Source organism: Pseudoalteromonas luteoviolacea H33-S (assembly GCF_001625695.1).
Classification (GTDB): Bacteria; Pseudomonadota; Gammaproteobacteria; order Enterobacterales; family Alteromonadaceae; genus Pseudoalteromonas; species Pseudoalteromonas luteoviolacea_B.
On the sequence record NZ_AUXY01000059.1, the window covers coordinates 1 to 41115 of the forward strand.

Genomic DNA, 41115 nt, shown 5'->3' on the forward strand with positions numbered 1-41115 from the left:
TATTTGATCAACAAGGCCCATCCCCCCTTGGCCCATAGCTACATTACTTATAACAAAGTCAGTAATGTCAATGATGGGCATACGCAAGGTTTAAGTGCACTTTAATCAGCTTGGTAGGTTTGAATCAGCGAGCTTTTCTGCTTTATGTTCTTCTTCTGTGCAATCTAATTTCCAGTAACTACTGACATACATCTGCTCCTTTTCGAGCCCTTTTTCCTTTTTAAACCAACGGCGAAGCGCCTTCATGGTGTCAAATTCACATGCACACCATACAAATACACCACCTTGCTGCCAGTCAATGTCTTTAACAGTGTCGAGCAAAGGGCTATTTTTACCCGGTGTGGTATTCACTCGCCAGATAACCTCAATACCACTGGGCTTATTTAAATCTTGAATATCTTCGGGGCTGGTCACTTCAATTACTGCACGCCCATGAGCACACGCAGGCAAGCTTTCTAAATAGCAGCTGATGGCTGGTAGTGCAGTCATATCTCCTACTAATAAAAACCAATCAGCACTGTGATCAACCCCGATTGTTTTACCCGGCCCACCAACAATGATTTCATCACCAAGCTGAGCTGCCTTAGCCCAGTCAGAAGCGGGGGCTATTGCGCCTTCTTTTTCATGCAGTGCAAAGTCAATCGTCAATTGCTGAGCCTGCTTATCAAATGCGCGCACTGTATAGGTCCGCATCATAATATTATTGTTTGCCAACTGCGCGAAAGCTTCATCTTCGCGTAATACTCTGCCTTGTTTAGTAAAAAGTAATTTTACATATCCAGCTTCAAACCCTTCTGGAAAACTGGCTAAATCCTTACCAGTTAAAACAATACGTTTCATATTCGGTGTTAAAAACTCGCTTTTTAATACCTGTGCTTTTCGATAATTACCTACAGCCATCGCTAAACTCTTTTATTCTTTGTTATTAATACGATTGGCAGTTTGAAATATTTAATCAAAGTACGCATAAAGTCACTCAAAGCACCAGACATCACCGGAAATAACCTATGGATTATATGATAGGGAAAAGAGGAGGATAAAAATCCGTTGGGCCTAAAAAGCATACTTAGCCGAGCTGCTGATTTAAAAGTATGCTTTGGAAAAGCCCTATCTGACTAAGCTATTTAATACCCGTCTGAAAAAGGCGATTTTATACAGCGCTTAAAGCATTAATTAACGCTTCATTTCTGTATCTATTGTCGTAGTACACATCAGTCGCATTGGCGGCATAGCACCACCAGCAACCATATCGGCTTGCTTAGGGTTTAAGTGAAGATCTTCACTTAGCTGTTTAAGGTTTTTTTTCTTCAAGTTCATTTTGCATATCTCCTTTATTTCATAAAAACCATCTTCAAGCTAAACGTTCTCGAAAAGATCATCAAGTGCGCAGCTTAAAATTATGATTTTTTATTCTCAGAAAAACAGTTAGATAAAAATCTTTATAAAAACCTAGATTGACAAAGAAGATTATAAGCATAGAATAACCACATTCGAACATCATTCGAATAAAAATCAAAACTGCTAATTTAGAGGTGTTTATATGGCTCCTGCGCCAAAATATGACCAACAAACTCAGCAAAAGATGATCTTGTCCGCCGCCGAGCAATGTATCAATGAATCATCAATTACTGACTTCACCATGGCAAAAATTGCGCGTATTGCCGGACTTTCTATGGGATCTGTCTATAAATTCGTACAAAGTAAAGAAGACATCGTATTGGCCCTTGCCAATGAGTCTTTCATTCACCTCTCAAATATATTTAACCAAGTACTGGCCCTTGAACTCACTGCCCCTGAAAAAATCATCGCCATTAGCTTAATATCACCTCAAAAGCTTCAGTTATTCGAATTTGATTACGCACTTCAAACGTACGCCACCAATGAAGCTGTCATCAAAAAAGGGTCTAATTACTGGACCGGTAAAATTATTGAAGCCCAGTCTCGCTGTGAATCTTCTTTTAAAGTGGCACTCGCCGAAGGTATTAATGCAGGAGAGCTTGAAGCTGTGCCAAACTTGTCTGAAGTCATAGAAGAGATCATCATCAGTGGCTGGGCGCTGACCGTCGGCTACGAGCAAGTACAGCGTGTACAACAAACAAAACAAATTATAGAAGGAACTGATTCTTTGCTTGCCTCATTACCACTTAATCACCCAATCATCAGAAGCTCTGTGCGTCTACTTAATAGCTACCCGTGGAAGCAGCCACTTACTGACGCTTCGCTTAATCACATTGAACAACAGTTGATAACGCTTAATCTGCGTTGATCACAAATAGGAGTAATTATGAACATTAAACGTTGGCTCACCGCTATTTTTATTGTCCTTGTTGTGATTGCCAGTCTTGGCTTCATTAAATTTAGCCAAATACAAGCGATGATTGCGTTCGGTGAATCCTTTCCTGAACCATCAGCCTCTGTAAAAAGCACCTATGCGCAAGCGGTTGAACATACCACTCATATTAAAGTCGTTGGTCAACTACAAGCGCGTCAAAACATGACCATCAGTAATGAGTACCCAGGACAGATCACCTTTGTTGGATTTAACCCTGGTGACACTGTTAATGCAGAAGATGTATTAATTAAGCTCGATACCAGTATCGATGAAGCCAATCTAAAAGCGGCAAAAGCACGCGTTAAGCTGGCTAAATCGACCTATGCTCGTGTGGTCAAATTGCTTGAACAAAAACGAATTAGCCCTGATGAGGTTGATCAAGCAGAAGCGAATGTCAGCATTGGCGAAGCCGAAGTACAAAACCTAAAAGCTTTAATCGCTAAAAAAACCATCACTGCACCTTTTGCAGGTCACACTGGGTTTGATCAATACCAAGTAGGCCAGTTTCTCGACGTAAATAGTCAAATTACCACTATGGTAGGCAAAGATGACGCTATCTGGGTCGATTTCCATGTACCACAAACCTTGTCTCAGCCAAGCATTGGCAGTGAAGTCAGCATCTCATTTTCAAATAACAACCAAAATGCTCAAAGCGACTATAAAGCACAGATCATCGCAAAGAAGCCGAGCATTGATTTAAACTCACGCCAGCAAAGCTATCGTGCTTTGTTATCTAATACAGACCAACAATTTAATCACAACCAAATGGCCATGGTGACAATCCCCTCAACAACCGTGAACGCGGTCATGGTCCCCACCAATGCCATTACACGTAGCCACTTCGGAGAGTTTGTATACAAGTTAGAAAAAGACGATGAGCAAAACTGGCGTGCAACCCCCATTAAAGTGACGTTAGGTGACAAAGTTCAAGACAATCAAATTGTATTGTCAGGACTCACAGGCGGTGAATTTATTGCCAGCGAAGGCGCATTTAAACTCAGAGAAAACTTATTGGTTTTTACTGAGCAAACAGCGTCAACGCAAAGTGAAAACGGAGTGCAGTAATGAGCTCATTACACGAAAACAAACCGTCAATAATGGATATTTTTGTCAACCGTCCGGTGTTGGCAATTGTATTGTCCTTATTGATTATTTTAGCGGGTGTGAATGCCGCTCGGCAGATCTCCGTTCAGCAGTATCCAAAAATTGAAAGTGCCTCGCTCGTCATCAATACCGTTTACACAGGTGCAGCAGCCGATGTTGTCAAAGGCTATGTTACCGAGCCCATAGAACGTGTGGCTTCGACTGTGCCCGGCGTAGACTACGTTGACTCTGTCACCACATCAGGGCTCAGCAAAGTAACCGCTTGGCTTGATTTGAATCACAGCACAACCGATGCCCTTGCAGAGCTAACAACACGCCTTAACCAAATTAAATTTGAACTACCAACTGGTGCTGAAGACCCAGCCATTCAAATTGTGCGAGCTGATAGTCCCTACGCAGTATTTTATCTTGACGTTGAATCGCAAGGCTTACCAAGAAACGAGGTCAGTGATTACCTAGTTAGAAATGTCGTGCCGTCTATGTCTGATATTCCAGGGGTGCAAAAAGTTACCTTAGAGGGCGGTAGAAACCCAGCAATGCGGGTTTGGTTAGACACAGATAAACTGGCCATTTATAACCTCAGCGCCAGCGATGTGTTTGCTGCACTGCAAGCCAACAATACCATTGCAACTATTGGTTACACCGAAAATAATCGTCAACGCATCGATTTAATGGCCAACACCAGTCTAAAAAACGTTACTGACTTTGAGCAGCTGGTTGTAAAAGAGACAGACACTGCACAGTTGAAACTGGGCGACATTGCCGATATTGAAATTGGCGAAGCCCCTGGTATGGTGACCGCTCGTTTAGACTATCACGATACGGTATTCTTAGCCGTTTGGGCGCTACCTGGCGCCAATGAGATAAATATCGGTGATGCGCTCTATGCAAAGCTAGCCGAAATCAACCAGATTTTACCTGATGGGATGAAAATCTCAATTGGCTATGACGGTACACTCTATATGCGTGATTCAATCAAGGAGATCTTTACCACCCTTGCTGAGACTGTACTACTGGTCGGTATCGTTGTCGTTGCCATGATGGGCTCATTCAGAACCGCCATGGTGCCGCTTATCACCATTCCAATCTCTATTTTAGGTGCCATTGCGGTGATCTCGGTCATGGGATTCTCGTTAAATCTACTCACCATTTTGGCCATCGTGCTCTCGGTTGGTTTGGTCGTCGATGATGCCATCGTGGTCGTTGAAAATGTTGCTCGACACATGCGAGAAGGCAAGCCCAGATTGCAAGCGGCACTGATCAGCTCAAGACAACTACTTGTGCCCGTCATTGCGATGACCTTAACCCTTGCCGCCGTTTATGCACCGATTGGCTTTTTAACGGGCTTAACCGGCTTCTTGTTCCGTGAATTTGCCTTTACTTTGGCCATTGCAGTCTTAATTTCAGGGCTAGTCGCTGTGACGCTTTCGCCCATCATGAGTGCCTATGTTAGCCCAGAAGGCGGTAAAGAAGGCAAGTTGACTCTAGCAGTGAATGGCTACTTTGATAGACTGCAAGCATTCTATTTCAAGAGCTTGGACACCTTGTTCCAGTGGCGTACACAGATATTTTTTGTCGCTATCGTGTTCTCACTTCTGTCAGTACCGTTTTACTTGTTATCGCAAAAAGAACTGGCGCCAATTGAAGATCAGAGCAGTGTGCAAGTAGTGATAGAAGCGCCGCCGGAGTCTTCACAGGTCTACACCGCTGAAAAAATGAATGAGACAGCACGCGTGATGAACGCAACTGAAGGCGGTCAATTTACTTGGCAAATTGTCACAGCAGCTGCGGGTTTTGGTGGCGTAGAACTTGCTCCATATGAAGAACGCGAAAACTCAGTACATGACTTATTGTTTGATTTATACGGTCGTCTTGGAAGCGTCACAGGTTTAAGCTTATTCCCTATCCTACCGGCATCTTTACCAACCGCAGGCCAGTTTGATGTCGAAGTGGTACTGAGATCCAGTGATGATGCGCAGACGATGAAGCAATACGCAGACCAAATCATTGCCAAGGCCAACGCCAGCGGCCAATTTATGTTTGTGAATACCGACCTTAAAATTGACTTACCACAGGCAGAGCTAGAAATAGACCGCTTACTGGTCGCTGATCTGGGTCTGGATCTCGCGGATGTAAATAACCAGCTGAGTGTGTTGATGTCCAACAACTTTGTGAACTACTTCAACAAAGATGGGAAAGCTTATCGCGTGATCCCAATTGTGGGTGATGATGAGCGTTACAATCCTGAAAATATTCTGGATATGCAAGTTAGAAATGACCAAGGCACGCTCATTCCAGTCTCTGCGTTTGCCACTTTGCGCACCTTCACCAGCCCTCGTGTTTTGGGCTCATTTAACCAACAAGACTCGTTCAGGATCTTAGCGGGCGTGCTGCCACACATCACCAAGGAGCAGGGCCTAAGCAGTATTGAAGACATTGCCAAAGAAATCTTGCCTGCACATTACTCAATTGATTATGCGGGCGAATCAAGGCAGCTTCGTAAAGAGGGTAATACCATGGTTGGGGTACTCTTGGTCGCTATGATTGTGGTGTATTTCTTATTAGCGATTCAATTTAATAGCTTTAGAGATCCCCTTGTTGTACTACTTGGGTGCGCGCCTTTGGCATTATCTGGCGCACTGATGTTGCCGTTTTTATCCCTTACCACGGTGAATATTTACAGCCAAATCGGCCTGATTACCCTAATTGGCCTTATCGCTAAAAATGGGATTTTAATTGTGGAATTTGCCAACCATTTACAGCTTGAAGGTAAAAACAAATTTGAGGCTGTCAAAGGCGCTGCGGCAACCCGCCTTCGTCCTATCTTGATGACAACGGGCGCAACCGTGCTGGGTCACTTCCCGCTAGTCCTTGTTACAGGTGCTGGTGCAGAAGCAAGAAACAGCATTGGTATTATTCTGGTTGCAGGTATGCTGATCGGGACGTTCTTCACGCTGATTGTATTACCGCTGCTTTATGAAAAGCTGGCTACCGACCATCGAGGAGAAGTTGAGTCTGAAAAAGCGCTAAACGAAACACAGTTTGCCACTGAAATTTAAAGCAAATAGGTGCTTAGCTCATCGCTGAGCACCCAAACCTATCCATTCAGCCTAACTGCTCTCCCAGACTTCCTCGGTAACAATAAATAACAAATAGCGTTCCTGTTTTAGTCCATACTTTATAGCGTAAAATTGATATTAAAGGATTTACTATGCGCTATTTACGCTCAGCCGGATTATTTGTTTTGCTGACAACCTTATTTGGCTGCGGCTCAGACTCAAGTGGGCCGACAACTACTCAACCACCAAGCGAGTCCCAAACCGAAAAAATCGTTACAGGTGTAGAACTGCATTTATTTAATCGCGAACTAAACTCCACACTTGCAAAAGAAGACGTTAAACGCGACGAGTCTTATGAAGAAAATACACCGATTAAATACAATCATTTAATTTTTGGATTAGACACAGTCACAGAAATAGTGACTCTCAAGGCATCTTTATTTAATTTAATGCCGCCCTCACTGATCAGTAAGGCCTATGCGCTGTCACCAGTACCTGAGACAACCAAAGAAAACATCCAGTCCATCGTGATCACTTCTCCTTATGATTTTAATAAATCGGCCCCTGCTGGCAGCAACTTAAACCAATTCTTTTCCGTGTCTTTTGCCAGCTTCCCAAATCAATACTATGTCTATAAAGACGATAAACGCATGTATACAGCATTAAATGAGTACATTGAAACAGCCGATGGCGAGCCTTTAAAATCACTTGGCTTTAGTACAGATTTAATTTTAAACACAGCACCAGATGCAGACTATCCGATGAGCTTTTACATTGAAATGGCTCTCGACGATGGCCGAGTATTTTCGCTTGAAAGCCCTGAGATTCAGTTTTTAAAAAGCGGTGAAGAATAAGCTTTGGGCGCAATCGTAAGGTGCTTTAGGTTAATGTCCTCAGTCAGACACACTCATTAAGACGTACTCATCATTCAGGCATGAAAAAAGGGGCCTAAGCCCCTTTGACTACAGTGACAAAAAAATTAGAAATAGCCTCTAAAACCAAAGGCAAAACTTCTGCCTGGCATAGGTGCTTTATCCTTTAAAAAAGAGGTGTGCACGCGTGCCTCTGTATCCGTTAGGTTGTGTCCTTTTAGATACATGACCCAGTCTTGGCCTAGTGCAGCAAAATCATAATTAATGCTGGCATCAACTAGGGTATAACCCGGTGTTACCGTTTCATGGGCAGCGATGTGAGACTGCTTCTGATAGCGCACAACATCAAGGTTTACGGTGAATTCATCGAGGTTATAGGTCAGTTTAGTACCAAAGCGCACCGGTGACACCATTGGCAAATTACCGCCTTGATCTAAGCGTGCACGGACTAAATCTGCAAATAAAGTTGCGTGCAATGCATCTGTTGCTTGCCATGCAAACTCAGCCTCAAAACCGTGTGTGATCACATCATCTGTTTTAAAGACATAGACAGGTAAGCCATGATCTTCATGTTCGCCATGCTCCTCATGTTCACCATGGTCGTGCTCATCATCATGCTCTCCATGATCATGGTGGTGATCATGACCATCATCGGCCATCAAACCCGTGTTAACTTGATAATAGTAATTATCGATTTGGTTGTAGAACGCGTTCAGTACAAAACCGAAATCCCCTTCCAGCTTTCGCCAAGTTAAGTCGATATTATGCGCGCGCTCTAAATCAATATCCTCTGGGTTTAATTCAAATGACAAGCTATCTGCTTTTTGTCTAAACAAAGCTCCCACTTCATAAGTACCAGTGCCTATATGTGGACCAAATGAGAACAACTCTGATGCAGCAGGTGCACGTTCAGATCGTGATACTGAAATACCGACGTTATAGCCCGGTTGGTAATCCCACACCGCACCTGCTGATAAGCTCACAGGGGTAAATTCATGATCGACCGCAAAGACACGATCGGCGACTAAATTACCGTGGTCATGGTCGTGGTCGTGGTCGTGGTCGTGGTCGTGGTCGTGGTCGTGGTCGTCATCACCTTGCAAGTCACCGCTTGATAAAACAACATTTGGCGCATCAATAGTGACGCGCTCAACACGTGCGCCCAACTGTACTAATACATCAGAAAAATGACGCTCTTCCATTAAGGCAATGGCAAAGGTTTCGCTTACCGATGGCGGTGTGAATGCCTCGGCACCTTGCGCTGAAAAGTCACTGCGCTTGTAGTGCACACTGACGCCACCGCGCCAGCCAGAGATGGGTTGATGCATCACATCTAATCGCGCTTCATGGCTTTCGTTGGCAAAAATAGTCCCCACTTCTCCATGCTCTATTTCTGCGTGCTCATAATCTGTGTAAGCCGCTCTAAAGTTTGCTTCATTTAACCACGCATGATCAAAACTATATTTACCGATAAGCTGCCATCTGTCTTGATCTAAATCTGCATAAACCGTTGGTGCTTCATCGCCATGACTGTGCCCCGGTATGCCATATTCACGGGTCATTTTACCGTAAGAAACACCCACATAACCTTGATCAAATAAATAGGATGTACCTACCGTGCCGCCTGATGACTCCTCAGCACTGTTCTCAACGATATAATCACCAGATTGATTTTTCTCTGAGCCGACTTCAGCAGGCACTGGGATCTCATAGTCCTCTGAGTCTCTGACATAACCATCCACATGAAACGCAAACTGCTCAACACCCGTGTTTAAGTTAAAACTGGCTAACTTTTGCTCATCGCCCGTGGCATGCTCTACTAATACTTCACCAAATGTGTCACTGCGCGTGGGCACGCGTTCATCTACCACATTGACCACACCACCAATTGCACCACTGCCATAAAATAGCGTTGCTGGTCCGCGAAGAACTTCGACTTGCTGGGCTGTTGAGGTTTCTGATGCAACAGAATGATCAGGGCCAACACGAGAGGCATCGCTCACATCGAGACTGTTTTGCGTGATTAATACACGTGGGCCACTTAAGCCTCGAATAACCGGAGTACTGGCCACCTTGGCATGAAAGCTGGTGTGCACGCCTACTTGCTTTGAAAGCGTGTCACCAAGTGTTGCAGCTTGTTGCTCACGAAGCTTGTCGCCAGACAACACACTCACTGGCATAGAAGACTCCATCATCGACGCATGAAATGGAGACGCTTTAACATCGAGTACTTCAATCGCTGACGCATTTAAAGTCACTAAGACATTACTTGTGCCTGTGCTTGATGCCACGACTACTTTATTTTGATGAGCAAAACCAGATGCCGTGATATGTAGTTCAACATCACCACTTGAGTTTGTCTGCAAAACAAACTTACCGTTACTGTCTGACTGGGCTGTTCGCTGTGAACCCATGACCGATACGGTCGCATTGGCAACTGCATTACCATCTTGATCTTGAACCTGACCTTGGATGTTTTGCGCATAAGCGTGGACTGATAACGGCGCGATTAAGCCTAGCATCAGTGGTGAAAGTTTAAACATAATCATCTCATCTTAATAATTGTTATAATATAACATCGCACAACTTGGTGATTTGCAAGTTTTTTTATCCTGTTTTTTGTAGCCCTCATCGAAGAACCCTATTCATTTTACCCACATTAATAACACGTACTTGCGCAGCCTGAGTCGATATAAACTAGTAAAATCAGAATCTTAATAATTTGTTGCAATAATTGAGAGAAATATAATTGCATTTATTTTGTTACAATATAACATATCATGCAATTCAACAGTTCAGGTACATTGCGCAAAGAACGCACAGAACATCATGCTTAAAGCGACTCCCAACCAACTTTTTGCATGAATGTTTTTTTAAAAAAAGCCTCAACCATTGCATTAAATATTCAGTACACACTTATCTCGGAAGTACACTATGATAAAGAAAACAATCGCATTGGCCATCAGCTCAGTAATATTACTCGGCGCATGCAATAGCCAAAACGCAACTCAGCCAATGACAAACACACACGCAACTACGCAAAAGGCAGCACAAAACCCGCTGATGAGCCCAAGCACATTGCAGTATCAAGCACCGGATTTTACGGTGATTAAAGATGAGCATATCGCCCCTGCATTTGAGCTTGGCTTTGAACAGCAGCTTCAAGAAGTTGATGACATCATTGCGCAAAATACAGTGACATTTGAAAATACCATTGTTGCCCTTGAAAAAAGCGGTGCACAGCTAAGCCGTGCAAGTGCGTACTTTTCAAACGTCAGTGGCACTGACTCAAACCCAACCCGTCGTGCATTGGCGCAGAAATTTTCGCCACTCATGGCCCAGCATTTCGATAATATTTACCTAAACGATAAGCTATTTGCGCGTGTGCAAAAGATCCATGATAAACGCACCACTTTAAACCTTGACGCCGAGTCAGTAAGACTGATTGAGGTTTACTACAAGCGCTTTGTAAGAGCGGGCGCTAAGCTAAACGAGTCACAAAAAACGCAGATCAGAGCACTGAACAAAGAGCACTCACAACTGACGACGCAATTTAGCCAAAATCTACTGCAAGAAACACAAAATATTGCTGTTGTTATAGAAGACAAAGCGCAGCTTAAAGGCTTAACAGATGCGCAAATTGACGTCATGGCAAGCGCTGCTGAAAAAGCGGGCCACAAGGGTAAATACCTTATTAGCATTACCAATACCACGCGCCAGCCAATCCTTGCACAGCTAGAAAACCGCGATTTAAGAGAGCGCGTATGGCTTGCTTCTGCCAACCGTGCACAAACGGGCAAAACCAATAACACTGAGATAGTCAGTCGCCTTGCGCAAATTCGTGCAACACGGGCTCAAATCCTCGGCTTTGATAGCTGGGCCGATTATGGTTTGTCTGATCAAATGGCGCAGAATCCACAAGCTGTATTTGACATGTTCTCTGGCATGACTGAGCAGTTAATGAAAAACGCGGCGCAAGAGACTCAGGCGATTCAAGACAAAATAGCGCAAAACGGTGAAAGCTTTAAAGTGCAACCTTGGGATTGGGCATTTTATGCTGAGCAAGTACGCCAAGATAAGTTTGCGTTAAATGAAAGCAGTGTTAGACCTTATTTTGAGCTTAACCGTGTGTTGGAAGACGGCGTGTTCTTCACCATGAAAGAGCTATACGGTATCGAGTTTAAATTGCGCCCAGATTTACCTGTCTATCACCCAGAGGTTAAAGCGTATGAAGTCTTTGACCATGATGGCAAGAGCCTAGCAATTTTCTATGCAGACTACTTCGCACGTCAGGGTAAAAGTGGCGGAGCATGGATGAATTCATTTGTTGATCAGTCGCATTTACTTGAGCAAAAACCTGTGGTCGTGAATGTGATGAATATTGCCAAAGCGCCTGAAGGACAGCCTACCTTGCTAAGCTATGGCGAAGTCACGACCATCTTCCATGAGCTTGGGCATGGCATTCACGGCATGCTGTCGGATGTGAACTACCCTTCTTTGTCAGGCACGTCGGTTTCAAGAGACTTTGTTGAGTTTCCATCTACCTTTGAAGAAGACTGGGCCATTCACCCAAAAGTTATTGCTAATTACGCCAAGCACTACAAAACTAACGAGCCAATCCCACCAGCCTTACTTGATAAGTTAGTGCGCTCACGTAGCTTTAACCAAGGCTTTGATACGCTAGAGTATGTTGCTGCTGCACTGGTAGACATGGAATGGCACTCACTCAAACCAGAGGAAAAAGTAACCGACTTAGAAGCGTTTGAGCAAAAGGTATTGAAAAAGCACGGCTTGTACGTTCCACATATTCAACCACGCTATAAGTCAGCCTATTTCTCACACTCAATGGGCGGCGGTTACTCGGCAGGTTACTACGCCTACATGTGGAGTGAAATCCTAGCGGCAGATGCTTTCGCTTATGTGCAATCACAAGGTGGTTTAAACAGAAAAATTGGCGACCACTACCGCAAAAATATTCTAGAAGTGGGTAACTCACGCCCATTAATGGAGTCTTACAAAGCATTTAGAGGTCAAGCACCGACGACCGATGCACTGTTAAGAACCAAATGGGACAGGCACAAATTTATTGCTTAAATCGAGTTATTTAACTACTGTTTAAATATCCAGTTTGAAATTGAGTTAAATAGGAATGACAAGAGCACGGAAAGCACTGATAGATTTGTCGTCGACGTCTTATTACCACTTGATAGCACGGTGTGTACGCCGTGCTTTTTTGTGCGGAGACGATAAGTACACTGGCAAAAACTTTGACCATAGACGAACTTGGTTAGTCGAAAGAGTAAAGCTGCTAAGTCGTGTATTTGCGATTGAGATAGCAGCATATGCCATCATGAGTAATCACTATCATTTGGTGGTTAAAGTGAATAGGCAGCAAGCACTTAGTTGGTCAGATAACGAGGTAATATCTAGATGGTATAAGTTGTACAAGGGGAGTCCTATCATAGATAAGCAGCGAAACGGTAACACTCTGAGTGAGGCAGAGCAACTGCTTGTATCTGAGTTAGTTGAAAAGTGGCGAGCTAGGCTGTTTGACATTAGTTGGTTCATGAAAAATCTTAATGAATACATCGCAAAAGAAGCAAACAAGGAAGATAACTGCACGGGTAAATACTGGGAAGGGCGGTACAAGTCTCAAGCCTTACTTGACGAAACAGCGCTGCTCAGCTGTATGGCTTATGTAGATTTAAACCCAATTCGAGCCAACATGGCAAATAATCTGGAGGATAGTGATTTCACATCGATTCAAGAGCGCATAAGGCACTTTAAAAACTCCAAAGAAAATGCAAAGAAATCAAATTTAAATGAAGCAAAGAGCCAAGCCAAACAACCTAAATCACTAAAACCATTTGGTGAGAGGGAGCATGCAAACACAATACCTTTCTCATTAACTGACTACCTTGAGCTAGTTGACTGGACGGGCCGGCATATTCATCCCAAAAAAAGGGGTTACATACCAACAAGTATGCCCAATATTCTAGTTTCACTGAAAGTTGAAGAAGTGACATGGCTGGATAGGATACAAAGTTTTGGAAGTCACTACGGTAACTTTGCTGGTTCGCAAACTGTGTTAAGAGCGCATGCCGCTAAAAATGATGTGAATTGGTATAAAGGAGTTGGTTAGTAAGAAGTAGATTTAGCCTTGCTTATAAATCTAGGCTCTTCTTGCTTAAGAAAATGAATATATTCCTAAGTTATATTTATTTCTATCATAAAGCGGATTTTAACCACGCTGCTCAGAAAAACTTTAGGCTTGGAATACATTTCTGCAATTCGATTCTAACTTTAAAAAAGAAAAGAAAGAAAAATGCCTGTCCTAACTTTGTCCTTTTCCCCATAACTGTTATTTATGCCAGTTGTGGCTGCGCGTCTCGATTGATTGAATAAACTCATTAAGACAAAGGACTACACAGCAGAGCAACATGGATAATCTACATAACTTCTCTCAATCGATCGATAGACAACAACGATACTCAAACGTGATGGCATATCAAAATGACAATGTTATTGACAAGTTTACGGAATCGTTCGATGTGTCCAGAGATGAGTCCGCTGCCATTTTCGAAGAGATGAAAAAGTTACTGTGGTTAATGCACCAAGCTTCAAATGAGTCAGGCCCCGAAATCTATGTGCATAAGGAAATTTTAATCATCGATGAAATGTGGCACACCTTTATTCTGTTTACTCGAGATTATGAGGCTTTTTGTCTTCAATTTTTTGGTGAGTTTTTACATCATAGTCCGACAACATTACGCGAAAAAGAGCAAATGAAAAGTGACTATGATAACGCCCAAACTGTATTTATAAGCGAGCGTAGGGCTGAGTTAGAGGCTCAATACTCGTACGTTTATGATGCTTTGGGCGAAAACACTTTGCTCAAGTGGTATCAGGAATATCCAGAAATCTACTCTGAGCAAAACATTAAAAACCTTAGAAAATACTAATCAACCATTTTTGGAGAGATCATGAATAAATCAAAAATCATCAATTCACTTGTAAACAAAAACCTAGAGCGTAACAAGGGCGCAAGATTCTGTGGATGTGTTATTTGTCTTGTTGATAGAAAGCCTGGTGTTGGCCCAAACAACAAATAAATTGAATGAGGCTGTGCCACATTGGTACAGCCTATTCCTGGTTGCAATGATAAATGTAAGAGGTAGAAAATTTGTCTGAATTTCTTTTTGATTACGAGCGTGCTTTTAATCCCTTAATTACAGGCCATTTAGAGAGTGCCTCTTTTGACCTTATGTTAAACCAGCAACAAGCGAAGCAAATTCAAAGCTTTCTAGCATTACAAAAGGGTATGAAAATACTCGATATTCCCTGTGGTACTGGACGTCATGCAAAGTTATTGGCTGAGCAAGGGTTTGAGATTGATGCATTAGACTACAATGCTTCGTTTATTGAACGAGCCCAACAGTTTGCAAAAGACGCCGGCCTTTCCGTCAATTTTATGCAAGGGGATATGCGAGATCTCAGGTTTAAGGAAAAGTACGACAGAATATTTAACGTTTTTAGCTCGTTTGGCTACTTTGACGATAAAACTAACTTGCAGGTGATGCAAGAAATGTCATCCGCACTTAAACCCGGCGGGCGTCTGTTGTTAAATGTCCTCAACGGTGAGTCAGCGGCAGTTAAGGAAAGTAAAAATAGTATTGCGCGTCAATTCAAAGACTTGGATACGCAATACGATCCACACAGTAAAATATTAACAACCAAACGTGCGCTAAAAATAGAGGGCGAAGAATATAGCTATGAGTTTAAGGTGCGTCTCTATAATGCCTCTGAACTAACTCACATGCTCGAAATGTGTGGCTTAGTACCTTTGGAATGGCACGGCGACTGGGCAGGCTCAGCTTTAACCAATAATTCGGCACAAATTTTTGTTGTAGCTGAAAAAAGCTTTGTTGCTTAGTACTCCAAATAACTAGATATAAGTAAAGGAGTTAGCTGTGAATCTAGTTGAACAAAATCAAAATAGTTTTGAGCAACCAGTGCATGTTGCATTGACCGACGTAAGCCAAATGAATGGCCTAAATTTGATTGATTATATTAAATCGTGCATGGCTCAGTTTGGAAACATATTCACACTGTCTATTTTTGGTGGGCCAAAAATCACATTAGTTCAGGAGTCAGATCTGTTCAGTGACGTCGTGGCAAAAAATAAGATGAATATTAACCCTGAGCTTGTAGAGGTAAGGAGTCAATTTGAAATTGACAATGTATTTTGCGATGAGCAACAAATTGCACAAATGAATCGAGACTTTGTACTCGCACTAAAAGGGCAAAAGTTAGCAATCACAAAAGCACGTTATGATGAAAGACTCAATTTTGAATGTCAGAAATTTGCTGAGCGCTATTTAAATACACAGAATTATTGTGAAGTTGAGTTGGCCGAACTGCAACTTAATACCATGATAAAGGCAAGCCTATATTCACTTTTTGGTAAACCTTTAGCGAGCGACCAAGCTATTGCTGATTATTTTAGCTTTAGTGAAAGCTTGTCACCGACCGGTGCTGATTGTAAGCAAGCTGCAAATGACGCAAGCTGCGCTAAAGAAAAGCTGCTTTTACGGTTTGAACAAGTCCTTGCTGAGGCGCAAACTCCACTTATACAATCGTTAAAGATAGGGTTGTTTAGCAGTCCAATGATCAATCAAGAGGACAAGGCAAAGGTATTGCTATATTTTTTATGGGGTTCACTGTCGAATATATTGCCTTCGATGCAATCGTTTTATCGAACACTTGTCCAGCATCCCTCCTATGCTAATGAAATTAGAACTACCCCCAGTTTTGATATATTGCCCCTTATCAAAGAAGTGCTTAGATTGCGCGGAAATAAACCCATTTATAGGTTGGTAGAATCTGATATCAAGATTCAAGGAACTGATGGAAAAAAGTTTGTCGTGCCTAAGGGACATTGGTTGGGTTTTATTTCGCAAATACACCACCAAGACGAGAAGAATTTTAGTGAGCCAAACAAATTTGACCCATCACGTTTTTGCAAGGCCTTTGGTCATACAAAAAGTAACAAGCACCCTTCGCTATTTGTATATGGTGTAGGAAACTCAAAGTGTCCTGGCAGTGCCTTCGCAAATCATATTATGGCGAGCACGGCAGTGTATTGGCTAAAACATTTTGATGCTAAATTGTGTGGCTCGCATCAAGCTGAAGCCATGCGTATGTTCGATTCAGTATTGGGGGACAAACAGTCACTTTTATTGAAAAAAAGAGCTTAGCCAACGGAATAAAGAAAAGTGTCTGTCCTATTTATTTCCCAAATCATATGATGGCGAGCACGGCAGTGTATTGGCTAAAACATTTTGATGCTAAATTGTGTGGCTTGCATCAAGCTGAAGCCATGCGTATGTTCGATTCAGTATTGGGAGACAAACAGTCACTTTTATTGAAAAAAAGAGCTTAGCCAACAGAATAAAGAAAAGTGTTTGTCCTATTTATTTTGCGCCTTGTAATTAAAGATCCAAATAGTTATTGATTTTTGGCCTCTGGACTACTAACAACATCATCGAGAAAGAGCGCAAAAAGCTTGGTTTGCGCTCCTTAGTCGATAATTATAAAACCAAAGAAAACCAAATGGGACAGGCACAAATTCTCTTAGCACTAAAAATATTTCTAGTTGGCAATGCATTAGGTTATTTGTTAAAAGAAGACTTTTTAAATACATGTGCGTGACATAGGAAGATAAATACGCAACACTCGCACTATAAGATTGTTATGTTTTAAAAGGATGTTTAGTGAAGTCTTTCGTTTTAGTACTAATTAACTTCTATCAAAATTATTTATCTCCTTATAAGGGTTTTTGTTGTGCCCATGCAGCTTTAAACAAGGGAGACTCGTGCTCTGAAGCAGTTAAAAAGATAATAATTAAATGCGGATTATGGACTAGTTACCCTTTGATAAAAGCTCGATTTAATGAGTGTAAAGCAGCATACAAACAACTATCAGATAATGACAAGAAGAAACCTAAAGATAAGAATAAAAAAGATACATGGTATGACTGTTGTGATCCTTCAGCAGCGTGTGAAGTGGGAAACTGTATACCAAAGAAAGGCTGCGACTTACCAGATTTACCATGTGATTGTTCGTTGTTTTAAAACATAAGAAGGCAATTAAAGTCGGGGCCGTAAGAACCAATTAACCAAATGTGAAATAAATGTGAAATAGGACAGGCACACACTCTATTAGCACCAAAAAATTTATAGTTGGCAATACATTACGTTATTTGTTAAAAGTACATTTATCAGATACATGAGCGTGTCACCGGCAGAAAGATGCGCGACACACGCACTATAAAATTGTTAGCTATTAAAGAGAAGTCAATATGATCGATTTTATCTGGGACATGTTTCAGCAACGACAGATCGGTGAAGTACAAGATGGACTTCGAAGTAATCTTGAAAAAGATAAATATCAAGATGGAAAAATATCTACGAACGATGCGCGGTTAAAGGAATTAGAACGCCGTCATGAACAGCTAAAGCTCGTCACTATGGCTATGTGGACATTGCTTAAAGATCATTCGGGCTTAACCGAAAGCGATTTGAAGAAATATATAGAAAAAGTGGATCTAATGGATGGAAAAGCAGACGGGCGAGTCAGCACTAAAGAAAAGAGCGATTGTAAAGGGTGCGGTAGAACAATTCTAACGACTTCGTTAGCCTGCCCATATTGTGGTGGGGATTTGCAACGAAAAAGTGCTTTTTCTAAAGTGTAAAGTAGCTAACACTATGATCAATAGCTAAGGTCTGCTTTTGACATGATGCGGTACAGTAGATTGGCAAAAGTACACATTCGCCCTAACTAAAAATTATCCAAAGTGCGTTAGGGCCACCATCTATTCCTCATAACAGACATTCAAATGATTTAATTAGCCCACTCCTCAAAACCATATTCGAGGGAGACACTCCGTATCAACAGTCACTCCCTGTACAATCCAGCGCCTGTTGCAATACCGCTTGATAAGTGCCGTCTGCTTTCATTTGCAACAAGGTTTCATCAAAGCGTTTTTTCAGCTTTTCTCCGCGTCTGGTTTTTGGAAATGCGAAATAACTTGGTATGGCGTATGCGTATTCTGTATGACGTTTAATTTCATTTTGAATATCAAGTCGGCGTAATATATCCGCCCCACCCAACTGATTGCTGATCACAATATCAACCCTACCAGCAAATAATAGTTTAAAGCTTTGCATACCTGAGTTTGCTTCCACGATTTTATGGATCTGTCCTTGTTTGATTGCTTGGTCAATTTCAAAGCCGTAACTGACATTTCTGACCAAGCCTACACTTAACTCACTCAACTCATCAATTGTGCCAGTCAGGTTTAGCTTACTATCTCGTTTACTAAAAATAGACACCGATTGATTGATCAAGACTTGCTCAGAGAACAGCATGGTTTGTTTTCGCGCTTTAGAGCTGTAAATTGTGAAGATGCCATCTGCATGGCCCGATTGGATCTCTCTAATTGCCCTACCCCATGGCATAAATCGAACTGCAATGGGCTTATCCATGCGCTCGAATATCTCATTGACCATGGCAATGCCCACGCCTTTTGGCTGATTGCCTTCTAAATATTGGTAGGGAGGATATTCTAACGTCACAAACTGCAATACGCGTGCTGCATATGCTTGCTGGCTTAACAGCAGTAATAAGCTTGCAGCGAGATAGACTGACAAGTTGCCACATTGACATTTTACTTTGAAAAAGTGCCCAGCCATCGCACGCCAACTCATCATCACAGCTTAAAACTCAACTTTTAATTTGATATACGCTCTGCGCCCTCTTGGATCGCCTGTTCTGGGGTCGTAACTGCCTGCAATATCCACAAAAGGCGGGGCTTTGTCCGTTACATTTACAACACCCACGGTAATATTTGTATTTACACCTGCTTTTATTAACTCACCCATATCGACTTCATATTGAAGATCGAGTGTATTAAACGAGTTGATTTTCTCTAAGGTGACATCATTTTCGTAACTAGCAACATGGCGAAAAAAAACATTGGCACTGTGTGCCTCAAACAGCCAGTTTATGCCAAAGCTGCCTTTAAGTTTAGGGGTCGGATTACCCACCGTATTGCGATTAAGTTTACCAAGGCCATCGCTAACCACACCGGCATTATCGGTCAAATCATATTCCAAAATATATGACCCCAAAAGCTGGGGCGTGAATCTGCCAAAAAGTGTATCCCACTGATACATGATATTAAAATCTATACCCGATGTGTCAATGGCTTCCGCATTAATGAAGCGGGTATTGACGATTGAAATTGTCCCAGCTGATGTGCGAACTACCCGCTCAGGATCGTCTGCAAAGACGTTTACTACGGCTTGATGGCTTTCCCGCGTCAGCACCTCTTCAAACGAAAAACGCCAGTAGTCTATATCCATGTCAAACTGGTTTACACTATATGTGCCCCCGATGTTCAGTGCCGTAGAGGTTTCTGGCACTAAGTCAGGGTCTCCAACGGTTCTATTCCCACCAAATGTCGTTGAGCCATCTCTGGGATCTGTAATATTGGCAAAATTCGTTTGTACTCCTTTTAACTGATGCACAGAAGGCGCGCGAAACGACGTACTATATGATCCTCTCACAGATAAATTCGAAGAGGCATGCCAAAGCATCGACACCTTGGGATCTGTGGTATCTCCGCCTAAATCGCCATAATCCTCATAGCGCAGTGCAAGGCCCAGCTCTAGCTGTTCAAAGATAGGTAACCTCAATTCTGTAAATACCGCTTTGACATCACGGTCGCCTTCAACATTCTGATTACCAATTAAAAATGCGAACCTATCTTGCTGAGTCAAGGCATCATACACAGAGCGAATAGACTCTTTTCGATATTGCATACCCAACGCCAGTGCCGCAAAACCTGCATCCATTTCAATCAATTCGTCAAATGCGATGACGCCCTCAACAACTTGCATCTCAGATTCTACATTGCCAATATAATCACCAATGATATAGCCTCGGAGTTGCTCATTAGCACTTGCTTGCGGATCGAATGGGTTAAAATACAAGCACTCTCCTGCGCCTGCTACAGTACCAAGGCCTCGCCGACAATTAATGCCGCCATACCCCAGCAATGCAGACTGGAAGTTATCCGCTATTACATCCTTAGGATTTAAAAACGCCTCATTTTTGGCATTCACGTAGGATACTTGCCAAAATTTATCCGTGCCTATGGCCCCATCAATCCCCAATGCAACACGGGTAGTTTGATGCGAATAAAAGTTGATTTCCGTGGGCTTGCCCACACCGAACGGGCGACCTCGGAAGAAGATGTCTTCTTTATAGAAATTGTTAGGGTGGCTTGCTAACACGCTGGGGGCATTTAATACAGGAAAGCTCGGGGAGACTTCTCTTGATACGTCGTTATCTGCAAATCCCGCTTCAAACCACAGCTCTGTATCATCATTCCATGCCCATTTTGTGCGCATGTATAGCTGTAATCTGTCTTCATTGGGTACCGCCGTAATTTGAGGGGCAAAATCAAACAAACAAAACGAATTGCCATTACTGCCCTCGGACACACTCCCGCCATTTTGCACACAATTGGGATCTGCAACGGTGAGGCCGTCAGGGTTGTCATCATTGGCAAGCGACGGGATCACAAAGCTTCCAGGGTTGCCAAAGCTACTAAATGCAGGTTGCACCCAATCAACCTCTGAGAGCACCAAACTGCTTCGCTCTAAATAACTCGCGGCGAACAAAACATGCCCTGAGTTACCCGTATCACTACCAAATACAAAGTCCACTTTTGTCTCGTCTTGACTGCCATCACTGATACGTTTGCGATATTCATACTGCACTTCACTGCCGTTTAAATCATCTCGGCTAATGAAGTTCACAACTCCCGCAACCGCATCTGAGCCATAAATCGCTGATGCTCCGTCTTTAAGAATCTCAACCCGTTGAATTGCCAAGGTCGGAATGAGTGACGCCGTATCAACAAAGCTAGCTCCTTGATCTGTGACAACCGCAGATACCACTTGCCGCCGACCATTCAATAACACCAAGGTAGAAGAGACGCCGAGCCCTCTCAAATTGATATTTGAAGTCCCGACGGTAAAGTTTTGCGTTAAGTTATCAGAATTATTCTGCGCGCCTGCATTAAATGGTAAGGTTTCGATGAGATCTCTGACGTCATTCGCGCCAATTGTCGAAAGTACTTTTGCATCAATACTTGCAATGGGAATAGGGCTTTCAGATTGAATTGAACGCTTTAGCCTCGTTCCTGTGACCGATATTTTTTCAATCTCTTGCGCGCCGACACACTGTGTGGGCAAATACAACAGTGACCCTGTAAACAACCAGCCCATAAGCCTTGTTGGCTTATAATGAGACATCTCACCTCCACTTCACACCAAGTAAGTGTTACCGCAACTAAATGAATACTCTAAATAAGCATAGAAGATTTTTGGTTATATTCTGGAAAAATTATGCACATACTCAATGGACAAACGCGAGACCCCTTATTGTGCAATACTGTTGGTCATAAAACAAAAAAGCCCAGCGATTGCTGGGCTTAGAACTACTCAATTAAATATAATCAATCAGATTTGCTTACCACATTTTCGAAATCTTGATATCTGCTGTTGCACCATCAGCTGATTGATCAACCACTTCAAACATTAAACCAAGCTTTGGTAATTTAGTGCCTGTCGCTGGACGGATGTAGTTTGTATAGTCATCCCAGTCTGCAAAACGTGGGTTTGCATTTGTAAACTGGTCTCTCCAAACCGTTTCAAGATAGCCACCGTTAGCAAGATCGGTGCGGGTCGTTCTACCCTCGTCACCTAACTGCGGTACTGTATTAAATGGCGCATCTTTGATCTGTCTGCGGCTGTTTAGAGGTGTAACACTGCGGTCAGTTACCCACTGGCCTGTCGCGCTATATTCAGTGACATATTCTAAGATAGGATTTCTATCAGCATCTACGATACCTAAGAAACCATGACCTGGGTGTGCAGCTGATAGGTTATCTACACTCGGTACATCGAAGTACTGAAGTGCATAAGACGGGTCAACAAACCATACAAGTAAACCTTCTTCCATGCCTGCGTCTTTTAAGCTTGCATCGAAGCCAACATGCTGACGCCATTCAAGTAAGTAATATGGCGTGTACTGGATGGTACCATCAGATAATGACGCACTGAATGCAAACTCAACTTTTTCAGGGTTGTTTGACGTAATTTCATTGATAACAACACCGTTATCCGCCACAGAAATGTTGTCTACAGCAACGTATGTTGCATCACCGCCAATTGCATAGTTTTCAATTGTGAAACTCACATCGTCGAATTGCGCTAAAAATGCAATGTCGTAGTTCACTGTAGTCCACTGCCCACTTGTACCACGCACTTTTCTGCCATCTGATGCCATTTCTAATTCTGCAGCGTTAGCTGGTGCTAATGAGCCATAAATGCCTGCGCTTGGCACGCTTACCATTACACGTAAGCCGTATGCACCATTTAGAGATGTCGTTGAGTTTAAATCAAAGCTTAACGTTGCAGCTTGCGTGTTGTGCAACGGCTGTGCAAATGAAATAGCACTATAGCTAGTTAGGTCAAATGCATTTGCGTTCAGCGGCTCATAAATTCTTTTTGTTTGCTCAGGTAGGTTAATTTTAACTAAATCGTCGTTCAAGCCTTTAACACCTGCTTGAGAAAATTTAACCGTCACACCTTGGCCTGTTAATTCTGTAGCATTAATTTCTTGAGACTGGATCCAGTTACCGCCAAACTTGTTTTGTAAAAACAGTTTTGCGTATGGGCTATAGCCTGTTGGCTTAGTACCTCTTATCACCCCACCCCAGCTACCAGACGCCATTGAAGAGTACGAAGAAACTTTTGCACCCACACCACCGTGTTTGTCTTCTGAATAAGCAATATCATACTCATCAGGCAAGCCTAGATCATGGCCCAACTCATGCGCTAATAGACCAATTGTTGCATCAATAGGCTGAATTACATAACTGCCGATACGTGCTGTTTTGCCAACCGTTTCGTTAACCACATCTGCATTTACAACGTGTCTGTGTGACCAGATATAATTATTGAATGGACTGTTTGGATCTGGGCGAAGTGCGCGAGGCTCTGACTCTTCACCAAGTGTTGAGTGAACAATACTTAAATGGTCGATTTGACCATCATTATCCAAGTCGTAATCACTTAAATTAAAGTTTTCATCGGCAAGTACGTTATATACTGCTTCTTTAATTAATGCGTGCGTATCTTCTTTATAATATGGGTGTGCAAACTCTGTTTTGTACCAACCAAACACACCACCGTCTACATCAAAAGAGCCACCACTTTGGTCAATAAAGTACTCACGCATACTTGGAAGCGTATCACCACGAGGTCCTTTATAACCATTTTTGGAGAAAATCATCTCTTCATAATGCTCTGGTGTATAGTCTTCGTAATAATGTCTGCTTGGTGTATCTTCAGGTTTAATTGAGTTATGCGGAACGTCTGAGAACTCCATCAAAATGGTAAGTACTTTACGTGTTGTAACCTCTCCATGCCACTGGCGTGTTTGTGAGGTAACATCACCATTTTGGACAACTAAAGGTGCACTAAAGTCAGCTGTTAAATTTTTATGTAAGTCAGCATTTTTCTTAAAATTTTCAACTTGAACAGGCGTGATAGATGCATTTTCAGTAGGCGTATTCACGTGGTGAGCATGCGCTTGAGCATAACCACTTAACGCACAAATCACTGCTGCAGTGAGTGAGTTCAGCATATATTTTTTCATTATTATTTTTCCAAATTATTGAGTCATTAGTGAGCCAGAGCAATAATCAATTAAAATGAATTCATTGCTCACAGTAACCAAACTCGATAATTTTCAAAAAATAACAACAAACTTAAAAATTTTAAATAAATAATCTAAAACACACCAATAAATAGACAAGCTGATACAATATAACAATAACTCAAGTGAAATAATAACTATAAATCCCCACCCTATACACCTACCTTTATATTAATTTATACGATTAAAATACCAAGTAAAGAGTTAAAGCCCACTATTTCATGGGCTCTAATATATCAATTACCAAACTTTAGAAATTCTAACTTCTGCGGTTGAGCTATCTGCTGATTGACCTAATACTTCAAAAATAAGGCCAAGTTTGGGAAGCTTCTTACCCGTTGCTGGACGAACGTAGTTGGTATAATCACCCCAATCTGCAAATCGAGGGTTTGGACTTATAAATTCATCCCGTAAAATCGTTTCTAAATAACCACCATTTGCAAGATCCATTCTTTTTACCTCTCCCACACTGCCTCGCTGAGGTAATGTATTAAATGCAGCATCTCTAATTTGCTCACCAGATCTTTGCGGTATGATACTTCTGTCAGCAACCCACTGCCCAGTACTTGTATATTCTGATTGATATTCAAATATCGGGTTTCTATCCGCATCCACAATACCGATCCAGCCCTCTCCTGGGTGCGCTGCAACTTGATTATCCGTACTAGAAATATCAAAAAAATCGGTCATATAAGATGGATCAACATACCAAACCAGCAGACCTTCTTCCATGCCCTCGGTTTTAAGACTTTCATCAAAACCGACATGCTGACGCCACTCTAATAAATAATAAGGCGTATATTGAATAGAGCCGTTCGACAGCTTGGCGTTATATCTAAAATAGACTTGTTCAGTATGATTTGAATTAACAGTCGCCGCGACTTTATCACCATCGAAAATCTCAATATTGTCCGCAGCGACATAGGTCGAATCACCCGCAATCGCTAAATTCAGCAACGAGACGTATACAGTGTCATAGTCTTTAAACGCCGATAAATCATAATGTGCTTTTGTCCACTGCTTATTGGTTGAACGAATAAAGGTATTATTCTGGCTCATCATAAAATCATCGCTGTTGGACGGTTTTATGTTTTCAGAGATGTTTGTACCCGGTACTTGGACGTGCAAGGTGAATCCATAGCTGGGATGAATCGATTGCTCACTGTTTAGATCTAAGCTCAATGAAGGCGCTTGGCTGCCATTGAGAGATACCGCAAAAATTACTTCACTGTAGCTGGTTAAATCAAACGCTTGGTCATTTACTGGTTGATATAGTTGCTTGCTTAACTGCGGTAGGTTCACCTTAACTAAATCGTTATATTTACCTTTTACCCCCGCTGAAGAAAACGGCACAACAACGCCTTGCGCGCTCAAATCTTCACTATTGATCTCTGTAGATTGTACCCAGTTCCCACCATATTTATTTTGTAAAAACAACTTCGCATAAGGGCTATAACCCGTTGGCTTTGAGCCTCTGACAACGCCTCCCCATGAACCAGAAGACATCATAGAGTAAGACGCAACCGTTTCTCCAGCTATGCCATAATCATCTTGTGTATACGTTAAGTCATATTCATCCGCTAACCCGAGGCTATGGCTAAATTCGTGTGCGTAAAGCCCCATCGGGGTGTCTATTGGTTGAATGAAATAACTGCCTATCCGCGCCGATTTACCCACACTCTCATTTTTGATCTCTTCATTTACCGTTGAGCGATGTGAGTGGATAAATTGCTTGTAAGGACTATTTGGATCAGGTCGCAAAGCCCTTGGCTCACTTTCACCACCGAGGCTTGAGTGGATAATGCTCAAGTGGTCAATTTCACCGTCATTATTCAAGTCGTAATCGCTTAGTTTGAACCTTTCATCAGCTAACACATGATGAACCGCCTCTTTCACGAGTGCACGTGTGTCTCTTTTATATACCATATGGTCAAAGCGGGATGTATACCAGCCAAACACCTCTCCACTGATATCAAATGACCCGCCACTTTGGTCTAGCACATAATCGCGTACCGTTGGTAACGTTGCAGCCATCGGGCCCGAATAGCCGTTTTGACCATAAATTAAGTTTTGATAATGATTAATACTGTAGTGTTCTAAGTAATGCTTACTCGGTAAATCATCAGGTTTCATAGAGTTATTTGGAATATCATTAAACTCCATCAATATCGTGAGCACCTTTGCTGTGGTCACATCACCATGCCACTCCCTTGTCTGCGTTTGCGCCTCTTGAAAGATTTGTGGTGTATTAAAGTTTGCTGATAAGCTTTTGTGCAACTGTGCGTCACTATTTTTCTGTTGCAACGCGATAGACTCTGCATTGACTATGGCTACTTGCGCATTTACCCCTGTTGATAATAAAACAGCAACTGCAAGCGCATTGAGTTGATATCGTCTCATAACTACCTTCCTATTATTATTTTCATGCCCTTTTACTGGCACTTTGTTGAGCTAGAGTTTCGTCTATAAAAATCAAACCAAACAAATTAGATAGAAATAACAAGGATATTATTAATGATTCAAAAGCATCCCAAAAAAATAAAAATAGCCAATAGAATCAAAATGATAAATTAGTTCATTAAGAATAAGTTAAGTGCAAAGTCAGCCACATATTTAGGGTTTGAGTATTTAATATTGGCAGTATTTGAAAGTGCCTAATAAAAGGCACTTTTTTGAAGCTTAAAGGTTTAGCTCTTTAATTTGCTGAGATACGCGCACACCACTGCGCACAGCACCTTCCATATAACCTAGATATAAAGTGTCTGTATGCTCTCCTGCAAAATAAACGCGGCCAACTGGCTGCTGAAATAGCTTCCAGTATTTGCTTATTTGACCTGGGCCATATGCAATAAAGCCACCTTGCGTCCACTCTTCAGCAACCCAGTTTTGCACTTTTGTTGCCACAAGGTACTGCTTAGAGCCTGGGTACATTACTTCGATTTCATCTAGTCTTGCATCAACAATCTGTTGATCAGTCCACTCTTTTTGCATTTGACTGTAATCGCCAGATGTATAAGTAATAAGAATACCACCGGTGCCGCCTTGGCGCTCAGTTGTCTCCCAAGTCCACCCTGTGGGTAGGCCACCAGCAACCACTGTGTCACCGCCCAAATTTTGGTCTAACCAAAAGCGCTGATTATATTGCAGGAGTACTTTGGAATGAGACCCGTAGTTGATGCTGTTTGCTGCATCTGTTAACGCTTGTGGAAGGTGCGGGGTAAACGTAATTTTATTTAACACGGGAAGCGGCACTGTAACCACCACCACATCCGCTTCATAGCTGCCACCGGTTGTAGTTTCAACCGTCACACGATCATTTTGTTCGCTAATACTCACTACCGGCTGGTTTAAGTGGATATCACCTTCAAGGTTATCCGCAAAGGCTTGCGCCATCGCCCTGCCGCCTTTTAAAAAACGATAACCTTCCACATCGTCATCAGAGACTTGCTCATAAACTTTGGCATACTGCGCTAAGTGCAATAGAGACAGATCGCTTGGCTCGTCAAATTCGCCTCTGACAAATTGCTCTGCAAGTAACTCTGCTTCTGGGTGTAATTGAAGCCCATCAATCCAACTTTGCACCGTTGTAAGATCATACTCTTTTGCCTTATCTAAAAGCGCGGGCTCATCAGGATCTGGGACTGCATCTGCAAGTAGACTTAGCTCATCATAAAAACGGTTATAATCCGCAACAATTTGCGGTGCAAAGTTATTTTCAAAATCGGTATAGCTGACCAATTGACCATCAACATAATAAGCACCGCTTTCTATTTCTCCCCAATATCCTGTGTCTGCAAGTTCCACATTGAAAAGGCTAGCATATCGATGGATTTCCTGATGTACCATAGGCCCATCAATAAACTCTCCACCAATTTCACCATGCTGCTCACCCATATCATATGTGCCTATGCGTCCACCAATCCTATCTTTAGCCTCCAATATCGTTACATCATAACCGATACTCTCTAGCTCATAGGCCGCTGTTAACCCTGATAACCCTGCACCGACCACCACAGCTTGGTTTACTATTGGCTTTGCAGCAGGCTTACTCTGTTGGACGACGACCTCATTGGTATCATTGCTTCCACATGCCGATAGCACTGTAGAAAATACCACAGTACTGACGATGATACGCAAAGAGTCCTTTCTCTCTGATAACTTCATAAACACCTCTTTCAACCTAAAAATAAAAAATATAGTTAACAAATTTATTTAGATATATTTCAACCTATTAGCCCTAAATATAACCATTTTAAACGGCGGGTGCACGCTATCATGACCCTAAGATATTAACAAGGGCAAAATCATGTTAACGCATCAGTGGGAGAGAAAAATGCTCGGTAGTGTGTCTCAGTTTAAAATATCTTGCTAAGCGCTTTATTTATTGTCGAGTAATCGAAACACAAGGACTTCTTGCATGGCGTCAATCGGTTGAAATGCAAGATCTGTTGCCATCTTGACTGCGATACGCTTTTTTTCAACTAGGGCAAAAGCACCGCTTGGCAAAGGAGTATAGCGCTCATAATACCTTTGCGGTTCATACTGCAAAGCGAGCAAACGAGAAAAATGTGAACCCGGCGCAAGATTGCGCTCTGTGCCTTGATAAAGCACAAGGTCATCCACGACACACAATAACGTATACAAGCCCTCATCCTTTTCTGGTGCAACTAAGTACTTAGTTAATTCATCAAAAGCAACGCCACTGCGCAAGGCCTGATAGAGCTCTTGAAAACTATCGATATAAGATACACATTTATGACTTTGTGCAAGCGATTGCAGCCTTTGATGTTTTTGTAGTTCAGTCTCTTCGGGCTTGGTCACTTCTTCTGTGTTTCGCCACGGGGCCAATGACTGCTTCAATTCAAGAAGCGCTTGTGCTTGACTTTTCGCTTCATCTTCTTGTTGGTGTTTTCTTTGTTCAGTAAGCTGCTGTTGATGCTGCAACAGGGCCTCTTGCGCGTGTATCTCAGCACGCTTTATATTACCGCTTTCAAACGCATTGATTTTAATATTCATCACTTCTTGCGCTTGCGCAAAAGATAACTGCTCACCATATCGATTAACAATAAAAGCATTGGCGTTAATATAGTCAGGGTTTAAAGACACTAATTCTTGGCGAAGGCTTTGATATCTGTCGTACAACACTTGCTCTTGTGCCAAGGTTCCCTCACTGCCACATTGCGGATCACCAAGCCAATGTGCCTCGCGCATGTTACCAACAGTGACATACATAGCATCCATTAAATCAATGAGTTTGTTCTGAGAATTATCCATCTTTATCTTTGATTTATTATTTATCTATTAGATTAAAACTTAAAAAAACCACCGCTGCAATAAATAAGCATCACCTCTTTAGGGTGATGAATAGACCTAGCTATATGAAAGGAAGACCCGTAAAAAAGCAAATATAATTTACAAAAAACCACACATTTGATAGAAATAAAGACGATAAAAAACAAGGGATAAATTTAAAATAATAAAACCGATAACCCCTGGGTGATAAGTGAGCTGTTAAATTAATATATTTTTCAATTTAAATTATAAATTTGAATAATTAACATTCTTTATTTTAGATAACAAAAAATGTCAATTCAGGCCTTAAAACTAACACCATAATGGAATTAAAAGACCTAAAAACTATAAAAATAACAATTAGATACTGGAACAATATGGGAGTGTAGATGCATCTGGACGATGCATAAAGTGTAGACCATGCCTTTACAGCTTATCAAAGTTGTAATGGACATCTTAAACACTTAAAAAATCTAACGAAAATAAAAAGTAAAAGGTAGGACAATGAATACACACGGATTGTTAATGGTACTTTTTGAGGCTTTGGCGTTAAAGCAAGAGCGCTATTACTATCAAAATATCCTCTTTACGGGTATGGCTATTAGCCATACCGACGGGGTTGTAACCAGCCGGCATGTGTATAAAAATGGGGTTAAGGAGTATGATTACGAACCGCCTTATTTAAATAAAACAACTCATGTAATATTAGATGATTTGGTCGATTGCACCACAGATGAGCCTATGTATTTAAATGGAGAGCGGTATACTGGGACCATATACGGCATTTATCCAAAAGGTAGAGTATCAAGCGAAGATGTTTTTGTACGTGGCATGCACCGTGAAAGCACCCATTACCACTACAACTCAACTGCAATCCACGAATTGGTCATAGAATCCATTGTGAATGAGCAGTTCAATACAGTTGAAATACACGAGTGGGATTCAAATGGCCAACTAGAATATTGGGATGCAGGAATTGAAAGCATCAAAGGCGAAATAAAAGGACGTATTTTATTTAGATTGAATGAAGACTTTAGCATCCGTGTTTTTACAATTTCCGGTCATTTCAACAAAGTACTGGAAAACAGCGAAAGCCTGACATGTCCTTACTTCCTAGCACTCAAGCAAGTTCGTCAATTGAATTCAGAGCCCATACATTGCTTTGATATAAAATTCTGCGAGCAGCTATGGACTCATGAGCCTGTAATCAAACAATTGATAGAGGAACTTCAACCCGAAGAACTCGCAATAAGTGACTTTTCCAGTGATTGCCTAAGCCTGATCCAATATGCCTCCAAATATAATGTGAACAGGCTCGAGGTGTTTGGTTCTCTAGAGGCGCAGGACAGAGAAAGTTTAACATCATTTATTACCCAGCAATGCCCACATATTGAGCTAATTATTTATAGCTCTTAATTTCAGGGCACCCAGACAACCATAATAAGTTTGAATACAGCCCAGCGGAGCAACAATAAGTGATCGCGTGCATTCAAATGATAACTTGCTCAAATAATTATATAGTCTGCAAGTTCGCTCTGGATATTACTTTTACAGCTTCTCAAAGTTGTAATGGACATCTTAAACACTTAAAAAATCTGACGAAAATAAAAAGTAAAAGGTAGGACAATGAATACACACGGATTGTTAATGGTACTTTTTGAGGCTTTAGAGTTAAAGCAAGAGCGCTATTACTATCAAAATATCCTCTTTACGGGTATGGCAATTAGCCATACCGACGGGGTTGTAACCAGCCGGCATGTGTATAAAAATGGGGTTAAGGTGTGTGATTACAAGCCGCCTTATTTAAATAAAACAACACATGCCATACTCGATGACTTGGTTGATTGCACCACAGATGAACCCATGTATTTAAATGACGAGAGGTATACTGGGACCATATACGGCATTTATCCAAAAGGTAGAATAACAAGCGAAGATGTTTTTATACGTGGTATGAACCGTGAGAACACCCATTTTCACTACAATTCAACTGCGATACATGAACTACAAATAGAAACAATGGTGAATGAGCAGCTTTGCTTAGATGAAATGCACGAATGGGACTTAAGTGGCCAACTGCGAGATTGGAATGCAGGAATTGAAAACACCAAAGGGGAAATGAAAGGCCGTATTTCATTTCTATTGAATGCAGACTTTAGCATCAGTTATTTTACAATTTCCGGTGACTTCAACAAAGTACTAGAAAACAGTGAGCATTTGGCATGTCCCTATTTCCCAGCATTCGAGCAAGTTCGTCAACTGAATTCTGGCCCTATTGATACATTCAATATAAATTTCTGTAAACAACTGTGGGCTCATGAACCTATAATCAAACAATTGATAGAGGAGCTTCAACCTAAAGAACTCGCAATAAGTGACTTTTCAAGTGAGTACCTAAGCCTGATCCAATATGCCTCCAAACATAATGTGAATAGGCTCGAGGTGTATAGTTCTCTAGAGGCGCAGGACAGAGAAAGTTTAACATCATTTATTACCCAGCAATGTCCACATATTGAGCTAATTATTTATAGCTCTTAATTTCAGAGACATTCAGGATAAGTAATATCAGGGCAGGCAAAAAGGCGTTTAACCTCACCTTTTTTTGTCTGCCCGCTTAGAGTGTAATCACATCTAGCTGATAAGCAGTCAGCGACCGCAGGACATTAAAATAACTGATGCCCCAGGGTGTATGTGGACACCGACCCCATTATTGCAATTATCGGTTTTTTAACCACTTTCATGTCAAAAAAACCATGCAGGCTGTTCAAAAAGAACCCAAAACGTAAACAATTGTAAAAATTAGAACGTTCTTTATTGTATAAAGAAAGCATCAAATAATTAAAAAATGTTAACAACGTGATTTTATAGAAAGTGAGATCCCCCCGCAGATACACGCCACCCGAAAGTAACAAAAAATCCACATATGAAAGAAACCTCTATAAATCATGATATTATGCAAGGACATATGTCCCCATTAAGATACTTAATCTGCACAGCGTGTTAATAACTAGAGATGGGATATTGTTGCAATTAGATGTCTTATATTTAAGGTATTTTTAATAAAAAGTTCATAATAGAGTATTATATTCGCCTCCCATTTTTTAATGGGAATATTTGCACCCTTAAAAATAATCTAACTCGCAAATGATAAAACAGAGTGATAAACACACGGGAAAAATATGAACTCTAACAATAAGCATCGCGGAAAATTGCGATACTTGGGCCGCTGCATCGCTATGGGGCTGTGTTCAAGTGTCGTCATGGGACACGCACATGCAAATGTTATCTTTACAGAGTATGTAGAAGGTAGCAGCAATAACAAAGCGCTTGAAATTACTAATTTTGGCAACAATAGCATCGACCTTAGCACCGTCAGTATTGCGTTAACTGCAAATGGTAAAAAGCTAGATGAAGTCACCCCGCTTACCCTATCAGGCACACTCGCTGCAGGCAGCAGTTATGTCCTGTACAACAGCGGCGCAAGTGACGAACTAAAAGCACTTGGCGATATTGCCAGCACAGCTACTTATTTCAATGGTGACGATGCGTTAACCTTGATGGTTAATGGCGTCATCGTGGACAGTATTGGTCAAGTCGGTACAGATCCAGGCAGTAATTGGGGCGCTGGTGACACCAGTACAAAAGATAAAACGCTACGTCGTAAAATAGGCATAGAAAACGGCGACATCACCATAGATGATGCATTTGACCCAGCAAACGAATGGATTGGCTTTGCAAAAAATACCTTTGATGGCCTTGGTTGCTCAGGCGTTGCTGCCTGTGGCGGCAGTGGTAATATCCCGTCAGAAATAAGTGGGTCGCCACAAGGCATAGTGAATGCGTCTGATACCTATGTGTTCACTCCAACTGTCACCAACCTTGATGATGATACACTGGTTTTTGCCATCGAAAACAAGCCGAGTTGGGCAAGCTTTGATACAGCAACAGGCGCGCTATCAGGCACACCGACAGCGGCTGATATCGGAACCTATGACAACATTGTTATCACCGTCAATGATGGCACAGTGACCAATGCACTTAACGGCTTTTCAATCTTAGTTAGAGCTGCAGGCACCAATGATGCACCTGTTATTTCTGGTACACCAAACACATCCGTGCAAGCAACTCGGCAGTATGCCTTCACGCCTTTCGTCATCGACCTCGAAAATGATGAGTTGGTGTTCTCAATCACCAACAAACCAAGTTGGGCAACATTTGATAACGTTTCGGGTCAACTTAGTGGTACTCCAGCGGAACCTGATACCGGTGATCATGACAACATCATTATCTCAGTGTCAGACGGTGTGAATGCCCCCGTAAGTTTGCCTGCATTTTCAATTACGGTTACTGACAAACCGGGCAGTAACTATGATTACACTACCTACTACGCCTCTGCAATTGGCAAAGTGGGTGCGGAGTTAGAAAGTGCGCTTGCTTTAATTGCAAGACAAGGTCAACAGAGGTTAACTTACTCGCAAGTATGGGATGCCTTAAAGTACACCGACGAAGATCCAAATAATCCAAACAATGTACTATTGTTCTACACAGGAAAAAGCCAGTCTAAAGATACCAATGGTGGCGGCACTACGGATTGGAACAGAGAGCACAGCTGGCCAAAATCTCATGGTTTTCCAAGTGAAAGCCAGTATGGTTACACCGATATTCACCATTTAAGACCGACCAATGTACAGGTGAACTCAACGCGCAGCAGCAAAGATTATGATGATGGCGGTAATCCAGTGGGTAACGCACCGGGTAACTTTACTGATAGCGATTCATTTGAACCAAGAGACGCGGTAAAAGGCGATGCCGCTCGTATGATGTTCTACATGGCGGTACGCTATGATGGCACTGACGGCAACATGCCAGATCTTGAGCTTGTGAATAATATCAGCGCAAGTAGCTCACCAACTTTAGGCGTACTGTGTAACCTTATGGATTGGCACCGTGAAGATACAGTAGATCCGTTAGAATTAGATAGACACCAACGCATTGTAGAGCAACAGGGTAACCGAAATCCATTTATCGATAATCCAGAGTTTGCAGAAACCCTCTTTGCTGATACCTGTCCTAAATTAGGTGATGTAGCCCCCGTCATTAGTGGTCAACCTGAACGCATCGTTGGCACAGGTCGTGAGTATAGCTTTACGCCAACGGCATCAGATCAAAACAACGATGACTTGACGTTTTCTATCGTTAACAAACCATCATGGGCGACATTCAATACGCAAACAGGCCGTTTATCTGGCACGCCATCAGTAGCAGATATTGCCGTTTATGAGCAAATTCAAATTTCAGTGACTGATGGTACATCAACGGTGTCTTTACCGATCTTCACCGTTGAAGTCGTTGATTCAAGTTCAATTAAAACTCCACCGACAATCACAGGCACACCGAGTACAAGTGCTGTCGTCGGCATTGCATATGGCTTCAGACCAGCAGCAAACGATGAAGACAATGACACACTGACTTTCTCAATCACCAACAAGCCGTCTTGGGCCACATTCAACACGCAAAATGGTGAACTGACTGGTACCCCATCATCTCAAGATGTTGGTGTAGCAAGCAATATCGTCATCGGTGTCACTGATGGCAATACAGATGTTGTGACCTTGCCTGCGTTTTCGATTCAGGTCAGTGAACAGGTCGAAGCCAGCAAAGTGATCTTCACTGAGTACATTGAAGGTAGCAGCAGCAACAAAGCCGTTGAAATTACCAACTTTACCGGCGCAACTTTAGACCTTAGCCGCGTTACAATTACCTTGGCAGATAACGGTAAGCCGCTTACGACAGAAGGATTAAGAACACAAACCTTATCTGGCGAATTAAAGCATGGTGAAACTCACGTTATTGCTAACAGCAGTGCAAATGACGAGATTAAGAGTCGTCAAGACAGCACCAGTACCATCACTTACTTTAACGGAGATGATGCACTTGTACTGACAGTTGATGGCCAAATTGCCGATGTATTTGGTCAAGTCGGAACGGATCCTGGCAGTGCATGGGGCAGCGGTAATACCTCAACCAAAGATAAAACCCTACGTCGTAAAGAAGGGATCACATCAGGTGATACAAGCTTAGATGATACCTTTGACCCAAGCATTGAATGGGAAGGTTTCGAGAAAAATACCGCAGACGGTCTTGGCTGTAGTGGCGTTGCGGCCTGTGGCTCTGATGGTGGAACAACCCCGCCGCAAGTTGAGCTTGGCGCATGTAATGACCCTGCAACACGCATTAGTGCGGTACAGGGCAATCAGACTGCAAGCCCACTGGTGGATCAATCTGTTGTGATTGAAGGCGTTGTTGTGGCCACATTCCAAGACAGCGGTCAACATGGCGGATTCTTCATTCAAGAAGAAGACCAACATGCAGACACTGACAGCACCACCTCAGAAGGCATTTTTGTCGCGGATGCAAATACCAAGGTCACAGTTGGTGAACAAGTCCGAGTGCTGGGCACCGTGGTTGAAAAGTATGACTTAACACAAATTAGTACAGTAACCGAGACACTTTCTTGTGCCACAGATGTGTTAACGCAGGTCACACCAACAGAGGTGAATTTACCGTTTGCACAAGGCTTTGACCAAGAGTCACTTGAAGGTATGTGGGTATCAATGCCACAAACGCTACATGTCACCCTGAGCCATAACTTCACTAAATATGGTGAGATTTACTTGTCTCAAGGCATGCGAATGCAGCCTACCAACAAGTACCCTAAAGACGACCCTCGTCGCCTAGAGCTTGCTGAACTGAACACAAGAAACGTGTTACTTGTCGATGACAGCTCAACGCAAAGTAACCCTGAAACAATCAGTTATTACCCAAGTTTCAGTGCTGATATGCCACTTCGCTCCGGCGACCAAGTGTCGAACATGTCAGGGGTGATTCACTACACCTATGGTAATTACAAGCTTATTCCAACCAGCTTACCAAGCTTCGAGCCGTCTAACCCTCGTCGTACTAAACCATCAGAACGTCAATCAGAGCAACATATCCGTGTTGCGAGCTTTAACGTACTGAACTACTTCGTCAACTTTGACAGTCGCGGTGCGAACAATGAGCAAGAGTTCAATCGCCAACGCAGCAAAGTGATCCGTGCAATATTGGCGTCAGATGCTGATGTTGTAGGCCTAATGGAAATCGAAAACAATGGTTACGGTGATAACAGTGCTATCAAAAACCTCATTGATGGATTAAATGAGCGAGACGGTACGAATAATTGGGCATACATCAACCCTCAGCTAGAACAAGTTGGTACAGATGCGGTGACTGTCGGCATTATCTACCGTGATAACCGTGTGACACCTCAAGGCAGTGCGCAAGTGATCACAGATGCGCCATTCGATGAAGCAACACGTGCACATAGACCCCCCATGTTGCAGTCATTCAAACCAATTAACGGCGGCAAAGAAATCCGCGTCGTTGTGAATCACTTCCGATCTAAAGGCGGGTCATGTGGTGTAGATATGGATGATGCCGTAGAGGGCGCGTGTAATGGCCAGCGCTTATTAGCAGCTCAGACAGTCATTGCAGCACTTGACCAAACTGGCAGTGAAACAAACTCAAATTCAGGAGTTTCTAGCACTAATGAGCCTATTTACGCCATTTTAGGTGACTTTAATGCCTATGCGTATGAAGCGCCCATGCAAGCATTTTACGATGCTGGCTTTGCCAATATCAGTCTTGAAAAAGACACCGGCGATAATTATTCATACTACTATAGCGGTGTAGCAGGCAGCCTAGATCACATGTTAACTGCCAATGCGTCGATGGAAAGTGTTGTGCAAACCATGCACTGGCATATTAATGCCGATGAAGCCGCAGGCCTAGACTACAACACCGAAGGTAAGTCAGAAGGTCAGCTAACTAGATGGTTCTCAGACTCACCATACCGTTCATCAGATCATGACCCTGTAATCACCGATTTCGATTTGGAAGTCGTTGCCATACCAGATAACCAAGCGCCGATTGCAAATAATGATGTTGCAGACGCAGTACAAGGCGAAACCGTTACTATCGATGTACTGATAAATGACACGGATACAGACTCTGACACACTTATCATCAGCGCCGCTACAATCGTTTCAGGTGAAGGTGGGCTTAGTTATTCTGATACGCAAGTAAGCTTTACGCCAAGCGCAAACTTTGTTGGTGAAGCAACAATCAGCTATACCATCACTGATGGCAATGGCGGTACTGCCACAGCAACACTCTCTGTCAATGTTATCGCTAAAAACCAAGCGCCTATCGCCACCAATGACACCGCCAATACACTTGAAGATCAAAGTGTGACGGTTTCGGTATTAAATAACGATATCGACGAAAACATGGCAAGCGTAAAAATCACAAATGCGGCGCTTAGTTCAGGCTTAGGTCAGGTGAGCTATTCAGACTCTGCCATCACCTATTCACCAACTGAAAACTATCATGGTACAGCACAAATTACCTATGAAATCAGTGATGAAGCTGGACTTAGCGCAAGTGCCCGCGTTGCAATCACGATTGCTCCGCAAAACGATGCACCATCAGCGCTCGACGACTCAGCTGTGGTTTCTGCAAAGTCACTTGCCAACATCAAAGTGCTTGCGAATGACACTGACGTCGATGGCGACACACTTCACATCACTGCGGCAACGACTAATACAGGTCACGTTGAAGTAAGCGGCGATGTGCTTCAATACCAAGCACCGGCACTGAATACAGGCCATGCAACTATCAGTTATACAATCAGTGATGGCACAGAGACTGCTCAGGCAACTGTCAACGTGCAAATTAGTACGAATAACCTATCACCCGTTGCACAAGATGACTTTGTACAACTTGCCGAAGGTCAATCATCTATAGCGATAGCTGTATTAGACAATGACAGCGATCCTGATGGTGACACCTTATCACTGGTGGCTGTTAATTCAGATACAGGTCTTGCTGTGATTGAAGACAACCAGATTGTGTTTAGCACGAATGATACATTTAAAGGTATCGCTCAGGTGCGTTATGCAATTTCAGATGGATTTGGTGGCCGCGCAGAAGCTGTGTTAGAGCTTCGTCAAAATCAACCTTCTGCACCTGTGATCACCGCACCTGCTGATCTGACTGTAAATGCAACAGGCCAGCTTACTAAGGTAGACTTAGGCGTAGCAACTGCGGTGGATAGTAGCGGTGAGCCAATTGCTGTTGAACTCATTGGAAGTAACTTCTTGGCATCTGGTGCCAATAAAGTTTACTGGCAAGCATGTAATTCAGCCGATGTCTGTGCAAGCGCAGCACAGGTAGTAAATGTACGTCCGATGATAAGTATGCCTTCTCCAAGTCAGTTTGTTGTTGAGGGCCAAACGGCAACGATACCTGTGACGTTAAGTGGTGAGCATTTCACATACCCTATAAATATTGATTTTGCAATTTCTGGTACTGCTGATGAAGAAGACTACACAGTGGCATCAGGCCAAGTCACTATCGAGTCAGGCACACAAGGCCTCATTTCTATCGAAACCGTTCGTGATGACGAAAGCGATGCAAATGAAACCATTGTGATCACATTAAATACCGATGATTTGAATGCAATTACTGAGCAACAACACGAAATTACCATCGTAGAGTCAAACGTTGCACCAACACTTACGCTAAATGCAATGCAACAAAATGAAGCACGTTCAATCATGGTCGCAGAGCATGGCCTGATCACACTGACTGCGGATGTACAGGATCAAAATAGCACAGATACACACATCATTGAGTGGCAAGCACAAGCTGATTTGAATAATGAAAGCACGGTTCCAACTCAATTTAGTATTGATGCTTCTACACTTTCTGTCGGTGTCTACCAAGTCAGTGCAACTGCTACTGATAATGCTGGACTATTTGATACTCAAACTATGATATTTAAAGTGGTTTCAGAGCAACCGGTACTGGACAATAATACAGACACAGATGGCGACCTCATTAGTGATGCGCAAGAAGGTTTTGGTGACGAAGATGCTGATGGTATTCCTAACTATTTAGACCCAATTGATGCGCAATGTAATGTTCTGCCTTCTTCAGGTAATAACTGGGAGTCTGGTCTGATTGAGGTAGAAGCCGGTGTGTGTATGTCTCTTGGTAGTTTAAGTTTGGGTAGCAACAAAAATGCAGCCTCGCTCAATGCCAATGAAGCAGTGCAAACAGGCTTAATCTCTGCGGACGAAGGCATGGAAAATCGCGGTGGTATTTTTGACTTTGTCGTTGATATGCCAAGTGGTGTAGAGAGTGTCAAAATCGTATTGCCTCAGCAAGCCGCGATCCCAGCAAATGCCCAATATCGTAAGTACCTGCCAAATCAAGGCTGGATCACATTCTCAACGCAAAATGGTAACGCTATCCACTCAGCCATGGGCCAGCAAGGTTACTGCCCAAGCATGAATGATAGCAGCTGGCAGGAAGGCCTAATCGAAGGTGCATGGTGTGTCAGACTAACACTGGTAGATGGTGGCGAATACGATGCAGATGGCATTAAAAACGGTAAAATTGTCGACCCAGGTGGTGTAGGTATTGTTGTAACAGACAACAAAGCGCCTACTGCAGTAGACGATAGTCAAGAAATAACGAGCAACCAATCAGTCGCACTAAATGTACTTGAAAACGATACTGATGCTGATAACGACACCCTGTTTGTGATCAATGCCTCTGCTGTACATGGCACAGTGCTAATCAATGGTGATTCGAGTTTGCAGTATCAAAGTGCGCTTGATTTCATTGGTGTTGATACAATTGAGTATACAATCAGTGATGGTCAAGGCGGGACAAGTACTGCAACGATGCGAGTCAATGTGGTTGCACAAGTTCAGCAGAACCAACCACCTGTTACCATGAATGATGTGGCTGAAGTACTTAACAATGACACCCTCACAGTCGATGTCATCGCCAATGACTCAGACCCAGAAGGTAGAAAGTTAACACTTATAAGCGCAACCGCAGACTCAGGTGAAGTGACCTTTACGGATAGCACCATTACATTTAAGCCTGAAGCGAACAGCGAAGGTCAAGTGACTATCAATTATGTTGTTGCCGATGAGCAAGGTGCAAACGCATCTGGCACACTCGTAATAACGGTAAAAGCACCCACAGTAAATGTGATTGAACGCGAAGAAACCAGAACAATTCGTTCCTCTAGCGGTTCAATGCCAGCTCTTCTATTACTGCTTGTTTTCCCTGCGCTACTTCGCCGCAGACGATAACATAAAGCTATAACGATAAGCCCCTGTCGCCTTTGGCTTCAGGGGCTTTTTTATGGTGACCTTCAATTAATCCCATCCCCCTGAAAAAATTAACCCCGTCACTCTGAACTCGATACAGGTCCCAATTTCCTCTCAAACATGGATTGCGGAACAAGCCCGCAACGACAAGGATAAGAAAGTGCAACTTGTTTAAACCAACAACACTAAACTAAACCCCGTCACCCTGAACTCGTATATGGGCTCCACTTGTTTGACAACATGTTTTTTAAAATTAAAGATGCTTGCGTATATGCGGTTTCTTTTGAGAGCGCGACTCTCTAACCTTTGATTTATTCGCACCTTCTGTCCTAAACGCTTCGTTAGTGTATTATCACTTCCAGTTCAGACAGGTT

24 protein-coding genes are annotated in these 41115 nt (G+C 42.5%); 15 read left to right on the top strand and 9 right to left on the bottom strand.

The genetic code is table 11. The features are described from left to right. Positions 1-105: 105 nt before the first annotated feature. Together N477_RS07530 and N477_RS25970 are read right to left on the bottom strand one after the other, a co-directional pair. The gene (locus N477_RS07530) at positions 106-900 is read right to left on the bottom strand and encodes a siderophore-interacting protein (RefSeq protein WP_063363468.1); all 795 of its coding nucleotides are present in this window, start codon (positions 898-900) and stop codon (positions 106-108) included. Positions 901-1173: 273 nt separating this feature from the next. Beyond that, positions 1174-1317 carry a hypothetical protein gene (locus N477_RS25970; protein ID WP_155731842.1) on the bottom strand — a complete coding sequence of 48 codons (144 nt, stop codon included), beginning with the start codon at positions 1315-1317 and terminating at the stop codon, positions 1174-1176. Between the two features lie 223 nt (positions 1318-1540). Here N477_RS25970 and N477_RS07535 point away from each other — a divergent pair, with 223 nt between their 5' ends. The 4 genes from N477_RS07535 to N477_RS07550 all read left to right on the top strand — a co-directional run bounded on the left by N477_RS07535 (position 1541) and on the right by N477_RS07550 (position 7349). Next, a complete protein-coding gene (locus tag N477_RS07535) occupies positions 1541-2266 on the top strand; it encodes a TetR/AcrR family transcriptional regulator (protein WP_063363469.1) in 726 nt (241 codons plus the stop codon). 18 nt (positions 2267-2284) lie between these two features. After that, positions 2285-3397 (top strand): efflux RND transporter periplasmic adaptor subunit, encoded by a 1113-nt coding sequence (locus tag N477_RS07540; protein WP_063363470.1) that lies wholly within the window; start codon positions 2285-2287, stop codon positions 3395-3397. After that, a complete protein-coding gene (locus N477_RS07545; protein WP_063363471.1) occupies positions 3397-6495 on the top strand; it encodes an efflux RND transporter permease subunit in 3099 nt (1032 codons plus the stop codon). The genes N477_RS07540 and N477_RS07545 overlap by 1 nt, the downstream gene beginning before the upstream one ends. A 152-nt stretch (positions 6496-6647) precedes the next feature. Continuing rightward, a complete protein-coding gene (locus N477_RS07550) occupies positions 6648-7349 on the top strand; it encodes a hypothetical protein (RefSeq protein WP_063363472.1) in 702 nt (233 codons plus the stop codon). Between the two features lie 125 nt (positions 7350-7474). Here N477_RS07550 and N477_RS07555 read toward each other — a convergent pair whose 3' ends face one another. Continuing rightward, entirely contained in the window at positions 7475-9910 is a 2436-nt protein-coding gene (locus N477_RS07555; protein WP_063363473.1) for a TonB-dependent receptor, read from the bottom strand. Positions 9911-10301: 391 nt separating this feature from the next. Between N477_RS07555 and N477_RS07560 the strand changes: the two genes are divergently transcribed. From N477_RS07560 to N477_RS07595, 8 genes are all read left to right on the top strand, one after another. Then, the gene (locus N477_RS07560; protein WP_063363474.1) at positions 10302-12461 is read left to right on the top strand and encodes a M3 family metallopeptidase; all 2160 of its coding nucleotides are present in this window, start codon (positions 10302-10304) and stop codon (positions 12459-12461) included. A 55-nt stretch (positions 12462-12516) separates the two neighbouring features. Next, complete coding sequence (locus N477_RS07565) at positions 12517-13509, top strand: transposase (protein WP_196760598.1); 993 nt, start codon at positions 12517-12519, stop codon at positions 13507-13509. A 298-nt stretch (positions 13510-13807) separates the two neighbouring features. Next, positions 13808-14329: a glycine-rich domain-containing protein gene (locus N477_RS07570; protein ID WP_063363475.1), complete on the top strand. Its 522-nt coding sequence runs from the start codon at positions 13808-13810 to the stop codon at positions 14327-14329. A 21-nt stretch (positions 14330-14350) separates the two neighbouring features. Further along, positions 14351-14479, top strand: coding sequence for a hypothetical protein (locus tag N477_RS26585; protein WP_264373376.1), 129 nt, complete (start codon positions 14351-14353; stop codon positions 14477-14479). Positions 14480-14550: 71 nt separating this feature from the next. Continuing rightward, positions 14551-15300, top strand: coding sequence for an SAM-dependent methyltransferase (locus tag N477_RS07575; protein WP_063363476.1), 750 nt, complete (start codon positions 14551-14553; stop codon positions 15298-15300). Positions 15301-15337: 37 nt separating this feature from the next. Continuing rightward, entirely contained in the window at positions 15338-16624 is a 1287-nt protein-coding gene (locus N477_RS07580; RefSeq protein WP_063363477.1) for a cytochrome P450, read from the top strand. A 516-nt stretch (positions 16625-17140) separates the two neighbouring features. Continuing rightward, a complete protein-coding gene (gene yidD / locus N477_RS07590; RefSeq protein WP_063363479.1) occupies positions 17141-17500 on the top strand; it encodes a membrane protein insertion efficiency factor YidD in 360 nt (119 codons plus the stop codon). 248 nt (positions 17501-17748) lie between these two features. Beyond that, positions 17749-18120, top strand: coding sequence for a hypothetical protein (locus N477_RS07595; RefSeq protein WP_155731843.1), 372 nt, complete (start codon positions 17749-17751; stop codon positions 18118-18120). A gap of 196 nt (positions 18121-18316) precedes the next feature. On the opposite strand, the gene N477_RS07600 is transcribed toward N477_RS07595, so the two are convergent. From N477_RS07600 to N477_RS07625, 6 genes are all read right to left on the bottom strand, one after another. Continuing rightward, positions 18317-19138 (bottom strand): substrate-binding periplasmic protein, encoded by an 822-nt coding sequence (locus N477_RS07600; RefSeq protein ID WP_081216576.1) that lies wholly within the window; start codon positions 19136-19138, stop codon positions 18317-18319. Between the two features lie 6 nt (positions 19139-19144). Continuing rightward, positions 19145-21751, bottom strand: coding sequence for a TonB-dependent receptor plug domain-containing protein (locus tag N477_RS07605; protein ID WP_063363481.1), 2607 nt, complete (start codon positions 21749-21751; stop codon positions 19145-19147). Positions 21752-21968: 217 nt separating this feature from the next. Then, positions 21969-24161: an immune inhibitor A domain-containing protein gene (locus N477_RS07610; protein ID WP_063363482.1), complete on the bottom strand. Its 2193-nt coding sequence runs from the start codon at positions 24159-24161 to the stop codon at positions 21969-21971. Positions 24162-24461: 300 nt separating this feature from the next. Further along, complete coding sequence (locus N477_RS07615; protein WP_063363483.1) at positions 24462-26621, bottom strand: immune inhibitor A domain-containing protein; 2160 nt, start codon at positions 26619-26621, stop codon at positions 24462-24464. A gap of 279 nt (positions 26622-26900) precedes the next feature. Then, complete coding sequence (locus N477_RS07620; RefSeq protein WP_063363484.1) at positions 26901-28385, bottom strand: flavin monoamine oxidase family protein; 1485 nt, start codon at positions 28383-28385, stop codon at positions 26901-26903. Positions 28386-28598: 213 nt separating this feature from the next. After that, positions 28599-29495 carry a cell envelope integrity protein TolA gene (locus tag N477_RS07625; protein WP_063363485.1) on the bottom strand — a complete coding sequence of 299 codons (897 nt, stop codon included), beginning with the start codon at positions 29493-29495 and terminating at the stop codon, positions 28599-28601. A 522-nt stretch (positions 29496-30017) separates the two neighbouring features. Here N477_RS07625 and N477_RS07630 point away from each other — a divergent pair. The 3 genes from N477_RS07630 to N477_RS07640 all read left to right on the top strand — a co-directional run bounded on the left by N477_RS07630 (position 30018) and on the right by N477_RS07640 (position 40723). Continuing rightward, positions 30018-30929, top strand: a complete 912-nt coding sequence (locus N477_RS07630; RefSeq protein WP_063363486.1) for a hypothetical protein — start codon at positions 30018-30020, stop codon at positions 30927-30929. A 210-nt stretch (positions 30930-31139) separates the two neighbouring features. Continuing rightward, the gene (locus N477_RS07635) at positions 31140-32051 is read left to right on the top strand and encodes a hypothetical protein (RefSeq protein WP_063363487.1); all 912 of its coding nucleotides are present in this window, start codon (positions 31140-31142) and stop codon (positions 32049-32051) included. 641 nt (positions 32052-32692) lie between these two features. Further along, a complete protein-coding gene (locus N477_RS07640; protein WP_081216577.1) occupies positions 32693-40723 on the top strand; it encodes an ExeM/NucH family extracellular endonuclease in 8031 nt (2676 codons plus the stop codon). The last annotated feature ends 392 nt before the right edge of the window (positions 40724-41115 follow it).

What these genes read in the sequence shown, in the direction of transcription:
- N477_RS07635 (WP_063363487.1), top strand. Translation starts at nt 31,140, where the DNA reads ATGAATACACACGGATTGTTAATGGTACTTTTTGAGGCTTTAGAGTTA.
- N477_RS07625 (WP_063363485.1), bottom strand. Translation starts at nt 29,495, where the DNA reads ATGGATAATTCTCAGAACAAACTCATTGATTTAATGGATGCTATGTAT.
- N477_RS07540 (WP_063363470.1), top strand. Translation starts at nt 2,285, where the DNA reads ATGAACATTAAACGTTGGCTCACCGCTATTTTTATTGTCCTTGTTGTG.
- N477_RS07620 (WP_063363484.1), bottom strand. Translation starts at nt 28,385, where the DNA reads ATGAAGTTATCAGAGAGAAAGGACTCTTTGCGTATCATCGTCAGTACT.
- N477_RS07535 (WP_063363469.1), top strand. Translation starts at nt 1,541, where the DNA reads ATGGCTCCTGCGCCAAAATATGACCAACAAACTCAGCAAAAGATGATC.
- N477_RS07595 (WP_155731843.1), top strand. Translation starts at nt 17,749, where the DNA reads ATGTTTCAGCAACGACAGATCGGTGAAGTACAAGATGGACTTCGAAGT.
- N477_RS07550 (WP_063363472.1), top strand. Translation starts at nt 6,648, where the DNA reads ATGCGCTATTTACGCTCAGCCGGATTATTTGTTTTGCTGACAACCTTA.
- N477_RS07615 (WP_063363483.1), bottom strand. Translation starts at nt 26,621, where the DNA reads ATGAGACGATATCAACTCAATGCGCTTGCAGTTGCTGTTTTATTATCA.
- N477_RS07600 (WP_081216576.1), bottom strand. Translation starts at nt 19,138, where the DNA reads ATGATGAGTTGGCGTGCGATGGCTGGGCACTTTTTCAAAGTAAAATGT.
- N477_RS07630 (WP_063363486.1), top strand. Translation starts at nt 30,018, where the DNA reads ATGAATACACACGGATTGTTAATGGTACTTTTTGAGGCTTTGGCGTTA.
- N477_RS07610 (WP_063363482.1), bottom strand. Translation starts at nt 24,161, where the DNA reads ATGAAAAAATATATGCTGAACTCACTCACTGCAGCAGTGATTTGTGCG.
- N477_RS07560 (WP_063363474.1), top strand. Translation starts at nt 10,302, where the DNA reads ATGATAAAGAAAACAATCGCATTGGCCATCAGCTCAGTAATATTACTC.
- N477_RS25970 (WP_155731842.1), bottom strand. Translation starts at nt 1,317, where the DNA reads ATGAACTTGAAGAAAAAAAACCTTAAACAGCTAAGTGAAGATCTTCAC.
- N477_RS07640 (WP_081216577.1), top strand. Translation starts at nt 32,693, where the DNA reads ATGAACTCTAACAATAAGCATCGCGGAAAATTGCGATACTTGGGCCGC.
- N477_RS26585 (WP_264373376.1), top strand. Translation starts at nt 14,351, where the DNA reads ATGAATAAATCAAAAATCATCAATTCACTTGTAAACAAAAACCTAGAG.
- N477_RS07605 (WP_063363481.1), bottom strand. Translation starts at nt 21,751, where the DNA reads ATGTCTCATTATAAGCCAACAAGGCTTATGGGCTGGTTGTTTACAGGG.
- N477_RS07545 (WP_063363471.1), top strand. Translation starts at nt 3,397, where the DNA reads ATGAGCTCATTACACGAAAACAAACCGTCAATAATGGATATTTTTGTC.
- N477_RS07555 (WP_063363473.1), bottom strand. Translation starts at nt 9,910, where the DNA reads ATGTTTAAACTTTCACCACTGATGCTAGGCTTAATCGCGCCGTTATCA.
- N477_RS07565 (WP_196760598.1), top strand. Translation starts at nt 12,517, where the DNA reads ATGACAAGAGCACGGAAAGCACTGATAGATTTGTCGTCGACGTCTTAT.
- N477_RS07530 (WP_063363468.1), bottom strand. Translation starts at nt 900, where the DNA reads ATGGCTGTAGGTAATTATCGAAAAGCACAGGTATTAAAAAGCGAGTTT.
- N477_RS07570 (WP_063363475.1), top strand. Translation starts at nt 13,808, where the DNA reads ATGGATAATCTACATAACTTCTCTCAATCGATCGATAGACAACAACGA.